Origin of the sequence: Methylomonas sp. MED-D (assembly GCF_050276835.1) — a bacterium.
GTDB lineage: Bacteria > Pseudomonadota > Gammaproteobacteria > Methylococcales > Methylomonadaceae > Methylomonas > Methylomonas koyamae_A.
Genome location: NZ_CP189965.1, coordinates 2,581,694 through 2,639,364 on the forward strand (window position 1 = coordinate 2,581,694; position 57,671 = coordinate 2,639,364).

General features: G+C 56.1%; 42 protein-coding genes and 1 tRNA gene (2 of these 43 running past the window's edge). 33 read left to right on the forward strand and 10 right to left on the reverse strand.

The annotated features are described in order from the left end of the window. From hemN to ACQE3E_RS11515, 8 genes are all read left to right on the forward strand, one after another. Nucleotides 1-1,261, forward strand: partial view of an oxygen-independent coproporphyrinogen III oxidase gene (gene hemN / locus ACQE3E_RS11480; protein WP_313727879.1) — the 3' portion only. It extends 119 nt beyond the left edge of the window; the window shows 1,261 of its 1,380 coding nt (coding positions 120-1,380); the start codon falls outside the window, past its left edge; the stop codon is at nucleotides 1,259-1,261. Between the two features lie 234 nt (nucleotides 1,262-1,495). Further along, nucleotides 1,496-2,530, forward strand: a complete 1,035-nt coding sequence (locus ACQE3E_RS11485) for a YjgN family protein (protein ID WP_313727878.1) — start codon at nucleotides 1,496-1,498, stop codon at nucleotides 2,528-2,530. Further along, nucleotides 2,527-3,537, forward strand: coding sequence for a M48 family metallopeptidase (locus ACQE3E_RS11490; protein ID WP_313727877.1), 1,011 nt, complete (start codon nucleotides 2,527-2,529; stop codon nucleotides 3,535-3,537). The genes ACQE3E_RS11485 and ACQE3E_RS11490 overlap by 4 nt, the downstream gene beginning before the upstream one ends. A gap of 740 nt (nucleotides 3,538-4,277) precedes the next feature. Further along, complete coding sequence (locus ACQE3E_RS11495) at nucleotides 4,278-5,570, forward strand: sensor domain-containing phosphodiesterase (RefSeq protein WP_313727876.1); 1,293 nt, start codon at nucleotides 4,278-4,280, stop codon at nucleotides 5,568-5,570. Between the two features lie 77 nt (nucleotides 5,571-5,647). Then, nucleotides 5,648-6,658, forward strand: coding sequence for an isocitrate/isopropylmalate family dehydrogenase (locus ACQE3E_RS11500; RefSeq protein ID WP_168030904.1), 1,011 nt, complete (start codon nucleotides 5,648-5,650; stop codon nucleotides 6,656-6,658). A gap of 22 nt (nucleotides 6,659-6,680) precedes the next feature. Then, nucleotides 6,681-7,307: a Uma2 family endonuclease gene (locus ACQE3E_RS11505; RefSeq protein WP_313727874.1), complete on the forward strand. Its 627-nt coding sequence runs from the start codon at nucleotides 6,681-6,683 to the stop codon at nucleotides 7,305-7,307. 20 nt (nucleotides 7,308-7,327) lie between these two features. Then, nucleotides 7,328-9,886 (forward strand): bifunctional aconitate hydratase 2/2-methylisocitrate dehydratase, encoded by a 2,559-nt coding sequence (gene acnB / locus ACQE3E_RS11510; RefSeq protein ID WP_313727873.1) that lies wholly within the window; start codon nucleotides 7,328-7,330, stop codon nucleotides 9,884-9,886. A gap of 193 nt (nucleotides 9,887-10,079) precedes the next feature. Beyond that, on the forward strand, nucleotides 10,080-11,204 hold the full coding sequence (locus tag ACQE3E_RS11515) for a GGDEF domain-containing protein (protein ID WP_168030898.1): 1,125 nt from the start codon (nucleotides 10,080-10,082) through the stop codon (nucleotides 11,202-11,204). On the opposite strand, the gene galE is transcribed toward ACQE3E_RS11515, so the two are convergent. The 5 genes from galE to ACQE3E_RS11540 all read right to left on the reverse strand — a co-directional run bounded on the left by galE (nucleotide 11,195) and on the right by ACQE3E_RS11540 (nucleotide 16,979). Beyond that, on the reverse strand, nucleotides 11,195-12,241 hold the full coding sequence (gene galE, locus ACQE3E_RS11520; protein WP_313727872.1) for a UDP-glucose 4-epimerase GalE: 1,047 nt from the start codon (nucleotides 12,239-12,241) through the stop codon (nucleotides 11,195-11,197). The two genes, ACQE3E_RS11515 and galE, sit on opposite strands and share 10 nt — an antisense overlap. An 18-nt stretch (nucleotides 12,242-12,259) precedes the next feature. Continuing rightward, a complete protein-coding gene (gene ttcA / locus ACQE3E_RS11525) occupies nucleotides 12,260-13,153 on the reverse strand; it encodes a tRNA 2-thiocytidine(32) synthetase TtcA (protein WP_313727871.1) in 894 nt (297 codons plus the stop codon). 46 nt (nucleotides 13,154-13,199) lie between these two features. Next, on the reverse strand, nucleotides 13,200-14,420 hold the full coding sequence (gene fabB, locus ACQE3E_RS11530) for a beta-ketoacyl-ACP synthase I (RefSeq protein WP_168030892.1): 1,221 nt from the start codon (nucleotides 14,418-14,420) through the stop codon (nucleotides 13,200-13,202). 13 nt (nucleotides 14,421-14,433) lie between these two features. Next, nucleotides 14,434-14,949, reverse strand: a complete 516-nt coding sequence (fabA, locus tag ACQE3E_RS11535; protein ID WP_064027660.1) for a 3-hydroxyacyl-[acyl-carrier-protein] dehydratase FabA — start codon at nucleotides 14,947-14,949, stop codon at nucleotides 14,434-14,436. A gap of 77 nt (nucleotides 14,950-15,026) precedes the next feature. Beyond that, nucleotides 15,027-16,979 carry a transglycosylase SLT domain-containing protein gene (locus ACQE3E_RS11540; RefSeq protein WP_427500555.1) on the reverse strand — a complete coding sequence of 651 codons (1,953 nt, stop codon included), beginning with the start codon at nucleotides 16,977-16,979 and terminating at the stop codon, nucleotides 15,027-15,029. 45 nt (nucleotides 16,980-17,024) lie between these two features. Here ACQE3E_RS11540 and ACQE3E_RS11545 point away from each other — a divergent pair, with 45 nt between their 5' ends. Beyond that, nucleotides 17,025-18,821: an ABC transporter ATP-binding protein gene (locus ACQE3E_RS11545; RefSeq protein WP_064027657.1), complete on the forward strand. Its 1,797-nt coding sequence runs from the start codon at nucleotides 17,025-17,027 to the stop codon at nucleotides 18,819-18,821. Beyond that, nucleotides 18,818-19,651 (forward strand): PHP domain-containing protein, encoded by an 834-nt coding sequence (locus tag ACQE3E_RS11550; protein WP_281023258.1) that lies wholly within the window; start codon nucleotides 18,818-18,820, stop codon nucleotides 19,649-19,651. The genes ACQE3E_RS11545 and ACQE3E_RS11550 overlap by 4 nt, the downstream gene beginning before the upstream one ends. A 2-nt stretch (nucleotides 19,652-19,653) precedes the next feature. Here the strand turns inward: ACQE3E_RS11550 and ACQE3E_RS11555 are convergent, their stop codons facing one another. From ACQE3E_RS11555 to ACQE3E_RS11575, 5 genes are all read right to left on the reverse strand, one after another. Continuing rightward, nucleotides 19,654-21,795: a putative bifunctional diguanylate cyclase/phosphodiesterase gene (locus ACQE3E_RS11555; RefSeq protein WP_313727867.1), complete on the reverse strand. Its 2,142-nt coding sequence runs from the start codon at nucleotides 21,793-21,795 to the stop codon at nucleotides 19,654-19,656. Beyond that, nucleotides 21,792-24,518, reverse strand: coding sequence for an ATP-binding protein (locus ACQE3E_RS11560; protein WP_427500556.1), 2,727 nt, complete (start codon nucleotides 24,516-24,518; stop codon nucleotides 21,792-21,794). The genes ACQE3E_RS11555 and ACQE3E_RS11560 overlap by 4 nt, the downstream gene beginning before the upstream one ends. A gap of 780 nt (nucleotides 24,519-25,298) precedes the next feature. Continuing rightward, complete coding sequence (locus tag ACQE3E_RS11565; RefSeq protein ID WP_427500557.1) at nucleotides 25,299-25,817, reverse strand: hypothetical protein; 519 nt, start codon at nucleotides 25,815-25,817, stop codon at nucleotides 25,299-25,301. A 156-nt stretch (nucleotides 25,818-25,973) separates the two neighbouring features. Then, a complete protein-coding gene (locus tag ACQE3E_RS11570; protein ID WP_427500558.1) occupies nucleotides 25,974-26,600 on the reverse strand; it encodes a class I SAM-dependent DNA methyltransferase in 627 nt (208 codons plus the stop codon). A 431-nt stretch (nucleotides 26,601-27,031) separates the two neighbouring features. After that, nucleotides 27,032-27,119 (reverse strand) — tRNA-Ser (locus ACQE3E_RS11575). Nucleotides 27,120-27,402: 283 nt separating this feature from the next. Here ACQE3E_RS11575 and ACQE3E_RS11580 point away from each other — a divergent pair. The 23 genes from ACQE3E_RS11580 to ACQE3E_RS11690 form a co-directional block, all read left to right on the forward strand. Beyond that, nucleotides 27,403-27,825, forward strand: coding sequence for a response regulator (locus ACQE3E_RS11580; protein WP_064027645.1), 423 nt, complete (start codon nucleotides 27,403-27,405; stop codon nucleotides 27,823-27,825). Between the two features lie 30 nt (nucleotides 27,826-27,855). Then, on the forward strand, nucleotides 27,856-29,886 hold the full coding sequence (locus ACQE3E_RS11585; protein WP_064027643.1) for a two-component system response regulator: 2,031 nt from the start codon (nucleotides 27,856-27,858) through the stop codon (nucleotides 29,884-29,886). Nucleotides 29,887-29,932: 46 nt separating this feature from the next. After that, the gene (locus ACQE3E_RS11590; RefSeq protein WP_427500559.1) at nucleotides 29,933-32,869 is read left to right on the forward strand and encodes a TonB-dependent receptor; all 2,937 of its coding nucleotides are present in this window, start codon (nucleotides 29,933-29,935) and stop codon (nucleotides 32,867-32,869) included. Beyond that, on the forward strand, nucleotides 32,869-33,402 hold the full coding sequence (locus tag ACQE3E_RS11595) for a YfiR family protein (RefSeq protein ID WP_427500560.1): 534 nt from the start codon (nucleotides 32,869-32,871) through the stop codon (nucleotides 33,400-33,402). The genes ACQE3E_RS11590 and ACQE3E_RS11595 overlap by 1 nt, the downstream gene beginning before the upstream one ends. Before the next feature lie 5 nt (nucleotides 33,403-33,407). Next, entirely contained in the window at nucleotides 33,408-36,872 is a 3,465-nt protein-coding gene (locus tag ACQE3E_RS11600) for a response regulator (protein WP_427500561.1), read from the forward strand. A 200-nt stretch (nucleotides 36,873-37,072) separates the two neighbouring features. Next, nucleotides 37,073-38,074, forward strand: coding sequence for a cytochrome-c peroxidase (locus ACQE3E_RS11605; protein ID WP_313727863.1), 1,002 nt, complete (start codon nucleotides 37,073-37,075; stop codon nucleotides 38,072-38,074). Nucleotides 38,075-38,620: 546 nt separating this feature from the next. Further along, a complete protein-coding gene (locus tag ACQE3E_RS11610) occupies nucleotides 38,621-39,103 on the forward strand; it encodes a low molecular weight protein-tyrosine-phosphatase (RefSeq protein WP_064027631.1) in 483 nt (160 codons plus the stop codon). 20 nt (nucleotides 39,104-39,123) lie between these two features. Next, nucleotides 39,124-39,843 carry a dienelactone hydrolase family protein gene (locus ACQE3E_RS11615; RefSeq protein ID WP_168030872.1) on the forward strand — a complete coding sequence of 240 codons (720 nt, stop codon included), beginning with the start codon at nucleotides 39,124-39,126 and terminating at the stop codon, nucleotides 39,841-39,843. A gap of 126 nt (nucleotides 39,844-39,969) precedes the next feature. Next, nucleotides 39,970-42,567, forward strand: a complete 2,598-nt coding sequence (gene gyrA / locus ACQE3E_RS11620; RefSeq protein WP_313727860.1) for a DNA gyrase subunit A — start codon at nucleotides 39,970-39,972, stop codon at nucleotides 42,565-42,567. After that, complete coding sequence (gene serC / locus ACQE3E_RS11625; RefSeq protein WP_313727859.1) at nucleotides 42,567-43,646, forward strand: 3-phosphoserine/phosphohydroxythreonine transaminase; 1,080 nt, start codon at nucleotides 42,567-42,569, stop codon at nucleotides 43,644-43,646. The genes gyrA and serC overlap by 1 nt, the downstream gene beginning before the upstream one ends. Before the next feature lie 5 nt (nucleotides 43,647-43,651). Continuing rightward, a complete protein-coding gene (gene pheA / locus ACQE3E_RS11630) occupies nucleotides 43,652-44,737 on the forward strand; it encodes a prephenate dehydratase (protein ID WP_313727858.1) in 1,086 nt (361 codons plus the stop codon). Nucleotides 44,738-44,749: 12 nt separating this feature from the next. After that, complete coding sequence (hisC, locus tag ACQE3E_RS11635; RefSeq protein ID WP_313727857.1) at nucleotides 44,750-45,853, forward strand: histidinol-phosphate transaminase; 1,104 nt, start codon at nucleotides 44,750-44,752, stop codon at nucleotides 45,851-45,853. Further along, nucleotides 45,846-46,727, forward strand: a complete 882-nt coding sequence (locus ACQE3E_RS11640; protein ID WP_313727856.1) for a prephenate dehydrogenase — start codon at nucleotides 45,846-45,848, stop codon at nucleotides 46,725-46,727. Before hisC ends, ACQE3E_RS11640 begins: the two co-directional genes overlap by 8 nt. A 5-nt stretch (nucleotides 46,728-46,732) precedes the next feature. Next, nucleotides 46,733-48,052, forward strand: a complete 1,320-nt coding sequence (gene aroA / locus ACQE3E_RS11645) for a 3-phosphoshikimate 1-carboxyvinyltransferase (protein ID WP_313727855.1) — start codon at nucleotides 46,733-46,735, stop codon at nucleotides 48,050-48,052. A gap of 1 nt (nucleotide 48,053) precedes the next feature. Then, nucleotides 48,054-48,710: a (d)CMP kinase gene (gene cmk, locus ACQE3E_RS11650; RefSeq protein ID WP_064027615.1), complete on the forward strand. Its 657-nt coding sequence runs from the start codon at nucleotides 48,054-48,056 to the stop codon at nucleotides 48,708-48,710. 98 nt (nucleotides 48,711-48,808) lie between these two features. After that, nucleotides 48,809-50,470 carry a 30S ribosomal protein S1 gene (gene rpsA / locus ACQE3E_RS11655; protein WP_064027613.1) on the forward strand — a complete coding sequence of 554 codons (1,662 nt, stop codon included), beginning with the start codon at nucleotides 48,809-48,811 and terminating at the stop codon, nucleotides 50,468-50,470. A gap of 69 nt (nucleotides 50,471-50,539) precedes the next feature. Beyond that, complete coding sequence (locus tag ACQE3E_RS11660) at nucleotides 50,540-50,845, forward strand: integration host factor subunit beta (protein WP_064027674.1); 306 nt, start codon at nucleotides 50,540-50,542, stop codon at nucleotides 50,843-50,845. A gap of 51 nt (nucleotides 50,846-50,896) precedes the next feature. Next, on the forward strand, nucleotides 50,897-51,850 hold the full coding sequence (locus ACQE3E_RS11665) for an acetylxylan esterase (RefSeq protein WP_064027611.1): 954 nt from the start codon (nucleotides 50,897-50,899) through the stop codon (nucleotides 51,848-51,850). Between the two features lie 10 nt (nucleotides 51,851-51,860). Beyond that, a complete protein-coding gene (locus tag ACQE3E_RS11670; RefSeq protein ID WP_064027609.1) occupies nucleotides 51,861-52,589 on the forward strand; it encodes an esterase family protein in 729 nt (242 codons plus the stop codon). 14 nt (nucleotides 52,590-52,603) lie between these two features. Further along, nucleotides 52,604-53,698, forward strand: coding sequence for an efflux RND transporter periplasmic adaptor subunit (locus ACQE3E_RS11675; protein ID WP_313727854.1), 1,095 nt, complete (start codon nucleotides 52,604-52,606; stop codon nucleotides 53,696-53,698). Further along, nucleotides 53,695-56,760 carry an efflux RND transporter permease subunit gene (locus ACQE3E_RS11680; RefSeq protein ID WP_313727853.1) on the forward strand — a complete coding sequence of 1,022 codons (3,066 nt, stop codon included), beginning with the start codon at nucleotides 53,695-53,697 and terminating at the stop codon, nucleotides 56,758-56,760. Before ACQE3E_RS11675 ends, ACQE3E_RS11680 begins: the two co-directional genes overlap by 4 nt. 109 nt (nucleotides 56,761-56,869) lie before the next feature. Further along, nucleotides 56,870-57,340 (forward strand): copper resistance protein NlpE, encoded by a 471-nt coding sequence (locus tag ACQE3E_RS11685; RefSeq protein WP_071156887.1) that lies wholly within the window; start codon nucleotides 56,870-56,872, stop codon nucleotides 57,338-57,340. 139 nt (nucleotides 57,341-57,479) lie between these two features. Then, on the forward strand, nucleotides 57,480-57,671 hold the beginning of the coding sequence (locus tag ACQE3E_RS11690; RefSeq protein ID WP_071156885.1) for an Rrf2 family transcriptional regulator. It continues 216 nt past the right edge of the window; the window shows 192 of its 408 coding nt (coding positions 1-192); its start codon is at nucleotides 57,480-57,482; its stop codon lies off the right edge, out of view.

Sequence of the window (57,671 nt, forward strand, 5' to 3'; positions counted from 1 at the left end):
TCGCAAACATATCGAAAAATCCAATGCGGCCGGCGGGCCGTTGTCCTTGTATTTCCATATCCCGTTTTGCGATACGGTGTGTTTTTATTGCGCCTGTAACAAGATTGTGACCAAAAACCGGGCACATTCGGTACCGTATCTGGACAATCTGGTCCGGGAAATCGAAATGCAGGGCGACTTATTCGACGGGTCCCGTCCGGTCAACCAATTGCACTGGGGCGGCGGCACGCCGACCTTTTTGAATTTCGAACAAATGCAACGGTTGATGGACGCGACCCGCCAGCATTTTAATCTGCGTAGCGACGACGGCGGCGAATACTCGATCGAAGTCGACCCGCGCGAAACCAACGATAGAACCATCGCGCAGTTGCGAGAATTAGGTTTTAACCGCATTAGCCTGGGATTACAGGATTTCGACTTGGCGGTCCAAGCCGCGGTCAATCGCTTGCAGAGCAAGGAACAGACCTTTGCGGTCCTGGAAGCGGCTCGGACGGAAGGGTTTCGTTCCACCAACATCGATTTGATCTACGGTTTGCCGTTGCAGACCGAGGCCAGCTTCGCGGATACTTTGGACCAAGTACTGGCTTACGCGCCGGACCGCTTCTCGATCTTCAATTACGCTCACATGCCCAGCCGCTTTAAAACCCAGCGGCAAATCAACGAAGCCGATTTACCGCCGCCATCGGTCAAGCTGGATATTTTGCAAATGATCGGCAGGAAACTAACCGACGCCGGTTACGTATACATCGGCATGGATCATTTCGCCAAGCCAGACGATTTGCTGGCGGTAGCGCAACGCGAAGGCAAGTTGTATCGAAACTTTCAAGGTTACTCGACGCACTCTGACTGCGATCTGATCGGATTCGGTATCACTTCAATCGGCCGGGTCGGCGATGCGTATATCCAGAACGTTAAGGAACTGGACCCATACGCCGGGCGGATTTCCCAAGGCCGGCTAGCGGTGTTTCGCGGCGTCGAATTGGATGACGACGACAAGTTGCGGCGCGCCGTGATCACTCAGTTAATCTGCCACTTCGAATTGTCTTTCGCGGTTATCGAACGGGAATTCTCGATCCGCTTCGCCCATTATTTCGCGCCGGAATTGGAACATTTGCGGGTCATGCAAGGTGACGGGCTGTTGAGTCTCGACGACGCTGGCGTCCAGGTCTTGCCCGCCGGCCGCTTGTTGATTCGGAACATTTGCATGGTATTCGACAAGTACCTTGTCCAAAAACAACAGCAATTTTCCAGGGTAATTTAAGCGCCGCGTCGGGTTGAATCTCGGACTCCACGGCTTGTTTGTGTATGGGGATTTCCGCCGGTCTCGCCTTACCGACAGGGATAGGTGCAATGCAAAAGTTATCCCCGGCTACCCGACCCGTTACTAACTGCGGCAGGTGCCCGCTGACTGAGTTCGCCGCTAATTTTGCCAGCTAGACTTGGGTTTTCGGCTACGCTTGTAGGCCACATACCATTGTAAAAGGAGCTGGAGCGTATGTCGGCACAACCTCTATCGCTGCGTTTCACCGGAAACGGGAGCGAATATTTTCGAATCTGGATCGTCAATCTGTTGCTCAGTATCGTGACCTTGGGTATTTATTCGCCGTGGGCCAAGGTCAGGCGCAACCAGTATTTTTACCGGCATACCTTACTCGCCGACAGCGGCTTCGATTATCACGGCGACCCGAAGTCGATATTGAAGGGTCGAGTAATCGCGGTGCTGCTGTTTGGTTCCTATTCTTTTTTCAGCCGTTTCGACCCGACCATCGCGGCCGTGATTTTTCTGGCGATTTTAGCGGTGCTGCCGTGGTTGCTGGTACGGTCCTTGCGGTTTCGCTTGCATAACACCAGCTATAGGGGTTTGCGGTTCGGTTTTCACGGCCAGACGGGCCCCGCCTATTGGTATCTGTTGGGAGCACCTTTTTTAGGCGGCGCCACGCTGGGCTTGCTCTGGCCGTGGGCGCAACAGCGCATGACGGTTTACACCCGCGATCACAGCAGTTTCGGCTCCGCGCACTTCAAGTTCGAAGCCACTGTCGGGGCGTTCTACAAAATCTATTTCTGGGTGTTCTTGCTGGCGGTGCTGATGTTTGCCGGCGCGGCCGCCGCCACGACGCTGATTTTATCGTCCGGTGCGTTTCCGCTGGAAGGCGGGAGCCAAGCCGGCGTGATTGGCGGCGTCGCGGCAGTGTTGACGTATTTTGGCCTAGTGGTGATTGTCTATCCCTTTGTATCGGCGCGAATGCAAAATCTGATGTGGGGACATACCCGGCTCGGCGCGCACCGCTTCACCGCGCGGGCCAGAGCGCGCGACTTGTTGTGGATCATGATCAGCAATGTGTTGCTGATCGGCTTGTCGCTGGGGCTTTTCAAACCGTTTGCCGATATCCGCCTGGCTCGCTATCGTCTCGAATGCACGAGTTTGTTACCGGGCGGCAGCCTTGCCGAATTCGTTGCCGGACTGCAAAGCCAGGCCGGCGCGGCCGGCGAGGAAATCGCCGATATTTTCGATTTCGATATCGCGTTGTGAAGACGGTCGCCGGCATTTATTTCGACGGCCGGCAGGCGATAGCCCATCGGGTCGTTCTCAGCGTCGAAGCCGGCCGCTTGCAATTGCGAGGCGAAACTGTAAATCGTAGCGAGCCACTCACCGCGCTGAGGATACCGGCACCGCTCGGCCGTTCGCCGCGTTTGATTCTATTCACCGACGGAGCCCGCTGCGAAGTGGAGGATTCGATCGGTTTCGCCGACTTGCTGCCGGAGCGGGCCGGCGGTTGGTTATCAACCTTGGAAAGTCATATCGTCGCGGCGATAACCGCCGTATTGTTATTACTGGGATTGGCGATTGCCGGCTATCGTTGGGGCTTGCCTTATGCGGCCGAGGCAGTCGCGGAAAGGCTGCCAGCCGAGATGTTGACGGAAATGGACCATCAGTTGTTCGCCAGCCTCGACCAAAATTGGTTGCAGCCCAGCGGCGTGCCGGAATCGCGCCGCGCCGACATCCAGGCGAAAGCATTTAGTTTGGCACCGCATGCCGAGGTCCGGCTGGCGTTCCGCGCCAGCCGTCAGCTTGGCGCCAACGCCTTTGCGCTGCCCGGAGGAACGGTGTTGGTGCTGGACGATTTGGTCGGCCTTACAGCCAACGACGACGAGATCGTGGCGGTGCTGGCGCACGAATTCGGCCATGTTCGCGAGAAGCACGCCTTGCGGCAGATGTTACAAGCCACTGTGGTCGGCTTGGCATTGGCGGCCTATCTGGGCGACATCAGTAGTCTATTGGCGGTGGCTCCCGCGGTATTGCTGGAGACCGGATATTCGCGCGATTTCGAGCGTTCCGCCGACCGCTATGCCGCCGATTTGCTGATTAGCCATCACCAATCGCCGACCTTGTTGGCCGATATGCTAGACAAGTTGGACGCTTACTGGCGAGAAAGAGACCGCCTGCAACTTGGTGATCGAATGGGGGAGTTCGGCGAATATTGGTCCACGCATCCCGACAATGCCGAGCGCATCGCTTTTTTGCGGGGGCAGCGCTAGCGAAGCGAATTGGGTTAAAGCCGCTAAGCACGTGGTCACTTGGTTTGCATCGGCAAGCGCCCGGTTAGTGTTTAGTCTGGTAAAAGCATGTCGTGGCTCGTGTTCAGCGAAATCGTCGTTCGTTTGACGTCGAAGGCGTTCTATCCGGACTTTGTGCATCGGTGCTGAAGCACGGTGTCTCAATCGGAATTTATATGGTCGTCGGGCCGCTATCTCGTGATCGGCTGTTTGTAGGTCGATTAACCACTCGATCAAGCCCATGCACCAAAATGCAGCGCGATCTCGATTAGCTTGGTGCGGCCGCTCGCTTTAGAGAGCGGCATTCTGCCAGTATCGGCTAGCGATCGGTTCACCAACGATGTCGGCATAGTACGCCGAAACATGAAGACACTATTTTCAAAGGTCTGGCGACGCCGAGATCGGCCATGATTTGGTCGTCTCGGCTCCGGTAGTCGCGCGGGCCGAAGCCCCGCCAGTTTGTGCCACCGGCGCGTATGCCGCGGGCCGTCGTAGCCCCCTAGGAGTCTGCCAGGACTGCGGTTTCCAATCTATAGGCGCACAGTACCCTCAGTCGTCGCCTCGGTTAAAGGCCCCTTAGCTGCAATTGGTGCGAGTTTTGCTTTCTGATCTGCAGGACGCTAAGATCGGCCTTGGGTTTCAGCGGGTTTGTTGCCCGGTCTGTGCTGACTGCCCGATGTTTGAAATTGATATGATAAACCACGGATTATGCCAAACATGCAATGCTCGACCAGATCCTAAGCAAAATCCGCCTGGAAGGCGATCATGCGCTCGGTCATCACCAGAATGTCGAGTTAAGTAGTGCTTTTCAGGCGATTGTCAGTTTGCCGCACCAGCGCGCGGTAGGTTACGAGGCGTTAATCCGGGGCAGGGCGCTCGACGGAAGTGTCGTGGCGCCTCCGCAACTGTTCGAGAGTGCAAAGTCCTTGCAGGATTTGGTTTATCTGGACCGTTTATGTAGAGCCCTGCATTTGCAGAATTTTAAGCGGGCGGATTCCCGCGACAACTGGTTGTTTCTGAATATTGCGCCCGAAGTCATCGTACACGGCTGGCGTTTCGGTATTTTCTTCGCGGAGTTGCTGAAACTGCTAGAAATTCGGCCCGAGCGGGTCGTGATCGAAATCATGGAAAGTCCGTTGTTGGAAGAGCGGCAATTGAATCGGTCGGTCGATTTTTACCGCGAGTTGGGCTGTTTGATTGCGATTGACGATTTCGGCGCGGGACATTCCAATTTTCAGCGGATCTGGCGCATAAAACCACATATCGTTAAGTTGGACCAGTCGATCGTCCGCCATGCGGTAAATAACCCGGTCGCGCGGCGCATGCTGCCCAATATCGTCGCCACGCTGCACGAAGCCGGAAGTCTGGTGTTGATCGAAGGCGTCGAAACGCATGAGGAAGCGATGATCGCGATGCATGCGAATATCGATTTGGTACAAGGCTATTATTTCGGCACCCCGCGCATGGGGGTGCAAGACGCCGAAGAAGTGCGCCCGGTGGTTGCTGAATTATTCGGCCAGTACGCGCTCGATATTGCCAAGCGGAGCGGTCGTTCGCGTTATCCGCATCATATTCAAGCGATGCTGGTGGCTAAACAGGCTCTACAAACCGGTGCCGAAGATCTCGAGAGTCTTGATTGCATTCGCCAATTGTTGGCGCTACCGGGCGCCGATCGCTGTTATTTATTGGGCAGCGACGGCGTGCAGATCGGCGGTAGCGTGCTTGCCGATCACCGCTACGGGACCGCCTCAGGCCGGTTCGCACCGTTGGCGGCCGGAAATCGGGCGAGTTGGCTACGCCGACCGTATCTTTTACGAGCCTTGCAAGGTTCCGAGGATGTGCATTTGACCCGGCCCTATTTGTCGGTGGCAACCGGACGCTTGTGCGTGACCTTGTCGGTGGCCTATCCGTTCGGCGGATCGCCGCGAATTCTTTGTTACGATCTCGATCACGAAACCCTGGAAGCTGCACCGATCGACGATGCCATGGTTATCGAATCGGCCGCGGCACTTTGAGTCTCGGCGGTTTCGCGTCGTTAATCGAAACTGTGTATGATTGTTTATCCCTTAAATATTGAGTCAGGAGAGTTTGAATGCATAACGTCACGTTGATCAAAGGCGATGGTATCGGTCCCTCGATCATGGAAGCGGCCGTCGCGGTGATTAACGCCGCCGGCGCGAAAATCCATTGGCACGAGGCCGATGCCGGCATGTCGGCCTACGAACGTACCGGTACGCCCCTGCCCGACGCAACGATGGAATCCATAGCGCAAACCAGGGTGGCCTTCAAAGGTCCGTTGACGACGATGGTCGGCGAGGGCTTTCGCAGCATTAACGTCGAATTGCGCAAGCAATACGATCTTTACGCCAACGTGCGACCGGCCAAAAGCTGGCATGGCGTTAAAACCCGCTACGATGATGTCGATATTGTCATCGTGCGGGAAAATACCGAAGGCTTGTACGTGGGCCTGGAGCATTATCTGACGCCGGCCAAGGATATTGCCGAAAGTTTGGCCGTCGTGACCAAAGCGGGGTCAGAGCGGATTGTCGAATATGCCTTCAAATACGCGATCGACAACCATCGTAAGAAGGTCACGGTTTGTCATAAGGCCAATATTTTGAAATTCACCCAAGGCTTATTCTTGAAAACCGCTCGCGAAGTGGCGGCCAAATATCCCAATATAGAGTTCGACGAGAAGATCGTCGATGCGGCCTGCATGCACATGGTCATGAAACCCGAACAGTTCGATGTGGTGGTGACCACCAACATGTTCGGCGACATCCTGTCCGATTTAACCGCCGGTTTGGTGGGTGGTTTGGGGCTCATTCCCGGCGCCAATATCGGCGAGGACGCCGCCCTGTTCGAAGCCGTGCATGGTAGCGCGCCGGACATCGCCGGCAAAAATATCGCCAACCCGACTGCCGTGATGATGGGCGGCGTGATGATGCTGAATCACTTGGGGGAACATGATGCAGCGATCCGCATGCAAAACGCCATTGAAAAAGTCGTGAACGGTGGCGTCTATGTAACCCCGGATTTGAACCCGGGCAGCAAATACGGCACCAAGGAAATGGGGCAGGCCATTGTCGATGCGATGGAGTGATTAATCGGCGACGGAGGCGGATATGAGCGCGCAACCTGAATTTGATAAACCGTGGATGTCCGTTGAGGACTATCTTGCGGCGGAATTGCTCAGCGACACCAAGCATGAGTATGACGACGGGGAAGTCGTGGCGATGTCGGGCGTCAGCAAGAATCACGACAGGATTAAGATGAACTTGTCGCGTATCTTCGGCAACCATTTGCAGGACCAACCCTGCGAGCCGTTTAGCTCCGATGTCAAAGTCAAGATCGGCCAGTATTTGTTCTACCCCGATGCGATGATGGTTTGCGAGGATACCTCGACCCACGACTATTACGCCGAGACTCCGGTATTGGTCGTCGAGGTGTTATCCAAATCCACCCGCCGCCGCGACGAAACCATCAAACGCCGCCTATATCAAACCATTCCGACTTTGCAGGAATACGTGCTGATCGAGCAAGACATCGTCGATGTCGAAGTTTGTCGGCGTAGCGAAGGTTGGGTCTTCAATCACTATTTTCTCGGCGACGACGTGCCTTTCGAATCGATTGGCTTGAACCTCGGCGTCGCCAAAATCTATGCCCGAGTCGACAACGACGACATGCGGACCTTCATCGCCGAGCAAACGCTGGCTCAAGAAAATGCCAACGCCAACGCATCCCAAGCCTAATTTTTTTACCGGAAATCATCATGCTAGAACAATACCGAAAACACGTAGCCGAACGTGCCGCTGAGGGCATCGTTCCCAAACCCTTGGATGCCGAGCAAGTCGCGGCCTTGGTCGAATTATTGAAGCAGCCGCCGGTCGGCGAGGAAAGTTTTTTAATCGACTTGCTGGAAAATAGGATTCCAGCCGGCGTCGACGAAGCGGCTTACGTCAAAGCCGGTTTTTTGACCGCCGTTGCCAAAGGCGAAGCGTCGTCCGCGCTGATTACGCCGGAAAAAGCCACCGAGTTGCTCGGTACCATGCTCGGCGGCTACAACGTCGCGCCGTTGATCGAACTGCTCGATCATACGACGTTGGCGCCGATTGCCGCGAAAGCCTTGTCGCAAATTCTGCTGATTTTCGATGCCTTCCACGATGTGCAGGAAAAAGCCGAAGCCGGCAACGCTTACGCGAAACAAGTGCTGCAATCCTGGGCTGAGGCCGAATGGTTTACCGCCAAGCCGGAAGTGCCGGAAAAACTCACGGTTACCGTGTTCAAGGTTACCGGCGAAACCAATACCGACGATCTGTCGCCCGCCCCGGATGCTTGGTCGAGACCGGACATTCCGTTGCACGCCAAAGCCATGCTGAAAATGCCGCGCGATGGCATCACCAACGCCGAACAGCAAATTACCGAGCTAAAAGCCAAGGGCTTTCCGGTGGCCTATGTCGGCGACGTGGTTGGCACCGGTTCTTCGCGCAAATCCGCCACCAACTCGGTGTTGTGGTTCATGGGTGACGACATTCCGTTCATTCCTAATAAACGCGGCGGCGGCGTCTGTATCGGCGGTAAGATTGCACCCATTTTTTTCAACACCATGGAAGATTCAGGCGCCTTGCCTATCGAATGCGATGTGACCGGCATGGCGATGGGCGATGTGATCGATATTTTTCCTTATCAAGGTGTGGTTAAACGTCACGGCAGCGAAGAAATCATCTGCGAATTTGCGTTAAAAACCGAAGTGATTTTCGACGAAGTCCGTGCCGGCGGTCGTATTCCGTTAATCATCGGTCGCGGCTTGACCGACAAGGCCCGACTAGCCTTGGGCTTGCCGGCATCAACCGTGTTCCGCCGCTTAGGAGAAGCTGCGGACACCGGCAAAGGCTACACGCTGGCGCAAAAAATAGTGGGCAAGGCTTGCGGTGTGGTGGGTGTCAGACCCGGCAGTTACTGCGAACCGAAAATGACCACCGTTGGTTCGCAAGACACCACCGGACCAATGACCCGCGACGAATTGAAAGACTTGGCGTGTCTGGGTTTTTCTGCAGACTTGGTGATGCAGTCCTTCTGCCACACCGCCGCTTATCCCAAACCGGTCGACGTGCAAATGCAGCATACCTTGCCGGATTTTATCATGACCCGTGGTGGGGTATCGCTGCGTCCAGGCGATGGCGTGATTCACTCCTGGCTGAACCGGATGCTGTTGCCCGATACCGTCGGCACGGGCGGTGATTCGCACACTCGATTCCCGATTGGTATCTCGTTTCCCGCGGGTTCCGGTTTGGTGGCGTTTGCGGCTGCGACCGGCGTGATGCCTCTGGATATGCCGGAATCAGTATTGGTGCGCTTCAAAGGCCAAATGCAACCCGGCATTACCTTGCGTGATTTGGTCAACGCGATTCCCTACGCGGCTCTGAAAAGCGGCTCCTTGACCGTGGCCAAACAGGGCAAGAAAAACGTATTTTCCGGCCGAATCCTGGAAATCGAAGGCTTGCCGGATTTGAAAGTCGAGCAAGCATTCGAGCTTTCGGATGCGTCAGCCGAACGTTCTGCCGGCGGTTGCACCATCAAACTCAATGAAGCGCCAATCCGTGAGTATCTGAATTCCAACATCACCTTGCTGAAATGGATGATTGCCGAAGGCTACGGCGATGTACGGACTATCCAACGCCGGATTAAAGCCATGCAGGATTGGTTGGCGAACCCGGTATTGATGGAAGCCGACGAGGACGCCGAATATGCGGAAATTATCGAAATCGATTTGAACGAAATCACCGAGCCGCTATTGGCGTGCCCGAACGATCCGGACGACATCAAGCCCTTGTCGGAAGTAGCTGGGACCAAAATCGATGAAGTCTTCATTGGCTCCTGCATGACCAACATCGGTCATTTCCGCGCTGCCGGTAAATTGCTGGAAAAAGCCGGGGCCTTGCCCACGCGCTTGTGGGTGGCGCCGCCGACTAAGATGGATCAAAACCAGTTAGTGGAGGAGGGCTATTACGGCACTTTCGGTAAAGTCGGCGCGCGTACTGAAATGCCGGGTTGCTCGTTATGCATGGGCAACCAGGCGAGGGTGGCGGAAGGCTCGACTGTCGTTTCAACTTCGACGCGTAATTTCCCCAATCGTTTGGGGAATGGCGCCAATGTCTATTTGTCTTCGGCGGAATTGGCGGCGGTGTGTTCTTTATTGGGGAAAATCCCGACGCCGGAGGAATACATGCAATATGCGGCGTTGATCGACCAAAGCAGCGCCGATACTTATCGGTATCTGAACTTCAATCAAATCGACAGCTATCAAACGAAGGCGGATCAAGTCGCCTAATGGCATTTTCTAAGCGGCGGGGTTACGCCTCATCGCGCCGGTTGTTCGCCGCGAAACCGAGCGGGTAACCGGCCTCAAACACGTCGGGTTGAGCCCGAGGCGGCCGGATGAAGCCTCGTGTGTCAGGCCCGCGCATTTTCGACAAACCCTGCTAGGATTATCGGCTGGGTCGTCGCGCGCGGTGGGGGCAAGATTGGAAGAAGATATAACAGCTGAATTGTCGGTTCTGGAGAGCCATTTGGATGGCATGCTGAATCGCGTTCAACATAACAGTCTGACTCTGAAGCGCCTGCAGGCTTTCGAAATGCGTTTGTTGGCGCTGAACACCCTGGCGGAGATGATTGAATTCATCATAGACGAGACCCGCTTGTTTTTTAATCTCGATGCGGTTTGCTTGTCCTTGATCGACGCCCAAGGCGAAATTGCCAGTTGTCTCGAGGCAGATCACTATGCGTTTCGCGAGCGGCCCGATTTGGTGCTGTTGGAGCAAGACGGGGTATTTCTACAAAGTTTCGGTACGGCCGGCCAGCCATTGGTGGGTATCCATCGCGATGAGCGCTGGAGCCGCTTCTTTCCAGGCGTCGAGAAACAGCCGGCTTCGGTTGTGATCATCCCGCTAATCCGCCGCGGCAAAATTCTGGGTTCATTAAATTTGGGCAGCCACCAGCGCGACCGTTTTATCAACGGCATGGCGACCGACTTTATCGAGCACATTGCATCCGTGATCGGGATTTGTCTCGAAAACAACTTGAATGTCGAGACAATGCGTCGCACCAGCTTGATAGACCCGCTGACCGGCGTCAATAACCGGCGCTTTCTGGAACAGCGCATCGTCGAGGAATTGGACCGAAGTCAACGCAGCCGTGAACCCCTGTCCTGTCTGTTTCTGGATATCGACTATTTCAAACGAATTAACGACGGCTTCGGTCATCAAGCCGGCGATCAAGTGCTCTCGTTGGTGGCGTGTACGATCAAACGGCAGCTACGTAGCAACGATGTACTGGTCCGATACGGCGGCGAAGAATTCGTCGCACTGTTGTCGCAGGCGGACGAAACGATGAACGGTGAGATTGCCGAGCGGATCCGCATCGGCATTTCCGATTTGACGATCAAATACGCCGATCAAGTTATTCCGGTCACAATCTCGATCGGTGCCGCCACCTACCACCCTAACCTCAGCCGGAAATTGGCGGTGCCTCAAATCGCGCTGGAACTGGTGCAAGCGGCGGATGTAGCCTTGTACGAGGCCAAGCGTAGCGGCAGAAACCGGGTTGAAAACGCCGGGTTGGTGCTGGAGCCGAGGGCTGTTCAGTCGTAACCGTTGGGGTTTTGTGTTTGCCAATGCCAGGTATCGGCCAGCATCCGGGCCAACTCTCGCTCGGCCTTCCAGCCAATTTTTTCGGCGGCCAGGCCGGGGTCCGCGTAACAGGCCGCCACGTCGCCGGGCCGGCGCGGCGCAATACGGTAGGGTACGGCTTGTCCGGTGACTTCAATAAAGGTTTCGATCATCTGTAAGACGCTGTAACCGTTACCGGTGCCGAGATTGATGGCGTCGCACACGCTATCCTTGGCATCCTGTTTTAGAAGGTATTCCAAGGCCTTGATGTGGCCGACCGCCAAATCGACCACGTGGATGTAGTCGCGGACGCCGGTGCCGTCCGGCGTCGAATAGTCGTTGCCGAATACCGACAGCATCGGTAATTTGCCGATCGCGACTTGCGACAGGAAGGGCATCAAATTATTGGGGATGCCGTTCGGGTCTTCGCCGATGAGCCCGCTGGCGTGCGCGCCGATCGGGTTGAAGTAGCGCAATATCGTGATTTGCCAAGGTGTGGCGCTATGGCTCAGCGGATCGGACTGGCTAAGGTCGCGCAGGATTTCTTCGATAAACAGTTTGGTGCGGCCGTAAGGGTTGGTGGCTTGCAGCGGAAAATGTTCCAGAATAGGCACGCTGTGCGGATCGCCGTAAACGGTGGCCGAAGAGCTGAACACCAGGCGTTTGATCCCGAACTCCGCCATCGTCTCCAGCAGTACCAAGGTGCCGTAAATATTGTTGTGATAGTAGTTCAGCGGCATCTGGCAGGATTCGCCGACCGCTTTCAGTCCCGCGAAATGCACGACGGCGGCAATGTTGTGCTGGACCATGATGGCTTGCAACGCCGCTTTGTCGGTAATGTCGGCTTGATGAAAAGCTATTGTTTTGCCGGTGATACGTTCTACCCGGCGAATGGCTTCGATTTTGCTGTTGCTGAGATTGTCGACGACGACAACATCGAATCCTGCGTGTAACAGCTCGACGCAAGTATGGCTGCCGATATATCCAGCGCCGCCGGTGACCAAAATGGTTGGGTTCATGTCCGGATTTCCGTTGGGTTAACGTTCGAGTATGTCCAGTCCGGCGCCGTAGGCAACGACGGCCGATTGGTCGGTGCCAACGTCGCCGCAAGCGCTAGCGGCCGGCAGTGGGTTAGTATCGCGGGTCAGGCCGGCAAAGTCGAATAGGCCGGCGTCGAGCATTTGCGATGGCGCAATATTTTGCAGCCCGGCGAAAATGGTTTCGATACGACCGGGAAACTGCTTATCCCAACCGTTCAGCATCACCTTCATGGCTTTGCGTTGCAGGTTTTCCTGGGAGCCGCACAAATTGCACGGAATGATCGGAAATTGCTTGAAGGCCGCGAAGCGATTGATGTCTTTTTCCCGGCAGTAGGCTAACGGCCGAATCACGATGTTCTGTTTGTCGTCGCTGAGCAATTTCGGCGGCATTGCCTTCAGTTTGCCTGCATAAAACAAATTCAGGAAGAAGGTTTCGACGATGTCGTCTCGGTGGTGACCCAGCGCGATTTTGGTGACCCGATGTTCTCTGGCAAAGCCGTACAGTGTGCCGCGCCGCAGCCTTGAACACAGACTGCAGGTGGTTTGGCCTTCCGGAATGATGCGTTTGACGATGCTGTAGGTATCGTGCTCGATGATATGAAACGGCACGCCGATAGATCTCAGGTATTCCGGCAATACGTGTTCCGGAAACCCGGGCTGCTTTTGATCCAAATTGACGGCCAGTATGTCGAAATCCACCGGCGCGGTCTTTTGTAAGTTCAGCAGAATGTCCAGCATCGTGTAGGAGTCCTTGCCGCCGGACAGGCAAACCATGACTTTGTCGCCATGCTCGATCATATTGAAGTCGGCGATAGCCTCGCCGACGCTACGGCGCAAACGCTTCTGCAGTTTGTTGAATTGGGTACGGGATTTTTGGCTGGAATCGGACATGGGCGCTAGGCGAGCGGCTAAAGCAAGGCTTCAGCCGCTTAAGGATTTAGCCGTTGAAACGTTGGAAGATCAGCGTGGCATTGGTGCCGCCGAAGCCGAAACTATTGGACATCACGGTGTTCAAGCTGACGTTGTCCCGGTATTCGCGAACGATGGGAATGCCCGCCGCGCCAGGGTCGAGTTGGGTAATGTTGGCCGATGCGCTCAAGAAACGTTCCTGCATCATCAGCAACGAATAAATGGCTTCATTGACGCCGGCCGCGCCCAAGGCATGGCCGGTCAGTGATTTGGTGGAACTCACCGGCGGCACCGAATCGGCGCCGAACACCGCGCGCATCGCTTCCAGTTCGCGGGTATCGCCCACCGGCGTACTGGTGCCGTGCGCATTGATGTAGTCGATATTGCCGTCAACGGTCGCCAACGCCATTTGCATGCAGCGCACCGCGCCTTCGCCGGACGGCTGCACCATGTCGTAACCGTCGGACGTGGCGCCGTAGCCGACCAGTTCCGCGTAAATTTTCGCGCCGCGCGCCTTGGCATGTTCCAGTTCCTCGACAACCAGTACGCCGCCGCCGCCGGAAATCACGAAGCCGTCGCGGGTTTCGTCGTAAGGTCTAGACGCGCTTTCCGGCGTATCGTTGTATTTGGAGGATAGGGCACCCATCGCGTCGAACAAGACCGACATAGACCAATGCAACTCCTCGCCGCCGCCGGCGAATACAACGTCTTGCTTGCCGAGTTGGATCAACTCCATCGCATGACCGATACAGTGGGCGCTGGTCGCGCAGGCCGAGCTGATCGTGTAATTGACGCCCTTGATTTTGAACGGCGTGGCCAGACAAGCGGTATTCGTGCTGGACATCGCGCGAGTCACCATATACGGACCGACTTTCTTGACGCCCTTGGAGCGTAGTATGTCGGCCGCATCGACCAAGTTCGACGTAGACGGTCCACCGGAACCCATCACCAGACCGGTGCGGACATTGGACACTTCGTCGTCGGCCAGACCGGAGTCGGCAATGGCTTGTTCCATCGCCAAATAATTGTAAGCCGCACCATCGCCCATGAAGCGTTTGACTTTGCGGTCTATCGCTTCGTCGAGGTTGATCTTGATCGGACCGTGGATTTGGCTGCGAAAGCCCAGTTCACGATAATCTTCGCAAAAACCAATGCCGGAACGCCCCTGGCGGAGCGACTCGACCACTTCGTCGCGATTATTGCCAATGCTGGAAACGATGCCCAGACCGGTTACTACTGCTCGTCTCATGGCTAGACCTTCTTCAGAAATCCTGGGTGGAGGTAAACAGACCGACTCTCAGGTCGGTGGCTTCATAAATTTGCTTGCCGTCGACTTCCATCACCGCGTCGGCAATGCCCATGACCAGTTTGCGCAAGATCACCCGTTTCAAATCGATTTTATAAGTGACTTTTTTCGCGCTGGGCAAGACTTGGCCGGTGAACTTGACTTCGCCGCAGCCTAACGCCCGACCTTTACCTGGTCCGCCCATCCAACACAAATAAAAGCCAACCAATTGCCACATCGCATCTAAACCCAGGCAGCCGGGCATCACCGGGTCACCTTGAAAATGACAGGCAAAAAACCAAAGATCGGGGGTAATGTCCAATTCGGCAATGATTTCGCCCTTGCCATATTTACCGCCTTCGTCGGAGATGTGGACAATTCGATCCATCATCAGCATATTGGGAAGCGGTAGCTGCGCGTTTTCCGGGCCGTAGAGCTCGCCCCGACCGGACATCAACAATTCTTCGCGCGTAAAACTGTGCGGCTTCTCCATTCAATACTTACCTGATAAATTGGGTTCAAAACACCCGACATTATCCAATAATTAGCCTAAAAAATCAGCCCTAAATTTCATCCAGGCCTCACGTCACGCATCAAATCCTCCGAACGTGGTGTCTCGGCGTTCAGGCGTTCCCGATAGATCAGACTATACATCAACACCGATGCCACGTAGCCGCGGGTCTCCTTGTAGGGGATGGTCTCCACCCAAATATCGGCCGGCAGCGGTTTATCGCTCGGCAGCCAGCGCTTCACTCGATTAGCGCCGGCGTTGTACGCCGCGGCGGCCAGAGCCGGGTGGCGATCGAAGCGATCCAGCAACTGCTTGAAGTGCCAGGCGCCGAATTGGATGTTAGTCTCCGGTTTAAGCAGGTCGTTTCCGCCGTTCCAGGGTTCCCCCAGGTTTTTCGCAATTTCCTGGCCGGTGTTCGGCATGATTTGCATCAAACCCTTCGCCCCGGCCGGCGAGTCGGCCTGCGGGTCGAAGGCGCTTTCCTGGCGGATCAGCCCGAAGATCAGCGCCGGCGCCAATTGGCGGGCGCCGGCGGCTTGCCTCACACTGTCGGCGTAAGCGATGGGGAAGCGCAGTCCAATGTCGTCCCATTCGTTAGCCTTGGCGACCGTGGCGATCGCTTGCGCCGACCAGCCCCAGCGCTGCGCCAACTTGGCGGCGGCCGCCAAGCGCGGTTTATCGAGTTTGGCGATGGCGAAGCCCCATTGCCGCTTAGCTTCCAATGGTCGGTCCAAGGCTAAAAACTCGGAAACTTCCAAAAATTCCGAGCGCGATTGCAAGTCTTCCAGCTCCGACTCCGGAACGGCCAGCGGCTTGTCGACCAGCTTCACCGTCCGTCCGAGCTTGCCGGCCGCCAGAAAACCGTAGTAACTGCGATGTTCGGCAATTTGCCGGTAAAGGCTCAAGGCCGGTTCGCGCAGTCCGGATAGTTCTTGGCTGCGCGCCAACCAATATTGCCATTTGTCCTGGTTTCGTTCTTCGTTGTTCAATCGAGACAATGCCAGATCGACCTCCGGCCAGGACTGGTGTTGCAACGCGGCACGCACCCGCCATTCGCGGATCGAGTCGTCGCTATCGTCTAGCGCCGCCAATCGGGCATAGGCGCGGCGGTCGCGTTGCGTAGCCAGCGCCAACCCGATTTGTTTTTCCACTCGCTGGCTGGATTCGGCCGGAATCGGCAAGCCCGCTTTTTCGCGATCCCAGAACATCAGCGCGGCGTCCAGGTCTTGTTCGAGCCAAAGCACCGTGGCGAAAACCAAACACTCGGCCCTGGTTTCGGCCGGATATTCGCGCCAGGCCGCTATATTGGCGAGGCGCTCGGGGTGGCGTTGCAAGTCTAGCCATAGATTCGCCAGCCTGAGTTCGTCTTCCGCGAATGCCGGTAGCAAGCGCTGAGCCAGCCCGGTATTGCCTCGTTTCAGAGCCGCCTTGAAGCGCAGCCACAGCAGGTCTCGGTTGAAATAAGGCGAGGCCTGGTACGTCGAAAACAAGCTTATGCAGGGTTCCGCCGGCTCGCCGCCGCTCAGCCAAAGCGGTCTGGCTATTCCAAACGCTTCGTCGGTCCGGCCGGACTGTAAATAGGCCACGCCGGCGTAGCATTGCAGTTCGGGGTCTTCACCGCCGCGGTATTGGCTTAATAACTCCGACCAGCGTTGCCGCTTGCCAAGTTGTATCAGCCATTTGGTGCGTAATGGCGCCGCATAGCGGGTATTGGCATAAGTGTCGAGAAATCGACGTACGGCCTGATCGTCGTCCAGATGCGATTTAGCCCAAAGGTAGCGCAAATAAGGCAGTAACGGATAATCGGTCAATTCGGCGCTCAGCCGTTGATAATCGCCAAGCCGATTCTCGGCGACAGCGCGTTCGGCTTGCAGGAAAGCCGTGCGCTGGGACGAAGCGGGCTGAGCGGCGATGCAACAACCGGCCGCCGTCAGCCAGAGGACGGTACCCAATGTCCTTAGAAATCGCGAAAAGCCGCGCGGAAATAACAAGTGTTCAGTAAAGATCGCCACGCTATTATAATTTGCTATTAAGCCACCGGATTTAGTCATATTCCCTTGAACGCACCCCAAGCCGTAACACCTCAGGAGTATTCCTGGCATTATATCTATCGCATCGCACTGCAACACAAAAAGCAATTGGTGACCGGTCATATCATCGCCTTGCTGGCGACGGTCGCCAGCGTACCGGTGCCGCTGTTGATGCCGCTGCTAGTGGATGAAGTGCTATTACATCATCCCGGTACGGTACTCAATACTCTGGACCCATTGATTCCAACAGAGTGGCGGGTGCCGATTTTCTACATCGGCGTGATCTTGCTGGTCAGCTTGTTGATGCGACTGTTCGCGTTGGTATTGAACATTATTCAAACCCGGCAATTTTCCAATATCGCCAAGGATGTGATTTTTCGGATACGTGAGGGCTTGGTCGGCCATTTGCAGCGAGTGTCGATGTCGGAATACGAGAGCCTGGGCAGCGGTACGGTCAGCGCCCACATGGTGACCGACCTGGATACGCTGGATACTTTTATCGGCACGACCATTAGCAAGTTGTTGGTGGCGGTATTGACAGTATTCGGCACCGCGTTGATTTTACTGTGGATGCACTGGCAGTTGGGCTTGTTCATCATCTTTTTGAACCCGCTGGTGATCTACCTAGCCAAGGCTATCGGCTCGAAGGTGAAGGATCTGAAAGCGAACGAAAACAAAGCCTATGCGGTGTTTCAGCAAGCCTTGAGCGAAACCTTGGATGCGATACACCAGATACGCGCCAGCAACCGAGAGGCGCATTATTGCCGGCAGTTGGTCGCCAGTGCCGAGGCGGTTAAGAACCACTCGACGGTATTCGCCTGGAAAAGCGATGCGGCGATTCGCCTTAGCTTTCTGACATTTTTGTTCGGCTTCGATATTTTTCGCGCCACCGCGATGCTGATGGTGCTGTATTCCAACCTCAGTATTGGCGAAATGCTGGCCGTGTTTGGCTACCTGTGGTTCATGATGGCGCCGGTGCAGGAGATTTTGAGCATACAGCAATCGTTTTACGCCGCGAAGGCGGCTTTGGCACGGGTTAACCAATTGACCCACTTGCAGCGGGAGCCCGATTATCCGCACGCCGAGAATCCGTTTGTCGGCCGGAAAACGGTATCGGTCGGCGTGCGCGATTTACACTTCAGCTACCGCGACGAGCCGGTTTTGAACGGCATCAACCTCGACATACCGGCCGGCGAGAAAATCGCATTGGTCGGTGCCAGCGGCGGCGGCAAATCCACGTTGGCGCAGACTTTGATCGGCTTGTATCCGCCCGGCCGAGGAATGATTTACTTTGACGGCGTTCCGCTGAATCGGATTGGTTTGGATGTGGTGCGCGAGCATGTCGCCACGGTATTACAGCATCCGGCCTTGCTCAACGATACGATAAGGGCCAATCTGACCTTGGGCCGCGACGTCGCCGATAGCGACCTGTGGCGGGCCTTATCGATGGCGCAACTGGCGGACGCGGTGCGCGAGCAGCCGCTTGGCCTGCACACCGTGGTCGGTCGACAAGGCATGCGTTTGTCCGGCGGACAACGCCAGCGTCTGGCCATTGCCCGGATGATCGTCAGTAATCCGGCGGTCGTCATTCTGGACGAGGCCACCTCGGCGCTGGATACCGAGACGGAATTCAAGTTGCATCAAGCTTTAGCGGAGTTTTTGGAGGGCCGCACCACACTGATTATCGCTCACCGGCTGAGTGCGGTAAAACAAGCCGACCACGTATACGTCTTCGAGCAGGGCAAAATCTGCGAGCAGGGTAAGCACGATGTCTTGATTCAGCAAAACGGGTTGTACGCCAAGCTTTACGGCGACTACCAATGAGCGCCGCCATCTACGATTTGCATAGTCACTCCAATGCTTCGGATGGCGTATTGACGCCGGGCCAGTTAGTACGCCGGGCGCATGCCCGCGGCGTTACCGCCTTGGCGTTGACCGATCACGATACGACAGCCGGTTTGGCCGAGGCGCGGGTTGTCGCGGCGGAATTGGGCCTGCGCTTGATTCCAGGTATCGAATTGTCGGCCAGTTTCGAAAGCCATTGTTTGCACGTGGTCGGATTGAATATCGATCCAAGCCACCCAGTGCTGGTCGACGGTGTTGCCAGACAGCAGGATTTGCGTGTCGAGCGGGCTAGGAAAATCGCCGACAAATTGGCTAGAAAAGGTATAGACGGTGCTTTTCAGGCCGTCGCCCGCGCGGCGCGCGGCGGCGAAATTACCCGCTTGCATTTCGCCGATTTTTTGGTCGGGGTAGGCCGCGCCAGGACTCAACAGGACGCTTTCGACCTTTACTTGAGCAAGGGCAAACCGGCCTATGTCGCCACGCAATGGGCCGGATTAGCCGAAGTTATCGGTTGGATAAACGCCGCCGGCGGTTTGGCGGTACTGGCGCACCCGTTGCGCTACAAATTGAGCAATAAATGGATCAATAAAGCGTTGGCGGCATTCAAAGTGGCGGGCGGGCAGGGTGTCGAAGTGGTCACCGGGCGGGCCAGCGGCGACGATATTCGCTTCAGTCAAGAATTGGCCACCAAGCATCAGTTACGCGCGTCGGTCGGTTCCGATTTTCATGCCCCCGAAAACCAATACTTGGAACTGGGCCGCTTGGCGCCGCTGCCGGTCGGCTCCCAGCCGATTTGGGAATTGTTCTAGGGTTATCGCCCGCTGTTGGACAGTGTCGTTTGGTTGAAATGGGCGACGAAATCGAAGAACTCGTCGGCCGGGGCCGGCTTGTGATACAAAAAGCCCTGGGCAATATGGCAACCGCCGGCCATCAGAAATTCGGCCTGCGCTTGATTCTCGACGCCCTCGGCAATCACATCCAGGCTTAAGGCCCGGGCTAGCGCCAATATCGCGGTTGTAATGGCTACGTCGTCTTCGTTATCCGGCAAGTCGCGGACGAAGCAGCGGTCGATTTTCAATTCCGATATCGGCAATTTTTTCAAATACGACAACGACGAATAGCCGGTGCCGAAGTCATCGATGCTGGTCTTCACCCCCAACGCGCGCAATTCGCGTAACGTGACCAGCGCTTCATCGACATGGTCGAGCAACATGCTTTCGGTCAATTCCAGTTTCAAGCATTCCGGTGCGATGCCGGCCTGGGTCAAGGCGTTGCGGACATGGCCGACAAAGCCCGGTTGATGCAATTGGTTGGCCGAGACGTTAGCGGATATCACCATGGCCGGACTGATGCCGCGATCTTGCCATTCGCGGATTTGCAGGCACACCGTTTCCAGCACCCAATTGCTGATAGGCACGATCAGCCCGGATTCTTCGGCGATGGGAATGAACTGCGACGGCGCGACCAGTGCCAGATCCGGATGGCGCCAACGGATCAAGGCTTCGCCGCCAACCACGCGCTGACGATGCATATCGACCTTGGCTTGATAAAACAGCAGCAATTCGTCTCGGTCCAGCGCCCGCCGCAAGCTGTTTTCCATGGCCAGTTTCTGGAACGCGACCGCATTCAACGATTTGCTGAAATATTGATAGGTGTTTTGGCCTTGTTCGCGGGCATGGTGCATCGCGAACTCGCCGTTTTTAATGTAAGCGTCTTCGTCGCTACCGTCGCCCGGATAAACCGCGATGCCGATGTTGATGCCCAGGAATAACTCGATCGCGTCGATTTGGAAGGCGGGTTCCAGGGTTCTGAGAATTTGGCGGGCCACGCGCACGCCGGTTTGATCGTCGTCGGCGTGTTTAAGCAATATCGTGAACTCGTTTCCGCCTAAACGCGACACGGTGGATTCGCCGCCAAAGGCGCCTCCCGCCTTGCCGTGGCTGTCGCGGACTTCGGCGACCAAGCGGTCGGCAAACATTTTCAAGACGTGATCGCCGGCTCTTGGGCCTAATGTTTCATTGATGCGGCTGAAGCGGTCTATGCAAACGAACAAGGTCGTAATCCGGCTATTTTGATGATTGCATTGCGCCATCGCCTCGGCCAGAATTTCCCGAAATAGTGCCCGGTTCGGCAGTCCGGTCAACGGGTCGTAGTACGATAAAAATCTGACTCTTTCCTCGATATGGCGGCGCTCGGTAATGTCTTGCAGCGTGCCTTGTATCCGGGTCGCCGATTCGCCGTCGACGATCAATTCGCCCTGGATGTGAACGATACGCTCCCCGCCGTCGCGGTGGACAACCGGGAGGTCGAGCCGAAATTGGCGGCGATTTTTCAAGCACAGGTCGATGGCCTGCCGCAAGATCCCCACTTCGCTGGGATGCACCGCCGCGTACAAGTCTTGACAACTAGCCTGAAAGTGCTCGGGAGAGACGCCAAGTAAATTGAACACTTCGCGCGACCAGATCATTTTGTCGGTATCGACCCACCATTCCCAACTACCCAGCTGGGCGATTTTCTGCGCCTTACGCAGTTCCGCCTCGCTTTTGGCGAGTTGAGCCAAAGCAGCGGAGGACCGCAGCAGATAACGCAAACGGTGCGGGAGGGTGGCCCAGCTGATGGGTTTAGCGACGAAATCGGTGGCGCCAAGCTGAAACGCGCGATTGACCGACTCCAGATCGTCGACGCCGGTCAGCATGACGATCGGCAGCAAGCGTTTTTCAGGCTGGGCGCGAATGCTTTGCAGGCAGTCGAAGCCGCTAATGCCGGGCATCATCACGTCTAACAACACCAGATCGGGTTGGTCTGCCGCCAAACGCTCCAAACCGGTTTCGCCGTCGCTGGCGCCGATCACCGCGAAGCCCTCCCGGTCCAGGATGTTCGTCAACATCAGACGTATCATGTCGTCGTCGTCGATGACCAATATCAGACTACGGGAGGATGGCGGGGAGGTCATTCGGGATCCGGATTAGCAAGCTTTGCAAGCACTCGTTTATAGCTGTTTTGCAAGGTCAGGGCAAGCCGGTCGTCGAAATCCAGCGTATTGTCGCGGGCCGCATGCTCGATGGCTTTCGCTTGTTCGGACAAGCCTCGCGCGCCGATATTCGCGGCCGCCGACTTCAACGCGTGCGCGGCGAAACGCACGGCTTGGGGGTTTTGCTCGCGTAGTCCGGTGGCGATTAAGTCGATTTGTTCGAGCGCATTCTGACGGAACAGATCGACGACTTCCGTGACCAACTGATCGCCGCCGATCTGCCGTAAAGTATCCAGCGCGCTGTTGTCCAATTTATCCGGGTCCTTGTCGATGGGCGAACGGGGCGGCGACTCGTTGTTGCCGGAATTCGGTAGAAAGCGGCCAATTTTACTCGCCAGGGCTTGCTGTAAAAACGGCTTGCTGACGTAGTCGTCCATGCCGGCGTCCAGACATTTTTGCTGATCGCCCTCCATGGCGTTGGCGGTTAGCGCGATAATCGGAATTCGGGCGCCGCCTTGTTGGCGTTCACTGTCTCGAATCAGTCTGGCGGCCGAATAGCCGTCCATCTCCGGCATCATACAGTCCATCAAGATTAAGTCTATCGGTTCGGATTCGTAAATGTGCAGCGCGGACTTGCCGTTATCGGCAATTCTGACCCGATATCCCAATTGATCGAGCATGGCCTTGGCGACTTTTTGATTGACCGGATTATCCTCCGCCAACAATATTCGCCGACGATCGCAACGGATCGCCACCAAGTCGGCGATGCTGGGTTTACCGTTTACTCCACGCAACAATACTTCCCTGAGCGCTTGGCGTTGAATGGGCTGGTATAAAACCGGCCAGTCCGGCGGCGGTCGTTTCGGGTCGGGGCCGCTAGCGCCACTGATTTCGACGGCGCGAATCGAGGCGAGGCGCGGTAAGGTTTGCAGGCGTTCATTCAACACGCCGACGTCCAAGATCACCGCATCGAACAAAATGAAATCGTAATAGATGCCGGATTTTGCGCCCTCTTCCAACCGTAGGAGGGCAGATGCCTCGTTCGCTGCGAGCTTGAAATGCACGCCAAGTTCGGAGAGTTCCAAGCACAAGCATTCTACGTCCAGCTGGCCGTTGGCAACCACCAGTGCGCGTCGTCCCCGCAAAATCGGGTCGACGTTGACCGGCGGCAGGAGAGCGCCGGCCGGGGCGAGCGGCAAATAGACCGTGAACTGCGAGCCGACGCCCAACTGGCTGCGCACTTCGATCCGCCCGTCCATCAAACTGGACAATTCCTTGCAGATGGCCAATCCCAGGCCGGTACCGCCGTATTTGCGGGTGGTCGATCCGTCGGCTTGGTTGAAGGGCTTGAACAGTTTAGGCAAGATTTCTTCGGCGATACCGATGCCGCTATCGACAACCCGAAACACCAAGGGTAGCCGCCGTTCCGGTGCGGCCGGATCGGCTTCCGCCGCCGAGACGTACAAACCCACCGAGCCGCGTTCGGTGAATTTGATGGCATTCGATAACAAGTTAGTCAGAATTTGCCGCAAACGGTGCGGATCGCCTCGGACCGCGTCGGCGACGCTGGCGTCGATTCTGCAATCCAGCTCGATATGCTTGGCGCGCGCCCGTTCCCAGAACAACGCCGACAGTTGCTCGATGAGTTCGTAGAGGCTGAAATCGATGGTTTCCAGTTGCAATTTGCCGGCTTCGATTTTCGAAAAATCGAGAATATCGTTAATAATGGTCAATAGCGATTCCGCGGAGCTGAATACGGTTTCCGCATATTGGCGTTGAGTGTCGTCCAGCCGGGTTCCCAACAATAATTCGGTCATGCCCAATACACCGTTCATCGGCGTGCGGATTTCGTGGCTCATCGTCGCTAGAAACTGTGACTTGGCGACGTTGGCGGCCTGCGCCTCCGCGACGGCTCGGCGCAAGTCGACGGTACGCAGATCGACTTGCCTTTCTAGATTTTCGCGTTGCTTGGCCAACTCGGCGTCCCGTTGTTGCAGGCGTTCTATCATCGAATTGAAGCTGGCGACCAATTGGCCGACCTCGTCGTCTCCGCCGCCGCCGGCCCGCACCATGTAGTCGTTATCTTGCGAAACCTTGCGTGCCAACGACGACAAGACGGTTAGCGGCGCGGCGATCGATTTGGCCAAATTACGGCCGAATAACACCGCGAGCACCACCGCGGTCAGCAACGCGCCGAACAGTTGCGCCATATTGATTAACACCGTCCGCCACATCGGCCGTAAATCGACGGCCATTCGCAGATGTCCGATGATTTCGGGACCCTCGCCGCTAACCGGGTATATCAAGACCTGTTCGGTCAGTCGCCAGCCGTTGCTCGAGTTTTCCAAGCGCGCGTCGCTCAAGTCGCGCGGGACATCCGGCGTTGTATCGCTTGAGGGATATTGCGCGAACAACAAGCCTTCCCTGCTATAGAGTTGCGCGGACAAAATCTCCGGTTTACCGCGCAAGGTCGCCAGCACGCCGTTCGCGGTCTTGACGTCGTCGAACAACAGCGCGGCGCTAGCACTAAATCCCACCATCGTGCTCAATGAACGGGTTTCGGTTTCCAAACGGCTCCGCTCCTGATGAATTTGCGTCAGACTGGTGATCGGCAACGTAAACAGCAAGGCCAGCGCCACGGTCAGCTCCTGCAAATACAAAAGCTTTTGCTTCATCGGCAAATCGGGCAGTTTGCGTCGCGCCATGGTCCGCCAAGCCTCCTCGTGGAATTAAGCCGGTCAACCGTCGCCGAATAGGCGTTCGTCACATACTCTATCGTTTTGGTTAGGCTGTCCTAGGCCTTGCTCGCGACTCTTTCACGGGTCTTAGCACGGCGTATGTTAGTCTAAAGATTACCAATATAGCTTTATTTTGTGAATCCGCCAGCAAAACGGCGGATGGTGCCCGATAGCGCGATCCGCGTAGCATGAGGGCTAGGCGTTCCAGCAACGGCCCCGCTTGCACAAGCACAAACGAATCGAGCCGTTCGCGCGATGGTATTTTGTCGGATTCTCGGTAATGCTCGCCGTTTCGGAGGGGATTTGGGTTGGCGCTGTCGCGGGTGTCGAGATCCAGACGCGAGGTATGGGTCGCAACGTGCCCGCCATGGCTCTGAATGCAGAACTCGCAAAACAGCGTTGCTCAAATCGGACAAACAACAACTAATCCTGACTTTGCGCCTAGCGGATAATACGTTGAAAAGCCACGGCGAGCGCTGACCATAGCAGCTGCCACGTAAAGAGTGGTATGCCGAATGGGGTAGGCGGTAAGCTAGGCGACTTAAAATAAACTACGACTTTTTGCTTGCGCAGGCGTTTGTTGAATCAATTTCCGCGGTATCGGACCGACAGATTCGCCGGTTTCCAGGATACGTGTCGGCCCGCGCTACCGCGGCCATAGCCTTACTGGCGAGCTTGCCCGCTCGTGCTATCGCGAGGCGTAATAACCAGGAACATAGGGTAGGACTCCGTCCGAACGCTTTGTCGTCATGCGGGCGATCCAGCAGGTAGTGCGCTTATTTCCCTGGTGCGAGCAAACGTTTCCTGGACGATCAGCGCATCGCTACTGGCGCGATGGCGTTGTAACGCCAGCGTCTCTATCACTTCGTGCTTGATCTCGCTCCAGATCGCCATCTGGCTTTCCTTCAAAATGTTTTCCAACGGACTTAAATAAAAACTGGGTTGAGCATGGGCGTCGTAATACAGTCTGGAAAGCCAGGGTTTGTCGACGACCCAACCGTCGCTATACACTACGCGGTTACCGAGAAAGGCGTTTAACTCGCCAACCACCACCTGGATCGGCTTGCCGTGCGCCAACAGCAGCTCACGGCTAAGGCCGTGAACTCGTTCGGCTTCGCCGTCCCAAAACCGCCAGCTTTGAGCCGGTTTGATTAAAGCGCAACATTTTTGACCGTCGGCCAAGACGACCCCGACTTCAATGGGATAGCTGTCGACACCAAACCCTGAGGCTTCAAAATCGATCACGTTGGGTCTACGGTTTTCCAACTCGATATTCCTTAGTTTTCGCCAAATGCCTAAGACTAGCCGAGTTTTTGCGTTTGGTAGAGGACCTTAGGCAAGCCGAAACCCACCTGAATCGGATTTCGATGCAAAAAATAAAAACCAACACCCTGGATCTCGTCGGGCCGGTCGCCGGTGGGTTCAGTCCAATCGGCGCGCGGTCAGCGCCAACCAAGGTTGCTCGTGGCGGGGCTTGCCCGGCGGTCGGTAGTAGTGATCGAGGATCTCGAATCGGGCCGCGGCCAAAAACGTTCGGCTCGCGTCAATTTCCATGAAATGGCCGTAACGTTGTCCGGACCAACCTTCACCGTTGCCGCGAGGATTGGAGATAAACAAGACCCCAGCGGATCTTAGTGCGGCATGTAACTGGTCTAGCACGCGCGGCAACTCGCGGCTAGGTATATGAAACAGCGAGGCGTTGGCGAAAATGCCATCGAAACCCTGAGTCGGCAAATCCAGACTTAGAAAATTTTGCCGCAATACCGGACAGCCACTGTGAGCGCGCGCCATCTCGCAAAATCTCGCGCTACCGTCCAGTCCGACCGGTCTGTGGCCTAAGGTTTTAAAATAGAACAGATCCCGGCCTGGCCCACATCCAAGATCCAAAATATCCAGCGCTCGATCTCCCGGTAACGCCCGTAAAAATGCCGCATAATTCTGGCTGACGTCATGATCCTTGGTGCCTTCCCAAAACGATTCGGCATTGAGGTCGTAATGATTCAAAGTGGCGGCTTCGATTTCGGTCAGTTGTTCGCTGTCGGTTTCCATGAAGTTTGCTCTGCAATCGAAGGTTGTCAGTATCGCGTGAAGTCGCCGGCTCGCCAAATGTAAGGTCTATCCAGCAACGTTGTTCAGCCAGATGTTACCAGCGTAAGGAGTCTCCGAAACTCTTCTATTCCTCGAAATCCGGCTGCGGTCGTTAGCTCATCCACCGCTTGGGTACGACGAGGCTAAAACTGATTATGCTCTAAGCGAAGACCATGGCACATAAGCCATCCGGCGGTGTGCGGACGGGCCTCGAACCTGGGCCGGCACGCAAACTAATCGAAAGCTTCGGATTGGGGAGCCGACATCTTGAAAAGGATTTAGGAATCGGCGAGCTTATCCGATGGTAAAACTAAGACAGGCTCGAACTGGAAATTCAAACAATAAAAAAGGCCTTGATAAACTGGAGTTTATCAAGGCCTTAAAATATTCGGTGGCGGAGAGAAAGGGATTCGAACCCTTGATACGTTGCCGTATACACACTTTCCAGGCGTGCGCCTTCGACCGCTCGGCCATCTCTCCAGGTGTGAATCAGTCGGAAGAAACATGCTAAGGTTGTTCAACCCCTCGGCGATAGCCGGAAGGCTTTTTTTAAAAAACGGTGACTGATTTATCCTTGGTAGGATACTCGATACACCCAGCAAATGCAAGGTGGATCGAGGTGAGCGCGGGTTCGACAGGGCTGCGAGGCAAGCGTTGATGTTTGTCTCGAATCAAACTGCGGAACCGGCTTGTGCCGATTCGGCAATCAGTAGGCCATTGAATTCACTAAAGACATTATTTCAGCCGTTGGGAGGCGGCGTCCATGCCTGACACTTATAGCGCCGGCGACAAATCCAGGATTTTGATCGTCGACGATGTTCACGAGAACTTGCACACCCTATTGAACATACTCCGCGGCGAGTATGCGATTCTGGCGGCAACCTCCGGCGAGAAAGCCTTGGAGATCGCCCAGCGCCAACCCGTGCCGGATTTGATTCTGCTGGACGTGGTGATGCCGGAAATGGATGGCTACCAGGTGTTGGAATGCTTGCAGGCCTCGGACGCCACTGCCGACATCCCGGTGATCTTCGTAACCGCCGCATCGGAGTCGGGCGACGAAGCCAAGGGATTTCAGATGGGTGCGGCGGATTATTTGACCAAGCCGGTCGTGCCGGAAACCTTGCTGGCCAGAGTCCGAACCCACTTGGCCCTAGCCGCCTATCGTAAACGCTATGGCCGACTATAATTGGCTTCACTGCCCGAGTCTTACGAATTCATGAGTAAAAATGCCAATTTTGTCAGCAAGTCCCGACCAACCATTTTGGTTGTCGACGATTTACCGGAGAACATTCATGGTCTGCTGGAAGCCTTGAAGGGCGACTACGGCATACTGGTTGCCACCGATGGCCAAAAAGCTCTGGACTTGGTATTCGGCCCCACCCCGCCGGATTTATTGTTGCTGGACGTGATGATGCCGGGCATGGACGGTTATGAAGTCTGCCAGCGTATCAAGGAAAATCCAGCCACCGAAGCGATTCCGATTTTGTTCGTGTCGGTGGTTGACGCCGCGATCGAAAAAATCCGCGGCTTTTCGTTGGGGGCTGGGGACTACATCACCAAACCCTTCGATATCGACGAAGTTCGCGCCAGAGTCAAAACGCACCTGGAACTGAGTCGCCTGCGGCGCGCGCTGGAAGGTCGCCTGCACCGGCTCAACGAGTATACTCGGGCAACCGATGCCGCCAACATCGTCTCGCGTACCGACGCGGCCGGCGTGATCACCTTCGTCAACGATGCCTTTGTCGATACCTACGGTTACAGCCGCGACGAAGTCATCGGAAAAACCCATAAACTCATTGCCGATCCGGATACGCCATGCAGTTTGTTTCGGGAAATGTGGCAGACCATCGCCGGCGGTGATGTTTGGCGCGGGATTTATTGCAATCGCCGCAAGAATGGCGACACGGTTTACATCAACAATACCATCGTACCGGTAGTCGGTGCCGACGGCCGTCCCAGCGAATACATGTCTTGCAGCGTGGACGTCACTTGCTTGATACACCAGGAAGAACTGATCCGCGAACAAGCCACCGACAAATTGACCGGACTGCCCAACCGCGTCAAATTGATGCAGGACTTGGAAGCCGCCAGCCGTCCTTTGCTCGGCATGATCAATATCGACCAATTCAAGGCCATCAATGACTTTTACGGCTTGGCCAACGGCGACAAGGTTTTATTGGAAATCGGCCGACGTTTGGACCGGATGGGCGGCGGCTGGGTCGAAGCCTACCGCATTGGCGGCGATTTGTTCGCGATGCTGGCGGTTGGCGACGATTGCACGCTGGAGCAGTTCGCGTCCTTGATAGCCCGCATCATGCGGCACTTGGAGGAAGAACCGGTCGATTGCGACGAGGACCGTATTTTCATTCAAGTCACTGCCGGGATTTGCCAGGGTACCGACAACTGTTATACCCATGCCGCGCTGGCGTTGGCCAGGGCCAGGGCCGAACAACGCGATTACCTGATCTACGATGAGGAAATGGAGGTCAAATCGCATTACCGCGACAACATCCGCTGGAGCCAAAAGATTCGCTCGGCGTTAGCCAGCGGCCGGATCGTGCCCTACTACCAGCCCATCGTCGACAATGCCACCGGCCGGATTGTCGAATACGAAGCCTTGATGCGGATGATAGACGAGGACGGCACGGTGATTCCACCTACCTTTCTCGGCGTGGCCAAACGCTCCCGCCAATATACGGCGCTGACCAAAACCATGGTCAACAAAGTGATCGAGGCCTTGCCCCATTGTAGCGGTTTGATGGCGCTGAATTTAACCGTCGAAGACATCATCGACGCCGATACCGCCGCGTTTCTGTACGATCGCCTGTCGCCGCCGGAGGTTGGGCCGCGCATCGTCTTGGAAATCACCGAGACCGAAGGTATCGAAAATTACGGCGAGATCGCCGAGTTTATTGAAAAGCTGAAGGCCCGAGGTTGCCGTTTCGCGATCGACGATTTCGGCAGCGGCTATTCCAATTTCGCGCATTTGTTACGGCTGAAGATCGATTATTTAAAAATCGACGGTTCCATCATCATGAACATCATCGATAGCCGCGATTCGCAAGCGATCGCTCACGTCATCGTCGATGCGGCGCGGCGCCTGGGGATGAAGACGATCGCTGAATTCGTCGGCAGTCCGCGTATCCAGGCCAAGGTCAAGGAACTGGGTATCGATTATTCCCAGGGCTATTACATTGGCCAGCCCTCGCCGGTGGCGGCCGCCAGCTATACCGAATCGGACGCGTGAAGGCATGCCGGACCAAAGCTCAGCTCCGTTCAAATGGCTTCGGTCGATGCCAGCGCAGGCTGGCCGGCTGGCCGGTATCGGCCTGTTGAGCGTGGCGTGGTGGCTGCCGGCTCGGGCCGACCCCAGCATGGCGACGCTACGCGGGCGGGTCGAAATGCCCGGCTTAGCCGATCAAGCGGGCGCCCAAATCATCGTCACCCATTTGGATCGCGGCTTTTCGACCCGCACCGTGTCGCGCGAGGGCGGCAGCTATGTGTTGATGGCATTGCGGCCCGGCCGCTATTCGTTGAAAGTATTGGCGCCGGATGGCCGCAGCATCGAGCAGGCGCTGACCTTGCAAGTCGGACAGGCCATGACGCTGGACTTGGCGGTCGGTGCCGAAGCCGGCACCGAATCCGCTTCAACCGCATCGGAAATCCGCAACCCGGAGCTGGCGACCTACCTGACGCCGGAACAAATGCAACGCTTGCCGCAGATCAACCGCAACTTCCTGAACTACGCCGATCTGGCGCCCGGCGTCAACGTGGTAACCGATCAGGACGGCAGTACCCGCTTGCAAAGCGGCGGTCAGCGTCCGGACAGCGTCAATCTCTATATCGACGGCGTCAGCCAAAAAAATTACGTGGTGCGCGGCGGCGTGGCCGGCCAGGATTCCAGTCGAGGGAACGTGTTTCCGGAATCGGCGGTCGCCGAATACAAAGTGATCAGTCAAAACTACAAAGCCGAGTTCGATCAAGCCAGCGGCGCGGTGATTTCGGTGCAGACCAAATCCGGCGGCAATCAGTTTCACGGCGAGACCTTTTACGACCACACCAATCAAGATTTGCGCGCCGCCACGCCCAGCGAAACGCTGAACGGACGCTACGACAATATGCAGGCCCAATACGGCGTGACCTTGAGCGGACCGATCGCCCGCGACGTGGCGCATTTTTTCGTCGCTTACGAGCGCAAACAAAACGACGATTTCGCCGGCGTGCGCACCGCGGACGGTGGGGCGCTGCCGGCCCGCTACCAATCCCTGCTCGGCGAGGCGAATCGGCCGTTCGAAGCCGATCTGTTCTTCGCCAAGCTGGATTGGGCGCTGGACGAGCGCAACTCGCTAGAGGCCTCGTTTAAATTGCGCGACGAAACGCAAATACTGGGTATCGGCGGCGGCAATGCCGAACCGAACGCGCTGGACAAGGGCAACGCCGAAAAACGCCTGGACTTCAAGTATCAATACACCGCCGAACACTGGGTTAACGAAGCGCGCTTCACCTACGAGGATAGCCATTGGCGGCAACAGCCGGCGCATTTGAATGCCGGACAGTTGCTACAGCGTTTGGATGGTAGCCTAAGCGGCGGTAATTTAAGCAGCGTCACGGTCCTGAACGGCGGCGGCGCCGGTAACTTTCAAGACAAAGGCCAACGCGGTCCTGGCTTGCAAGACGATTTGACCTTCAGCGGCTTGAATTGGCACGGTTCGCACGTCGTCAAAGTCGGCGCAAAGCTGAAGTACATCGAATTGAACGCACTGGAACGCGATCCCTACAATCCTCAATTCAGCTACAACCTGAACAACCCGGACGGGACGCCCTACCGGGTCACTTGGGCCGCGCCGATGGCCGGATTGGGCGACGGCAACGGCGCGACATCGACCGACGTCAGTCAAGTCGGACTCTATCTGCAAGACGACTGGGAATTGAATCGACATCTAAGTTTAAGTTTGGGCGCGCGCTGGGATTACGAATACAACCCCGGCTACTTGAATTTCGTCACGCCGACAGGCGTGGCGAGCGCGTTGCGCGACTGGAGCAATATCGCCGGCGGCCGCGGCGGCTACAATCTTGAGGATTATCTCAGCAACGGCCATAACCGCCGAGCCGACGCCGACAACATCGCGCCGCGCCTGGGTTTTGCCTACGACTTCGACGGCGATCAGCGCCACGTCGTGTTCGGCGGTTATGGGAGAGCCTACGACCGCAACATTTACGACGTGTTGCAGTTGGAGCGCACTAAAGGCAGTTACCCGTCGTTCAGCGTGGCGTTTCAAGGCGATCCGAACTACGATTGCGGCGCGGCGGCCGACTGCATCGCCTGGGATCCGGCCTATTTGAATTACAACGGCGAGCAACTCAGCTCATTGACCGGCGCCACCCCGGCCAACCGGGAAATCAACTTAATGCGCAACAACCTGAAAACGCCGTTCGCCGATCAATTCAGCCTTGGCATCCGCAACCGTATCGGCGATTGGTATACCGAACTGGCGGTGTCGCACGTGCATAGCTACGATGGTTTGGTGGGCGTGCTGGGCGGACGTAATGCCGACGGCAGCTTTTACCGGGCCGGCAGCGACCTTGGCGGTACTTTTCAAGCGGTTCCGGGCTACGGTCAGTTGATCCTGTTCGACAACGGCGTGCAAACCAAAACCAATTCGGTGTATTTAAAAGCCGAGAAGCCTTACGTCAAGGAAAGCGGTTGGGGGGCTAGTTTTGCTTATACCTATACCGACTCTCAGGAAAACAAGCCGCAATCCTTCGTGGATAACAGCAGCTATTTATTTGAAAAGCCGGATACTCACAGCGTCGGTTGGCTCGATACCTCTGGAGTACGCGCCCATAAAATCGTAACCACCGCAAGCGTCGATTTACCGTGGGATGTGGTCTTCGCCGCCAAATTGACGCTGGCCACGCCCGAAACCCGCTACGGCATCAATTGCACCAGCGGTGCCTGCCGTTTCGATACCTACACGCCGCGTGGTTACGACTTTATTTTTCCCGGCGAATGGTGGGGCTATCGGCAATTCGATATTGCGTTAATCAAAAATTTCGACACTCCGCGAGATACGCGATTTAAGTTACGTTTGGACGTCTTGAACTTGTTCGACTTCAAAAATTACGGCGCTTTTAATAGCAACTTCGCCTCGACCGACTTCGGCGCGCCGACGTCGATTTTGGCCGGTCCGCCGCTGACGCTGAAATTGACGGCGCGGCTGGAGTTCTAATGCGCGCTGCCCGCATTTCGGCGATCCGTTATCGCCTTATCGCCTTGTGGGCGATGTGTTGGTTGGCTTGGCCGGTGGCGGCGGATAGTGCCGACGCGAAAATCAAGGCCGGATATTTGTTTAATTTCACCCGACTGGTCGAATGGCCGACGCCCGGCGACGAACCCTTGCATGTTTGCGTGGTCGGCGCCGACGCGGTGGTCGAACAACTCGGCGAATTGGCCAGCCGCGATAGTAAGGGTAGAGCCTTGCAAATCTGGTCCGGAACCGAGGAGTTGCAGATATGCCAATTGCTGTACATCGATGGGGATTCGGCGATGTTGCCGGGACTGTTACAGCAAACGAAGAGCAGGGCGGTGTTGACCGTCAGCGACCAACATGGATTCGCGGCGCGCGGCGGCGGGATAGGCTTTTACCGCGAACAAGATCAGATTAAAGTCGAAATCAACCCCCAAACGGTCGCCGGCGCTCAACTCAAGGTTAATGCCTTGTTGATGGAAATTGCCCGTATCGTCGTTCCCTCCAAACCTTGAAAACCATGCCGGTCCGCTCACTCGACGTCAATATCAAAACTAAATTGGTGCTGATTATCTTGGTAACCAGCCTGGTCGCGCTGTTACTGGCCGGAACCGGTTTCGTCGTGCACGAGCGCATGCGTCTGAAAGAAGATATGGCCAAGGACTTGCAGTCGTTGGCGCGGATTGTGTCCGGCCGCAGCACCGTCGCCTTGTCCTTCGGGGATCCGGGCGTCGCCGAAGCCAATCTTAGCGCGTTGGGCGTCAAGCCCGCGGTGGTGTCCGCCTGTATTTACAACGCCGAGGGCGGCTTATTCGCCGAATATCGGCGGGGCGAATCTTGTCCGGCCTCGTGGCCGGCGCGGCAACAGGTCGGACTGGCGGTTTTCGGTGAGCAATTTTGTCGAATGGCCGAGGATATCGAATTGGACGGTCAGCATGTCGGACGGGTGTTGATCGTGGCCAGTTTGGCGGAACTGAATAATCTCTGGCGGGGTTCGTTGATCGCGGCATCGCTAATCGTGGTATTGGCGGGTGCCATCGCATTTTTGATGGCTTCGCGCTTGCAGAGGGTGATCTCGGCGCCGTTGGTTAAGCTAAAAAAAACCGTCGAGACCATCAACCGCAGTCAGGATTACACGCTGCGCGCCGAGCGCCACAGCAACGACGAACTCGGCGCATTGATTTCAGCGTTTAACACCATGATCGCGACGATCGAAAACCGCGATCGCCAGTTGGCGGAAAGCCGCCATCAACTGGCGGCGGTCAATGAGGACCTGGAACGCCGAGTGGCGGCGCGGACCGCCGAGTTAGCCGAAACCAACGTCAAACTGGCGCACAACGGCGCGATATTGACGACAGTGCTGGACAGCATGTCGCAAGGCTTGATTGCCTTCGACGCCAATTTGAAATTGCTGGTGTGGAACAAGCAATTGGCTCTCGTGCGCGGCTATCCGGAAGAATTGTTGCAAACCGGCCGCGATCACAGCGATTTCGAACGTTTTGATTTACATGACGATGCCTTGCGTTACGCCGAAACCAAGGCCGAGTTGCGCGAAGCCCTGGAAAGAATCAGTCGCTTTCAACCACACCGCTACGTGTGGACGCGGGCCGACGGCAAGGTGTTGGAAATCAGCGGCGGGCCGATTTCCGACGGTGGTTTCGTCAGTACCTACGAAGACGTCACGTTACGCAAACAATACGAAACCGCGCTGAAGGAAGCTCGCGATGCGGCCGAATCGGCCACTCAAACCAAAAGTCAGTTTCTTGCCAATATGTCGCACGAGATCCGCACGCCGATGAACGGCGTGCTGGGCATGCTGCATCTTGCGCTGCAAACCGAACTCAGCGCGTCGCAGCGCAACTATTTGGCCAAAGCATATAGCTCGGCTAGGGCCTTGTTAGGCATCCTTAACGACATTCTGGATTTTTCCAAGATCGAGGCCGGTAAACTGACGTTGGAGCAAGCCGAATTCCGATTCGATGCGGTCGTCGATCAATTGGCCGATGTCATCGGGTATCAAGCCGGCTTAAAAAATATCGAGTTTTTGATTCGGCACGACCCGGAAATTCCGTCGCTGTTAATCGGCGATCCGTTGCGTCTTGGGCAGGTGTTGACCAATTTGTGTAGCAACGCGTTGAAATTTACCGAGCGCGGCGAATTGGAACTGGCGTTTCACGGCCGCGTCGTCGCGCCGACCGAAATGGAACTGCTGGTCACGGTGCGGGATACCGGCATCGGCATGTCGCGAACCGACCGCGATAAATTGTTCACCGAATTTACTCAGGCCGACCAAGGCACTAGTCGGCGCTTTGGCGGTACCGGCTTGGGACTGGCCATTTCCAAGAAACTGGTGGAAATGATGCGTGGCCGAATCTGGATCGATTGGTCGGAGCCGGGTCTGGGGACGACGTTTTGCTTTACCGCGCGTTTGGGTATTGTCGGTGACGGCGCGCTGCGGCCGCAATCGCTGGAGGACAAGGTTGGCCGGCTGTTGGCCGACGTCTGGGTGTTGGTGGTGGACGACAACGAAGCGTCGCGGGAAATCATTGCCGATATGCTCAGGCCGTTCGGCGTACGCATAGGGGTTGCCGCCAGCGGTGCCGAAGCCTTGACCGAATTGCGCCAAGCGACCGCAACTCAATCCTACGAACTGGTGTTGGTGGACTGGCACATGCCTGGCATGAACGGCGATGAAGTGGTGGAACAAATGCGCGCCGACCCTCGCTTGGCCGGGCTTAAGGCGATCATGGTCACCGCTTACGGCAACGAGGACGTCATGCGCCTGGCGGACAAGGTCGGCATCGACGGTTTCTTGATCAAACCTGTCTCGCCGTCGTCTTTGCTGGATGCCATCCTGTCGGCCTTGGGACGTGGCCGTATCCAGGGCATGGCCGACAAATTCAAGCCGCGCCTGACAGGTGGCGTGGAAACCGGACCATTACACGGTCGCCGCATCTTGCTGGTTGAGGATAACGAAATCAACCGTGAGTTTGCCGGCGAATTATTGCGCGGACACGGCCTGGAGGTAGACGAGGCAGTGAATGGCGAGGAGGCGGTGCGGAAAGTCTGTCAGACAGCTTACGACGCGGTGTTAATGGATATTCAGATGCCGGTGCTGGACGGCTTGGAAGCGGTACGGCAAATCCGGTCGCTAACCCAAGCCGACGGCGCCGACCGCTTCGGTGCGATGCCGATTATCGCGATGACGGCGCACGCCATGGCGCAAGACGTCGAAAAAAGTCTGCAAGCCGGCATGAACGACCATATCACCAAACCGATCGATCCCGAGCGTTTGCTGGCTTCGTTGACCACCTGGATCGCCGGCACCGGGAGCCAGACTCCCCCAGCCTCGGCAACGGCTAGCGTCGCATACCCGGCGGATCTGCAGTGTTTACGTCATATCGATGTCGCGCAGGGCATTCGGCGCATCGGCGGCAATTCGGAGGCTTATCGGCGGCAATTGCTGCGATTTTTAGCGCATTACGCCGACTCGGTGACAGAACTGCGTGCTTCGATCGAAGCGGGGCGTTTCGAAGAAGCGGAAGCGCATTGCCACGCGCTGAAAGGCGTCAGCGGCAACCTGGGCGCGCAAGCCTTGTTCGAAGCGGCCTCCTCTGTTGACGCGGTGTTAAAGCAAAGCCACCCGCCGGCCGAAGCGCAACTCGCCGATTTGGAGCAATGCTTGGCGCGGATTATCCTCGAATTGACCGATTTGGCGGCGAAACAGCCGGAAAACGTGGTGGAGCCGAAACCCGTCGTCAATACCCAGGAAGTCGCCAAGGCCGCCGAGCGTTTGGCGAGGATCTTGGACACCGATCTTGGCGCGGTAGAATCGGCGCTCGCGGAGCTGCGGGCGCTGGCGGCAGGGGGGGGATGGCAGGCGGAACTTGACGCGATCGCCAAATCAATCGATCGCTTTGCAATCGACGAAGCCCAGCTACAATTAGCGCGGTTGCGCGATGGCTTGCAGCCGGAAAACCCATGAAGATGTCGAGCTACCACGGATAGGCGGGGAATGGAGAACATTCAGTACTCTAAAACACGAACTCCTCTGTCTTTTTTCAACTTCAAGCATGGGCCAAGCCGTAGCAGTGGCGACCGTGCATTTAGATTTACCTGCCGCGCGGCAATATCTTACAATTCGGCAGCCTTGAGCTAACAATAATTACTTTTAGGAGGATGGTTATGTTAAAAATTCGTTTGCTGGTCGCCGCGTTGGCGATGACCGGTTCCTTGTCCGCATCAGGCGCGGAATCCTTGCCGGCCAGCGCTCCGGCACCGGAAAACAATCCCACCACAGCCGAAAAAGTCTCGTTGGGAAAAATGCTTTACCACGATCCGCGATTGTCGTCGACCGGCACCGTGGCTTGCGCCTCTTGCCACAACACCATGCTGGGCGGCGAAGATAATCGACCCAACTCGATGGGCGTGAACGGTCAAACCGGTGGACGTAGCGCGCCGACGGTCTGGAATGCGGCTTTCAACGCAGTGCAATTTTGGGATGGCCGCGCGGCCAGCCTGGAAGAGCAAGCCGCCGGTCCAGTCACCAACCCGATTGAAATGGGCATGAAAAGCTGGGACGACGTGGTAGCTCGCCTGAAAACCATCGAAGGCTACCAAGATGCGTTCGAAAAAGCCTTCGGCAAGGACTCGATCAGTAAGGATAATGCGACCAAGGCTATCGCGGCTTACGAACGTACGCTAATTACGCCTAACAGTGCTTACGACAAATATGTCGAAGGCGATACCAACGCCATGACCGAACAACAAGTACGCGGCATGAAAAAAGCCGTCGAAATCGGTTGCACCAGTTGCCACAGCGGTCCAGCCTTTAACGGTGCCGGCATGTTCCAAAAATTCCCAGTGAATTCCAACGGATATTTCGAAGCGCAATACCATTTCCAAAAAGATTTGGGCCGCGCCGAAGTCACCAAAAGCGATGCGGACAAGCATTTCTGGAAAGTGCCTACGTTACGGAATGTCGCTCTGACCGCACCGTATTTTCACAACGGCTCCGTGAAAACCTTGGACAGAGCCGTATGGTTGATGGCAAAACTGCAATTGAATAAGGAATTGTCCGACGCCGAAGTAGCAGACATCGTCGCATTTTTGAACGCACTGAGCGGCGAATTTCCGACACAAAGCATGCCGCATCTCCCCGGCACGCCAGGCAAGGCTTTCAACTAATCCGCACTGTAAGCCAAACAAGGGGCCGGAAGGCCCCTTTTTTATTGTCACCGACGATGGTCCTTGCCTCAGCAAAAGCACCACGCCAACTAAAGTCTCCGACGAATACTATCAGCTCAAATGCCGCGGCTGATTGGTCTATTGTGCGATTTTTATAGCGATGGTGGCGTTTTATCCTAAAAAGGGCAGTTGGCGTGTATTGCGGGCCGTTCGTGCTGAGCAACGTCGAAGCATGGACGGCTCGCAATACACTCACCAAACGGGTGAATGAAAAATCCCGCGCGCCCTTCGACAAGCTCAGGACGAACGGGATTTTTCATCGCCAAACTGCTCTTTTTAGGTTTATGGAGCAAGCACAGGGAACGAGTAGGCTCTTCCCCGAGCGAGCGTATCGGTTGAGGGTTCTTGTCGACCAAAGGCCGCATCTCTACCCTAAAATCCCGCCGGACGACTAAAATAGGCGCGCTAGCTTTGTTGTCAAAGACTCAAGGTTGGCGATTCTAGAAGCGATCTTGCAGCGATTAATTTAGTAAGTAATTGACCTATATGAATAAAATTAAAGTACTCTTTGTCTGCATGGGCAATATTTGCCGCTCGCCGACGGCGGAAGGCGTGTTTTCCAATTTGATCGAAAGTCAAAATTTGGCCGATCGCTTTCAGATCGATTCCGCTGGCACGCATGCCTATCACGTCGGCGACGCGCCGGATTTACGCGCGCAAAAAGCCGCTCGCGATCGCGGCGTGGAATTGAAACACCTGCGCGCACGCAAGGTATCGGCAGCGGATTTTGCCCATTTCGACCATATTTTGGCGATGGATAGCGAAAACCGGGAGAGTCTGACCGAGCTTTGTCCGCCTGATCATCGGCATAAAATCCGTTTGTTTTTGGAGTATGCGCCGCATCTACTGGAGCATGAGGTCCCCGATCCGTACTATGGCGGCAGTTACGGCTTCGAACGGGTATTGGATTTGGTCGAACAAGCCTCCGAAGCCTTTCTGGAGTCCCTGCGTCAGACCGGTCGTTTGTAACCATCCAAAGGAGTTAGGACATGGCCATAGTGGCAAACACGGTTGCTTATCTGGATCAAGAGACCTTGCTGGAAGGGTATTTCGCGTACGACGACGCGGTTAACGGCCAGCGCCCGCTGGTGTTGATTCATCACGCTTGGGGTGGGCGGGACGAATTTGTCGCCGGCAAGGCTCGAAAATTGGCGGAATTGGGCTACTTGGGGTTTGCGGTCGATATGTACGGAAAAGGCGTGTTAGGCAGTGGCCCGGATGAAAATGCCAAGTTGATGCAGCCGTTCATGGCGAATCGCGCCTTGTTGCAGCGTAGGACGCTGGCGGCGCTGGCGGCGGCCAAATTATTGCCGTGGGCCGATAATCGTAAAATCGCGGCGATCGGCTTTTGCTTCGGCGGTTTGTGCGCGTTGGATTTAGCCAGGACCGGCGCCGATATTCAAGGCGTGGTGGCCTTCCACGGTCTATTCTCGCCGCCCGCCAACATTCCGGAGCCCATGATAAAAGCCAAGGTTTTGGCCTTGCACGGTCATGACGATCCAATGGTGCCGATGGAGCAGGTTATCGCGCTGCAAGCCGAATTAACCAAAGCCGGTGCCGATTGGCAACTGCATAGCTACGGTCACACCCTGCACGCGTTTACCAACCCGGTGGCCAATAATCCGGGGTTCGGTACGGTGTACCAGCCGCTCGCCGACCGGCGTTCCTGGCAAGCGATGCAAAACTTTTTGGCGGAGATTTTTGCCTGACGTGGCTGGGGGGCGTTTGCTATAATTGCCGGCTTTACAAACCTGTCGGTACTGAGTAAATGGAATTGACAACTCAGGCCCACCCGTCGATGCGCTTGCCGTCGACCGCTATGGAATCACGGACCCATGTCAGACTTCGCTAAAGAAATCATTCCTGTCAATCTCGAAGACGAGATGAAACAGTCCTATCTCGATTACGCGATGAGCGTCATCGTCGGTAGGGCGCTTCCCGATGTCAGGGACGGCCTGAAGCCGGTGCACCGCCGCGTACTGTACGCGATGAGCGAACTGGGCAACGATTGGAACAAACCGTATAAAAAATCCGCCCGCGTCGTCGGTGACGTGATCGGTAAATACCACCCGCACGGCGATACCGCGGTTTACGACACCATCGTCCGAATGGCGCAACCGTTTTCGCTGCGTTACATGTTGATCGACGGTCAGGGCAACTTCGGCTCGGTGGACGGCGATTCGCCGGCGGCCATGCGGTACACCGAAGTGCGGATGGCGAAAATCTCCCACGAGTTGCTGGCCGATCTGGACAAGGAAACCGTCGATTTCGTCGCCAACTACGACGAGTCAGAATCCGAACCCACGGTGCTGCCGACTAGGGTACCCAATCTACTGGTCAACGGCTCTTCCGGCATCGCGGTCGGCATGGCCACCAATATCCCGCCGCACAACCTCGGCGAAGTGGTCGGCGCCTGTTTGGCCTTGATCGAAAACCCCGATTTGACGATTCCCGAGCTGATGGGGATCGTACCCGGTCCGGATTTTCCGACCGCCGGCATCATCAACGGCGCATCGGGCATACACGAAGCGTATGCCACCGGCCGGGGCCGAATCTATCTGCGCGCCCGATGCCATTTTGAGGACATCGGCGACAGCGGCCGTCAGGCCATCGTCACGACGGAGCTGCCATACCAGGTCAACAAAGCCCGCTTGCTGGAAAAAATCGCCGAATTGGTCAAGGAAGGCAAGCTGGAGGGCATTTCCGGATTGCGCGACGAATCGGATAAGGACGGCATGCGGATGGTCGTCGAATTGCGGCGCGGCGAAGTGGCCGACGTGGTGTTGAACAATCTCTACAAGCAAACCCAGTTGCAAACCGTATTCGGCATCAACATGGTGGCTTTGTACGACGGTCGGCCGCATTGCATGAATTTAAAGGACATTCTGGCCGCCTTCATCGACCATAGACGCGAAATCGTGACGCGCCGGACGATCTTCAATCTACGCAAGGCGCGCGAGCGGGCGCATATCTTGGAAGGTCTGGCGGTAGCACTGGCCAATATCGACGAGATGATCGAGCTGATCAAAACCTCGCCGAATCCGCAGGAAGCTAAAGTCGGGTTGTTGGGACGATCCTGGAATGCCGGTCTGGTGGCGTCGCTGCTGGACCGCGCCGATGCGGATCGCTCGCGCCCGGAAGACTTGCCGGCGGAATTCGGCTTGGCGAACGGCCTATATCGGCTGTCCGAAAATCAGGCTCAAGCCATCCTGGATTTACGTCTGCATCGCTTGACAGGGCTGGAGCAGGAAAAAATCGTCAACGAATATCGGCAATTGCTGGAATTGATCGACGAATATTTGTTCATTTTGGGCAGCGATGTGCGCTTGATGGAAGTCATCAAGGAAGAATTGGAAGAAATCAAAAGCCAATACGCCGATGCGCGCCGAACCGAAATCGTTCAGGATTATTCCAACCTGACCGCTGAAGACCTGATCACCGAGGAAGACATGGTGGTGACCATGTCGCACGAGGGTTACGTCAAAACCCAGCCGCTGACCGATTACAAAGCGCAACGGCGCGGCGGTCGCGGTAAATCGGCGACGGCTACCAAGGAAAACGATTTCATCGAAAAACTGATCATCGCCAACACCCACGACACCATCCTGTGCTTCTCGTCGCGCGGCAAGGTCTATTGGCTGAAAGTGTACGAGTTGCCGGTCGCCAGCCGAGCCTCGCGTGGCAAGCCTTTCGTCAATTTGTTGCCGTTGGAAGAGGGCGAACGCATCAACGCGATGCTGTCGGTTCGCGAGTACAGCGAGGACAAATATGTGTTTATGGCGACGATGGCCGGTACGGTCAAGAAAACCCCGCTGACTGAATTCGCATTCCAATTGGCGAAAGGCAAAATCGCGATCGATTTGCGCGATAACGATACCCTGGTCGGCGTCGCGCTGACCGACGGCCGTCAAAACGTGATGTTATTCAGCAGCGACGGTAAGGCGGTCTGTTTCAACGAGAGCGACGTACGTTCGATGGGCCGGGTCGCTGCCGGTGTGCGGGGTATCCGCTTGCAGGAAGGCCAAAAAGTGATTTCGCTGATCGTCGCCAGCGAGGGGACGGTATTGAATATCACCGAAAACGGCTACGGCAAACGCACCAAGCTCGAAGAGTTTACCCAGCACAAGCGCGGCGGTCAGGGACTGATTGCGATTCAAACCTCGGAACGCAACGGCGCGGTGGTCGGGGCGGTGCTGGTCAACGACACCGACGAGATCATGCTGATTACCGACGGCGGTACCTTGGTCCGAACCCGCGTCAACGAAATTTCGGTGGTGGGTCGCAATACTCAGGGCGTTACCGTGATTCGACTCGACAAGGGCGAAAAAGTGGTTGGCGTCGACCGCATCGAAGCGCTGGGCGACGAAGAAGGCGATCTCGACGACGAAAGTCCGGATAGCGACGCGGCACCGTCGACAGGAGAGGAAGAATAATGGCCAGGATTTATAACTTCAGCGCCGGTCCGTCGATGTTGCCGGAACCGGTATTGCTACAAGCGCAACAGGAAATGTTGGATTGGCGGGGCAGCGGTATGTCGGTGATGGAAATGAGCCATCGCGGTCCGCACTTCATGGCCATTGCCGAGCAAATGAAGAACGATCTGATCGAACTGCTGGCGGTACCGGCCAATTATCGGGTGTTGTTTCTACAGGCCGGCGCCAGCGCGCAATTCGCGATGATTCCGCAAAATATCCTGAACGGCAAAACCAAGGCCTGCTACGTTAATACCGGCGCTTGGTCTACCGCGGCGATCAAGGAAGCCGGCAAATATTGCGAAGTCCAGGTGGCGGCCAGCGGCGAATCGACCGCGTTCACGACAATCCCAGCCTACGCGGACTGGCGAGTCGATCCGGCAGCCGCCTACTTGCACTACACTTCCAACGAAACGATACACGGCGTCGAATTTAACGATATTCCGGACGCCGGCGACCTGCCGCTGGTTTGCGATATGTCGTCGAATATCCTGTCCAGACGGGTCGATATCGGCCGCTATGGCTTAATCTACGCCGGCGCGCAGAAAAACATGGGGCCGTCAGGCGTGACGGTAGTCATCGTCCGCGACGATTTGGTGGGCTTGGAGGCCAAGAATACGCCGGCCGTGTTCAGCTATGCTCAGCAGGCCAAGGCCGATTCGATGTTGAACACGCCGGCCACCTACAACTGGTATTTGTTGGGTTTGACGCTGCAATGGCTGAAAGGCGAGGGCGGCGTCGTCGCGATCGAACAACGTAACATCCGCAAAGCCAACAAACTTTACCAAGCCATCGACGATTCCAGTCTGTACCGCAATCCGGTCGATCCGGCCTGCCGGTCGCGGATGAATGTGCCATTCGTATTGGCCGATGCAACGCTGGACAAAGCCTTCCTCGCGCAAGCCGAGCAACAAGGCTTGAGCACGCTGGCAGGCCATCGTTCGGTGGGCGGCATGCGCGCCAGCATCTATAATGCGATGCCGGAAGCCGGCGTCGAGGCCTTGATCGAATTCATGGCCGAGTTCGAGCGTACTCATTAAGGCTTATGACCGCGATCATTCCTTTGTCCGAACTGCGCCAGCGTATCGATGCCATAGATCGGCAGATTCTCGACTTGATCAATCAGCGCGCCAGTTGCGCGCTGGAAGTCGCGCGTACCAAGCAGGCCGAAGGCGAGACCGGCAGTTTCTACCGCCCTGATCGCGAGGCGCAGGTGTTGCGGCGCATCATGGAGATCAATCCTGGCCCGTTAGGCGATCAGTCCGCCGCACATTTGTTCCGGGAGTTGATGTCGGCTTGTCTCGCTCTGGAAAAACCGCTGGAAGTCGCCTTCCTCGGCCCTGCCGGCACCTTCTCGCAACAGGCGACGTTTAAGCATTTCGGACACGCGGTCCAGGATACTCCGGTCCCGACGATTCATGAAATCTTCCAGGCGGTAGAGACCGGTCATTGCCAGTTCGGCGTCGTGCCGGTCGAAAACTCCACCGAAGGCGTCATCGCCCATACGCTGGATCGCTTCATGGACAGCCCCCTGCAAATCTGCGGCGAGGTCGAAATCCGCGTCCATCAGAACTTGCTGGGCAAGATGGAAGGCTTGGTCGGGATTGGCGAGGTATTTTCCCATCAACAATCGCTGGCCCAGTGCCGGCAATGGTTGACCGCCAATCTGCCCGGCGTGCCGTGCACGGCGGTTAGCAGCAACGCCGAAGCCGCGCGCTTGGCATCGCTGGACCACGGTAAGGCGGCGATCGCCGGCTTGACTGCGGCGGAATTGTACGACTTGAACGTGATCGCCAGACACATTGAAGACGAAGCCAACAACACCACACGTTTCATCGTTGTCGGACGCTTACAACCGGTTTCGACCGGTTTCGATAAAACCTCGATTCTGGTGTCGACCGGCAACCAACCGGGGGCATTGCATCGGATTTTGGAGCCGTTCGCCGAGTATGGCATCAGCATGACCCACATCGAATCCCGGCCGTCCCGGCAAGGTTTGTGGGAATATGTGTTTTTTATCGATATCGAAGGGCATCGCGATGACGACGATGTCGACAAGGCACTGAAAACCTTGGAGAACAACGTCAAAATGCTGAAAGTGCTCGGCTCGTATCCCAAGGCAGTCATTTAATCTTTTTGCTTCATGAATTTATTTTTATCTCTTGCTTTAGACGGCGTTCAACAACTGATGCCATATGTGCCGGGTAAACCGGCGGAAGAATTGCAGCGCGAGCTGGGTTTGAGCGAAGTCATCAAGCTGGCGTCGAACGAGAATCCGTTGGGGACCGGCCGGAAAGTCGCAGAGGCCATTCGCAATACTTTGCCGGAAATAAGCCGTTATCCGGACGGCAGCGGTTTCACGCTAAAGACGGCGTTATCGGCCCGCTGGAGAGTGGATGCGGCACAAATCACGCTTGGCAACGGTTCCAGCGAGATTCTGGAATTGGTGATGCGCACCTTCGTCGCTCCCGAGCATGAAGTCGTATTTGCTCAGCATGCCTTTGCTTTATATCCCATCCTGACTCAAGCAGTCGGTGCCAAAGCCGTGGTCGTGCCGGCCAAGGCTTACGGCCACGATTTGGACGCCATGCGCGCGGCGGTGACCGACCTTACCCGGGTAGTATTCATCGCCAACCCGAATAATCCGACCGGCACCTTGTTGGCTGCGCAAGCCGTCGAAGAGTTTATCGCCTCGCTGCCGAAGTCAGTGTTATGTGTGCTCGACGAAGCCTATTACGAATTCGTCGATCCAGCCGTGCGCACCGAATCCATGCACTGGCCGGATAAGTACCCGAATTTGATCATCGCTCGCACCTTTTCCAAGGCCTACGGATTGGCCGGCTTGCGCATAGGCTTCGGCGTATCGTCGCCGGAGGTGGCCGATTTGCTGAATAGGGTGCGCCAGCCGTTTAACGGTAATATGTTGGCGTTGGCGGCTGCGGAAGCCGCCCTGACGGATGCCGATTATTTGACCGAGACCATTGCTGTCAACAATGCCGGTATGGCGCAATTGACATCAGCCTTCGAAGCCTTGGGTTTGCCTTGGATTCCATCTTCCGGCAATTTCGTGGCGGTCGATATGCGACAGCCGGCGATGCCGCTCTACCAAGCCTTGCTGCAAAAAGGCGTCATCGTGCGCCCGGTCGGCAATTACGAAATGCCCAATCATTTGCGAGTCAGCATCGGTACCGAACGCGAAAACCGAATCTTCATCGACGCATTGTCCCAGGTATTGCAAGGTGTTTGAGCGCCTATGCATCATCGGAGTTGGCTTGATTGGCGGCTCGATCGCCAAGGCCGCCCGCGCCGAGGGTTTGTGCAAACAGGTAGTGGCGCTGGGCCGGGAGAAGAATCTGCCCAACATGCAGCGCGCGGTCGAGTTGGGCGTCATCGACGCGTTTTATACCGATCCGGCCCAAGCGATGGCCGGTACCGATTGCGTGATCATTTGCACGCCGGTTGGCAGCATGCAAGCCATCTTCGAGCAACTTAAACCCTATTGGAATTCGCAAACGCTTTATAGCGACGCCGGCAGTACCAAGGGCAGCGTGGTCGAGGCCGCGCGTGCGGTGTTCGGCAAGGTGCCGAGCAATTTCGTGCCGGCACATCCGATCGCCGGCGCCGAGCGCAGCGGGGTCGAAGCGGCGAAAGTCGATTTATACAAAAACCGCCGGCTGATTTTGACGCCGTTGCCGTCCACCGACCCGCGGGCCGTGGATCAATTCAGTGCGTTCTGGCGACGCATCGGCTCCAGCGTGGCCATCATGAGCGTGGAGCACCACGATACCGTGCTCGCCGCTACCAGCCATCTGCCGCATATTCTGGCCTTTGCGTTGGTCGGCATGCTGGGCCGCAAGGACGAGCAGCGCGAAATTTTCAAATACGCGGCCGGCGGGTTTCGCGATTTCAGCCGTATCGCGTCCAGCGACCCCACCATGTGGCAGGACATTTGTCTGGCCAATAAACAGGAAATCATTCCGCTGATTCAACAATTTCAAGCGGAGCTTAATCAAGTCGAGCACCTGCTGCATAACGGCGACGCTTCCGCGTTGTTCGAAACTTTCAGCTACGCCAAGCAGGCCCGGCAACGTTTTCTCGAAATTTTTGACGATCCAACCTAACCACTATGTCCTCATCCACTAACGTCATTTTCCAAGTCCAACCCGGCGGCAGCCTGAACGGCGAGATTCGCGTGCCCGGCGATAAATCGATGTCGCACCGCTCCATCATGCTCGGCTCGCTGGCCGACGGCGTTACCCACGTCACCGGCTTTTTGAACGCCGAAGATGCAATGTGTACCTTGGAAGCCTTCCGGGCGATGGGCGTACAAATCGAAGGGCCTGTCAACGGCGAAGTGACCGTGCACGGTGTCGGCAAGCATGGTTTAAGGGCCCCGGAAAAACCGTTGTACCTGGGCAACTCCGGCACCTCGATGCGGCTATTGTCCGGGCTGTTGGCCGGACAGCCGTTCGACTGCGTGTTAACCGGCGACAAGTCGCTTGAATCCCGGCCAATGAAGCGAGTGACTGCGCCTTTGGCACAAATGGGCGCGGAGATCGTTACTCAAGAAAACGGTACCGCCCCGCTACATATCAAAGGCAAGGCCGGCAAATTGCAAGGTATGCATTACGACATGCCGATCGCCAGCGCCCAGGTCAAATCCTGTTTGTTGCTGGCGGGCATGTATGCGGAAGGTGAAACCAGCGTCACCGAACCCGCGCCGACCCGCGACCATACCGAGCGCATGTTGGCCGGCTTCGGTTATCCGGTCACTCGCGACGGCGCGACCGCGAGAATCACCAGCAACGGCAAATTGACGGCGACGAATATCGACGTGCCTAGCGACATTTCCTCTGCGGCGTTCTTTTTAGTCGGTGCCAGCATCGCGCCGAATTCCGATGTCACCTTGAAACACGTCGGCATCAATCCGACTCGCACCGGCGTCATCGACATTCTGCGCCTGATGGGTGCCAACATCGAAGTGCTGAACGAGCGCGAAGTCGGCGGAGAACCGGTCGCTGATTTGCGGGTGCGTTCCGCGCAATTGCAAGGTATCAATATTCCAGAGCATTTGGTGCCGCTGGCGATCGACGAATTTCCAGTGCTGTTCGTCGCGGCAAGCTGCGCCAAAGGCCAAACGGTGCTGACCGGCGCCGAAGAATTGCGGGTCAAGGAATCCGATCGGATTCAGGTGATGGCGGATGGCTTGCAAATCCTGGGTATTGACGCTCAAGCCACCAAAGACGGCATGGTCATCAACGGCGGTCAAATCGGTGGCGGCGAAGTTGATTCACACGGCGATCACCGCACCGCTATGTCGTTCTCGATCGCCGGATTGCGTGCCTCCGGACCGATTACGATCAAGGATTGCGCGAATGTGAATACCTCGTTCCCGGAGTTCCGCGACTTAGCGGTCAAGCTGGGACTCGATGTTAGCGTGATTTAATATGACGGCACCGGTTTTAACGATAGACGGGCCTAGCGGCGCGGGAAAAGGCACGGTCAGTCGTGCCGTCGCCAAGCTTTTGGGCTGGAATTATCTGGATAGCGGTTCGATATACCGGTCTCTAGCGGTAGCGGTGCTCAACGCAGGATTGAATTTGGACGATGTGCCGGCTATTTGCGAGGTCGCTCAAGCCATGCTGTTAGAATTCGACTGCGGTGACGCATTGATCGTCAAACTGAACGGTGTGGACATCACGGCGCGTCTGGCGACAGAAACCACCGGCAATACGGCGTCCATCATTGCGGCCTACCCCGATGTCAGAGCGGTTCTTTTGCAAAAACAAAAGGATTTTCAACAGCTTCCCGGCCTGGTTGCCGACGGGCGGGACATGGGCAGCGTGGTGTTCAGCGATGCCCGTTACAAGGTCTACTTGACCGCCAGCGCCGAAGAGCGAGCATTAAGACGATATAAACAGTTGATTGAAAAGGGGATTGATGCTAATCTTCCGCAAATCACCCGTGAGATAGAAGAACGTGATCGTCGCGATAGTCAGCGAACGTCCGCGCCGCTTACCGTTCCGGAAGGCGCGTTGTACATCGACTCCTCGAATTTGACAATTCAAGAAGTCATCGATCAGGTGGTTAATTTAGTCGTATGAGACTTTTTGGCGGTTGTCGGCGGTTGTCGGCGGCTTTTTATTAATTTTTGATAAATGTGAAAACTTGTTCGTGTTTTAACAAGTTTGGGAAAGAAAAGATGGGCGAAAGCTTTGCAGAGTTGTTTGAAGAGAGTTATGCCAAGACCGAAATGCGTCCTGGCGCGATGTTGATCGGTACCGTTGTCGACATCGAAAACGAATTTGTCATCGTCAGTACACAGGCGAAATCCGAAGGTGTCATTCCAAAATGGCAGTTTCTGAATGCCGACGGCGACTTGGAAGTCAATATCGGTGACGAAATCGAAGTTGCTCTCGATTTGTTCGAAGATGGTCTGGGCGCCACTCTTCTTTCCCGCGACAAAGCCAAGAAAAGTAAAGCGTGGGCTGAACTGGAAAAAGCCTTCGAGACTCAAGAAACCATTGTCGGTCGTATCAACGGCAAGGTACGCGGCGGCTTCACCGTGGCGGTCGGCGCGTTGCGCGCGTTCCTGCCGGGTTCTCTGGTCGATGTGCGCCCGATTCGCGACACTACCTTCCTGGAAAACCGCGATCTGGAATTTAAAGTCATCAAAATCGACCAAAAACGCAACAATGTCGTGTTGTCGCGCCGCGCCGTCGTCGAAAGCGAATACAGCGCCGAGCGCGAAGAATTGGTCAAAACCTTGCAAGACGGCGCGATCGTTACCGGTATCGTCAAAAACCTCACCGATTACGGTGCGTTTATCGATCTGGGCGGCGTCGACGGTCTGTTGCACATCACCGACATGGCATGGCGCCGCGTACGTCATCCATCCGAATGCGTAGAGATCGGTCAGGAAGTTAAAGTTAAAGTCCTGAAATTCGACAAAGACAAAACTCGCGTATCGCTGGGCATGAAACAAATGGATGAAGATCCATGGCAAAACATCGCTCGCCGTTACCCTGCCGGCACTCGCGTGTTCGGTAAGGTCAATAACCTGACCGACTACGGTTGTTTCGTCGAAATCGAGGAAGGCGTCGAAGGTTTGGTACACGTTTCCGAAATGGACTGGACCAATAAAAACGTCAACCCGTCCAAGGTCGTACAACTGGGTGATGAGTGCGAAGTCATGGTTCTGGAAATCGACGAAGAACGCCGTCGTATTTCGCTGGGCATGAAGCAATGCCGCTCCAACCCTTGGGATGAATTCGCGGCTACGCACAACAAAGGCGACAAAATCTCCGGCAAAATCAAATCGATTACCGATTTCGGCATCTTCATCGGTTTGGATGGCGGTATCGACGGTCTGGTGCATATGTCCGATATCTCCTGGAACGAGAACGACGAAGAAGCGATTCGCGCCTACAAGAAAGGCGACGAAGTCGAAACTGTTATTCTGGCCGTGGACTCCGAACGTGAACGTATTTCGTTGGGTATCAAACAGCTGGAACAAGACCCCTTCCAAAACTATATCGCCCTGCATGAAAAAGGCAGCTTGGTGAAAGGTACCATTAAGGAAGTCGATGCCAAAGGCGCTGTGATTACCCTGGCCGATAACGTCGAAGGCTATTTGCGCGCTTCCGAGATTCAACGCGATCGCGTCGAAGATGCCCGCACTTTGCTGAAAGAAGGCGATGAAGTCGAAGCTAAATTTATCGGCGTCGACAAAAAAACCAAATCCATTTCATTGTCGATCAAGGCTAAGGATATGGAAGAAGAATCCAACGCTATTAAGGATTACTCGTCACAAAATGCCGGTACCGCGACATTAGGCGACATCTTTAAACAAATCGACAAATAACTCGTCGACTTCGGGGGTGGCGTGGGCGTAAACCTCATGCCGCCCCTTTTTGATTATTCAGGGTTGGATGTGACAAAATCAGAATTGATAGAGGTGCTGGCTAGAAAACAGCCGCATCTTGCGCTTAAAGACGTGGAGCTCGCTGTCAGATGTGTTGTCGATCACTTGAGCGATACGCTGGCTAGCGGCGATAGAATAGAAATCAGGGGTTTTGGCAGTTTTTCGTTGCATCATCGTTCGGCTAGATTGGGACGCAATCCCAAAACCGGCGAATCGGTTTCGTTAACCGAAAAACATGTTCCCCACTTCAAACCCGGCAAGGAGCTTCGGGATATGGTCGACGCTTCCAGGGAGAAATACAAAATCGTCGATTGATCAGGCACCCCACCTGCTTCAAGTTTTTTACGATATTTGCCATAGCCGCCGATGAGTCTGTTTGAGCATCCTTACAACTACGACCCAGGCTATGGCTACACTCTCGAACGATTGCTCGGCGTCGATGCGCCGACCGAGCCCGCCGATTTTGAGGACTTTTGGTCCACCCGTTATCGGCAAGTCCTGCAGCAATCGCCACGCTTCCAAATCGGTAACCCGACCCTGGTCGACGGTTATCGGGTCAACGATATTTCCTACCAGTCCACGGACGGTATCACGATCGCCGGTTGGTTACTGGAACCGCACGGTCAAACGGTCACGCAGGCCATCGTTGTGGGACACGGATATGGCGGCCGGGAAGGCCCGGACTTTCATTTGAGCTTTCCCAATACCGCGCTCTTGTTTCCGTGCTTTCGTGGCATTTCCCGGAGCCGTTGTACGTCTATCCCGGAGCGGCCTGATTGGCATGTCGTGCAGAATATCCTGGATAAAGATCGTTATGTGATCGGCGGTTGCGTGGACGATCTGTGGCTGGCGGTATCGGTATTGTGGACGATTTATCCGCAGGCCCGGGAACGGATCGGTTATATGGGAATCAGTTTCGGCGGCGGGATTGGGGCTTTAGCGGTGCCTTGGGACGGCAGAATTCGTCGCGTTCACCTAAACGTACCGACATTCGGTAACCAGCCGTTGCGTTTAAGTCTGCCCAGTTGCGGTAGTGCCGACGCATTGCGGGCCTATAGTCAGCATCTGGGTCATATTCCCGACACATTGACCTATTACGATGCCGCTACCGCCGTGCGCCATGCTAATCAACCCCTGCATGCCGCATTGGCCTTGTTCGATCCGGTAGTCGCTCCGCCAGGTCAGTTTGCGATTTACAATGCCTGGCACGGCGAGAAACGCCTGTTCACACTGGATGCCGGCCATTTCGAATATCCGGCGCAACGTCTACAAGAGCAGCAGTTGTTGGCGGAACTCAAGCTATTTTTCTCGCCCAACTGACAAGCTTGCGATGAAACGGGAATATCATCATTGGTTCAGCCCGCGTTTAGAACGCGATATGGAGTTTTTGGTATTCGGTCATGCCGGCGCCAAAGTGCTGGTCTTTCCGACTCGGGACGGCCGTTTTTACGAATACGAGAACCTGCGAATTGTTGATAGCTTGGCCGACAAGATCAACGCGGGCCACATGCAATTGTATTGTCTGGACAGCATCGACCACGAAAGCTTTTATTGTTTTTGGTGTCAACCGGGCGATCGCATCAAGCGCCACATGCAATTCGAAGATTATGTGTTGAATGAAATTCTGCCGTTCATTGCACTGAAGAACCCGCATCCGTGCTTAATTTCGCATGGCTGCAGTCTGGGCGCCTATCATGCCGCCAATATCGCATTTCGCCACCCGCATTTATTCAAAAAGCTGGTGGCGTTTTCCGGACGCTTCGATCTAACCCTGGAGGTGGAATGCTTCAAGGATTTATTCGAAGGACACTATAACGACGATATTTATTTTCATACGCCAACGCATTTTTTGCCAAATTTGACCTGCGAATCCCAATTGGCGGCCATTCGGGCGCTGGACATCACCTTGGTGATCGGCAGAGCGGATCCATTTTTACAAAACAATCACGACCTGAGCCATATTCTGACCCAGAAGCAGGTGCCGCACAGGCTCTACGAATGGGATGGCCGCGCGCATCAAGGCCATTCCTGGCGGCGCATGGCTCCATTATACCTTTGACCGAATCGCCATCGATGATCAAGCGCAGCCTGCTAGTACTATTGTTGACCTTACTTGCGCTGGGTGCGATTTTCGGACTCAAGTTTTACCGGATGCGCCAAGCGGCCAGCCAAGTGCCTGCAGTACCTCCGGCCGTCGTTGCCTTCGCCGAGGTCAAAAGCGAACACTGGGACTCTTCGTTAAGCACTGTCGGCAGCTTTCGCGCCGTCGCCGGTATCGATATCAGCAACGAAATTGCCGGGATGGTCCAAGCCATTCATTTCAACTCCGGCCAAACTGTAAAAGCCGGACAATTGTTGCTAGAACTGGATAGCGCCACCGACCGAGCGGAACTCGAAGGCCTGCTCGCCGAACAAAAATTGGCCGGCTTACGCTATCAACGAGGCCAGAGCATGTTGGAGCGAAAATTCATCGCCGCCGCCGATCAGGATCAAAATCGAGCGCAGCTCGATCAAGCCGCGGCGGCGGTTGCCGGCAAGCAGATCCAAATCGCTAAGAAGCACATCAAGGCGCCGTTTGCCGGCGAGTTGGGCATACGTCGCGTCGATCTTGGGCAGTACTTGCCGGTTGGTTCGGCGATCGTGATGCTTGAACAACTCGATCCGATGTATTTGGATTTCACGTTGCCGGAACGCGATCTTGGCCGGATTGGCAAGGGCCGAAAGGTGATCGCCAGCGTACCTGCCTTTCCAGACCAGTATTTTGAAGGAGAGGTCACTGCGTCGAATCCCGCCGTCGACACCGATAGTCGAACCATCAAAGTACAGGCACTGTTTAGAAACCCAGGGAAATTGCTTCGGCCAGGGATGTTCGCCCAGATCAAACTGTCCGCCGAGGCCGACCAAACCGTGTCGACCTTGCCGGATACCGCCATCAGCTACAACCCCTACGGCAATTCCGTGTTTGCGGTTCAGCGCGGTCCGGCCGGATGGATCGTGCAAAGTCGCCAAGTCAAAACCGGCGACAGTCGGGGAGGGCGAGTCGAAATTTTGGAAGGGCTGCGGCTCGGCGATAAAGTCGTTGCCGCCGGACAAATGAAGCTGCGTAACGGCATGGCCGTCACGCCGGACAGCCAACCCGCGCCCGGCGAACGCGAGCAGGCTCCGTGAAGTTGACCGATTTATTCATTGTACGGCCGGTCCTAGCCAGTGTCGTCAGTTTGCTGATCCTGCTTCTCGGCTTAAGAGCCTTGGACGTCTTGGAATTGCGCCAATACCCGAAAACCGAGAATACCGTCGTGACCATCACGACCGCCTATCCCGGCGCGGACAGCGACTTGATTAAAGGCTTTATTACAACGCCGCTGCAACAGGCCATAGCCGAAGCCAACGGCATTGATTATCTGTCTTCCAATAGCCGCCAGGGCAGCTCGGTCATCGAGGCTCACATGCGGCTGAATTACGATCCTAACGCCGCGGTCGCCGAGATTCAGGCCAAGGTGGCCGGTAAGCGTAATCAATTGCCCGCCGAAGCCGAGGATCCGGTGATTAGTTCGCAAACCGGCGACGACACCGCACTCATGTATATCGCGCTGTACAGCGACACCTTGCAGGACTCGCAGATTAGCGATTATCTGCTTCGGGTCGTGCAGCCGAAGTTGCAGGCGGTCCCCGGCGTCGGCAAGGCCGCGATGTTGGGCAACAAGACCTTCGCGATGCGTATCTGGCTAGACCCCGCGCGCATGGCGGCCTTAAGCGTAACCGCCAACGACGTCGCCGGCGTGCTGAAAGCCAATAACTATTTATCCGGTATCGGCGCTACCAAGGGTAATTTCGTTAAAATCGATTTGGGTGCCACGACCGACGCGGTGTCGAAACGGGAATTCGAACAATTGGTGGTTGCCAATCGTCGCGGCGCGCTGGTTCGATTAAACGACATCGCCGACATCGAGTTGGGCAGCGAAGACTACGACACGGTTAATTGGTACAAAGGCAAGACCGCGATTTTCATGGGCATCGAGCAGGCGCCGGGCGCCAATCCGTTGAAGGTTGCGAAATCGGTTAAAGCCTTGTTGAAAGAGATCGAGCGCGACTTGCCCAACGAAATGCATATCTTGCTGCCTTACGACGCCAGCCAATTCATCGAGGATTCGATCCACGAAGTCTTCGCAACCTTGTTGGAAGCCGTCGCGATCGTGTTAGGCGTGATTTTTTTGTCGCTCGGCTCGTTCCGCGCGGCGCTGATCCCGGCGGTCACGGTGCCGCTATCGCTGGTCGGCGCCTGCTTTTTCATGCTGGCAATGGGCTTTTCGATCAACTTGCTGACGATGTTGGCAATGGTACTGGCGATAGGCTTGGTGGTGGACGACGCGATTGTCGTCGTCGAAAACATCCACCGACACATCGAGCAGGGTCACGGCCGATTGCAAGCCGCACTGGCCGGCGCCCGCGAACTGGGACTGCCTATCATCGCGATGACCACGACACTCGTAGCGGTGTACGTGCCGATCGGTTTCATGGGGGGCTTGGTCGGCACGCTGTTCACCGAATTCGCTTTTTCTCTGGCCGGCGCGGTACTGATTTCCGGGATTGTCGCGTTGACGTTGTCGCCGATGATGAGCGCGCGCATCTTGCCGGAAGCCGAGCGCGGAGGACGTTTCGAAGCCATGGTCGAACATTTTTTCGAAGGCTTGGCCAGCGGGTACCGGTCCGTGTTGCGCCGAATTTTGGAATTTCCGTACACGGTGCTGATCTTCGCGCTGTTGGTGTTGCCCAGTATCTATTGGATGTACGATTGGTCGGGCAAGGAACTGGCGCCGACCGAGGATCAAAGTTTTTTGTTCGCGATCGCCAGTAGCCCGCAAACCGCGACGCTGCAATACAATCAGACCTATTCCCGCGAATTGATCCGGCATTTCGAAAGCCTGCCGGAGCACGAAGAAAGCTTTTTGATCATGGGCTTCGGCGGGGATACCAATACCGTATTCGCCGGTATGAAAATGCCGTCGAGTTTCGAGCGCCAGCGCTCCCAACAAGCCGTCGTTCCGGAACTGCAAGCCAAGGTAGACAGTATCGCCGGCTTTCAGACCGCCGTCGTATCGCCGCCCAGCTTACCGGGTTCGGGTGGCGGATTGCCCCTGCAGTTCGTCGTGACCAGCGACGCCGATTACGCTAAGCTGGATCAGGTGGCCGAGCAAGTGCTGGCGCAAGCGATGCAAAGCGGTCAATTTGCATTTTTGGTCAAGGACGTTCGCTTCGACCGGCCGAAATCGACGTTGGTGATCGACCGGGACCGTGCCGCCGATTTAGGTATCACGATGGAAGACATCGGCGCCAACTTGGCCGGTTGGCTGGGCGGACAGTACGTCAACCGATTCGGCTTGCAAGGCCGCAGCTACAAGGTAATTCCGCAAGTCGGCGACGCAGACCGCCAGGATTTGGCTAAATTGGACGGCTATTACTTGCGAGGCAGCTCCGGCGCCCAAGTACCGCTGTCGGCCTTGATTAAAGTCGTCGATAGCGTCGAACCCGGCAAACGCAGTCAGTTCCAACAACTCAACAGCATCACGCTAAGCGGGATTCCGGCGCCGGGTATCGGTCTCGGCGATGCGATGGCCGCGCTGGATGACATTGCCGAAGAAATCTTTCCGCGCGGGTTCGCCGCGGACTACACCGGCGAGTCGCGCCAATACCGTCAGCAGGGCAACGTGCTGATTCTGACCTTCTTCATGGCTCTGCTCATTATATACTTGGTGTTGGCCGCGCAATTCGAGAGTTGGCGCGATCCGTTGATTATCTTAATTTCAGTGCCGCTATCGATCGCCAGCGCATTGGCATTTTTGATGCTCGATTTTGCGACCGTCAACATCTATACCCAGGTGGGCCTGATTACGCTGATCGGCTTGGTTGCCAAAAACGGTATTTTGATCGTCGAATTTGCCAACCAACTGCAACAGCGTGACGGCTTGAACAAGCCGGCGGCCATCGAACAGGCAGCCGGGATCCGGCTTCGGCCTATTCTGATGACCACGGTCGCGATGATCGTCGCGATGCTGCCGCTGTTGACCGCCACCGGCCCCGGCGCCGCCAGCCGCTTTGCGATCGGTCTGGTGATCGCTTCCGGCTTGGGTATCGGTACCGTATTGACGCTATTCGTCGTGCCGCCGTTTTACGTGATTTTGGCGAAAGATCGCAGTGCTGAGCAAACGTCCCCGCCCGTCGACGACCAATAAAACACGGTAACGGTCATTCGGGCCTCCGCTGTGGCACAATATCCGGATCGGACCGATAAACAGGTCCTGACACCTTGCCATAAACCATAGAATTTGCTCGGGAGCAAACATGCGCATTGTTCGATTGAAAGTGTTGTTAACCAGTCTTGCACTCGGTATCGCGTTCGGCGGCCCGGTTCAGGCGGAAAATGCCGGGCCGCAAGATCATGCCGGCCATCACGGATCCGACAGTTTCGAGTGGCCGGGGATCTACAACGGTTTTCTGCCTTGCACCGACTGCGCCGGCATTAAGACTTCGCTGGCGCTGAACAAAAACAGCAGCTATATGTTGATGACTCAATTCGCCGGCAAGTCGGATCGCGAATTTGTCGAGAAGGGTAAATACAGCTGGGACGACAAGAGTAAAACCATCACGTTGACCCCGAAAAACGGCGGACCCAGCCATGTCTATCTGGTCGGCGAGAACGTGCTGACCCAGCTTGACGAACACGGCAATCGCATTTCCGGCAAGCAAGCGGAACGCTATCAATTGCGCAGGACCGACTTTACCCAGCAAGCGCCGTCTCACGGCGGACATTAAGCCGACTGCCGGGTTGCGGGTGCAGGTGGCGGCAACAATGGGCCGGTCTAGGAGATTCGCTTGACCCATCGATAGCGCACTTCGGAGCGACCGCTCATTCCAAGACAAGATTGCCATTGCAACTTTAGGAATCAGGGATATGCAACTGACTGCTCATACGGATTACGCGCTCAGAGTGTTGATTTATTTGAGCCGTAATACCGATAAATTGGTGACGATTAGCGAATTGGCGGAGTTTTTCGGTATCTCCAGAAATCACTTGGTCAAAGTGGTGCACAAATTGGGACTCAAGGGATTTGTGCGAACCGTGCGCGGCAAGGGCGGCGGCATC

Bases quoted from the DNA above. Each gene is read 5' to 3' on its own strand.
- ACQE3E_RS11485 (WP_313727878.1), top strand. From the start codon at position 1,496: ATGTCGGCACAACCTCTATCGCTGCGTTTCACCGGAAACGGGAGCGAA.
- ACQE3E_RS11495 (WP_313727876.1), top strand. From the start codon at position 4,278: ATGCTCGACCAGATCCTAAGCAAAATCCGCCTGGAAGGCGATCATGCG.
- ACQE3E_RS11500 (WP_168030904.1), top strand. From the start codon at position 5,648: ATGCATAACGTCACGTTGATCAAAGGCGATGGTATCGGTCCCTCGATC.
- ACQE3E_RS11505 (WP_313727874.1), top strand. From the start codon at position 6,681: ATGAGCGCGCAACCTGAATTTGATAAACCGTGGATGTCCGTTGAGGAC.
- acnB (WP_313727873.1), top strand. From the start codon at position 7,328: ATGCTAGAACAATACCGAAAACACGTAGCCGAACGTGCCGCTGAGGGC.
- galE (WP_313727872.1), bottom strand. From the start codon at position 12,241: ATGAACCCAACCATTTTGGTCACCGGCGGCGCTGGATATATCGGCAGC.
- ttcA (WP_313727871.1), bottom strand. From the start codon at position 13,153: ATGTCCGATTCCAGCCAAAAATCCCGTACCCAATTCAACAAACTGCAG.
- fabB (WP_168030892.1), bottom strand. From the start codon at position 14,420: ATGAGACGAGCAGTAGTAACCGGTCTGGGCATCGTTTCCAGCATTGGC.
- fabA (WP_064027660.1), bottom strand. From the start codon at position 14,949: ATGGAGAAGCCGCACAGTTTTACGCGCGAAGAATTGTTGATGTCCGGT.
- ACQE3E_RS11550 (WP_281023258.1), top strand. From the start codon at position 18,818: ATGAGCGCCGCCATCTACGATTTGCATAGTCACTCCAATGCTTCGGAT.
- ACQE3E_RS11555 (WP_313727867.1), bottom strand. From the start codon at position 21,795: ATGACCTCCCCGCCATCCTCCCGTAGTCTGATATTGGTCATCGACGAC.
- ACQE3E_RS11560 (WP_427500556.1), bottom strand. From the start codon at position 24,518: ATGGCGCGACGCAAACTGCCCGATTTGCCGATGAAGCAAAAGCTTTTG.
- ACQE3E_RS11570 (WP_427500558.1), bottom strand. From the start codon at position 26,600: ATGGAAACCGACAGCGAACAACTGACCGAAATCGAAGCCGCCACTTTG.
- ACQE3E_RS11580 (WP_064027645.1), top strand. From the start codon at position 27,403: ATGCCTGACACTTATAGCGCCGGCGACAAATCCAGGATTTTGATCGTC.
- ACQE3E_RS11585 (WP_064027643.1), top strand. From the start codon at position 27,856: ATGAGTAAAAATGCCAATTTTGTCAGCAAGTCCCGACCAACCATTTTG.
- ACQE3E_RS11590 (WP_427500559.1), top strand. From the start codon at position 29,933: ATGCCAGCGCAGGCTGGCCGGCTGGCCGGTATCGGCCTGTTGAGCGTG.
- ACQE3E_RS11595 (WP_427500560.1), top strand. From the start codon at position 32,869: ATGCGCGCTGCCCGCATTTCGGCGATCCGTTATCGCCTTATCGCCTTG.
- ACQE3E_RS11600 (WP_427500561.1), top strand. From the start codon at position 33,408: ATGCCGGTCCGCTCACTCGACGTCAATATCAAAACTAAATTGGTGCTG.
- ACQE3E_RS11605 (WP_313727863.1), top strand. From the start codon at position 37,073: ATGTTAAAAATTCGTTTGCTGGTCGCCGCGTTGGCGATGACCGGTTCC.
- ACQE3E_RS11610 (WP_064027631.1), top strand. From the start codon at position 38,621: ATGAATAAAATTAAAGTACTCTTTGTCTGCATGGGCAATATTTGCCGC.
- ACQE3E_RS11615 (WP_168030872.1), top strand. From the start codon at position 39,124: ATGGCCATAGTGGCAAACACGGTTGCTTATCTGGATCAAGAGACCTTG.
- gyrA (WP_313727860.1), top strand. From the start codon at position 39,970: ATGTCAGACTTCGCTAAAGAAATCATTCCTGTCAATCTCGAAGACGAG.
- serC (WP_313727859.1), top strand. From the start codon at position 42,567: ATGGCCAGGATTTATAACTTCAGCGCCGGTCCGTCGATGTTGCCGGAA.
- pheA (WP_313727858.1), top strand. From the start codon at position 43,652: ATGACCGCGATCATTCCTTTGTCCGAACTGCGCCAGCGTATCGATGCC.
- hisC (WP_313727857.1), top strand. From the start codon at position 44,750: ATGAATTTATTTTTATCTCTTGCTTTAGACGGCGTTCAACAACTGATG.
- aroA (WP_313727855.1), top strand. From the start codon at position 46,733: ATGTCCTCATCCACTAACGTCATTTTCCAAGTCCAACCCGGCGGCAGC.
- cmk (WP_064027615.1), top strand. From the start codon at position 48,054: ATGACGGCACCGGTTTTAACGATAGACGGGCCTAGCGGCGCGGGAAAA.
- rpsA (WP_064027613.1), top strand. From the start codon at position 48,809: ATGGGCGAAAGCTTTGCAGAGTTGTTTGAAGAGAGTTATGCCAAGACC.
- ACQE3E_RS11665 (WP_064027611.1), top strand. From the start codon at position 50,897: ATGAGTCTGTTTGAGCATCCTTACAACTACGACCCAGGCTATGGCTAC.
- ACQE3E_RS11670 (WP_064027609.1), top strand. From the start codon at position 51,861: ATGAAACGGGAATATCATCATTGGTTCAGCCCGCGTTTAGAACGCGAT.
- ACQE3E_RS11675 (WP_313727854.1), top strand. From the start codon at position 52,604: ATGATCAAGCGCAGCCTGCTAGTACTATTGTTGACCTTACTTGCGCTG.
- ACQE3E_RS11685 (WP_071156887.1), top strand. From the start codon at position 56,870: ATGCGCATTGTTCGATTGAAAGTGTTGTTAACCAGTCTTGCACTCGGT.